The sequence below is a fragment of the candidate division WOR-3 bacterium genome (genome assembly GCA_016867815.1).
Taxonomy (GTDB): domain Bacteria; phylum Hydrothermota; class Tepidihabitantia; order Tepidihabitantales; family Tepidihabitantaceae; genus UBA2258.
Genome location: VGIR01000012.1, coordinates 1 through 47963, shown reverse-complemented (window position 1 = coordinate 47963; position 47963 = coordinate 1). Strand labels below are relative to the sequence as shown.

The following is a 47963-nucleotide window of genomic DNA, read 5'->3' as shown; positions in this document are numbered from 1 at the left end:
CATAGTCAAAGCCATCTGACCGGTTCCTTTCCAGATAGAACATGGTCAGATTGTGCCTCCGCTTCGAGTAGGTTTCTTACGTGAGGCAACGGGGTGGCTTCGAGTAGATTTCTGGTGAGGCAACGCGCTCTCTTGACAGGCGACCGCCGGAAGTTACACTGACGAGCGGAGAGATGGGGTTCGGGTGCCGCCCCGGGAACAGTGACAGCGACGCTCGATGGGCATCCCCCGAACGTGTCTACTCCCAGGAGGATAGAGATGCGGCTGCTGCGACATTTGGCAGCCGGAAGGAGACCTAGATGCCAGGACAAGTCCAATGCCCGAATTGCCAGAACTGGAGGACCGTGACTCACTACCACCACGATCCCATTCCAGCCCCACCCACTGCCATCCCCTCCCACGACTTCGAGATACTGAACGACCAACCCCCGCCACCCCCGGCAATCCCAAGGAATGCTGTGCCCCAACCTCAACCGTGCCCGATCAACGGCTGCTACGCCGACGCCCGGAACCCAACGGGTAGCCCGGCATTCTCCTACTGCGTCGACTGCGGGCACAGCTTCTAGTCGGGAACTGACCAGCAGATAAAACGTGAAGGTCAGGGGGATGCCAGATGCGTCCCCCTCGCTGTGGGCTGCGGGATGCTACATCAGCAGTCCACCGTCAACCCTCAGAACCTGGCCCGTTACATAGCTCGCCAGGTCTGAAGCAAGAAAAAGGCAGACGTTCGCCACGTCATCAGGTGTTCCGGCCCGCTTCAGTGGTATCCCGGCGACGTAAGCCTCTCGAGTAGCTGGATCCAGCTTCTCGGTCATGGCCGTCGCTATGTAGCCCGGCGCAACCGCGTTGACCGTGACGTTTCGTGACGCCAACTCCCTGGCTACCGACTTGGTCAGGCCGATGATCCCAGCCTTGGCCGCGGCGTAGTTGGCCTGGCCGGCGTTGCCCATCTGGCCCATGATTGAAGCGATGCTGATGATGCGACCCCAGCGGCTCTTTATCATCCCGCGAGAACAAGCCCTGGTGAAGTTGAACGCGCCTTTCAGGTTGACGGCAATGACGCGGTCGAACTCCGCCTCGGTCATGCGCAGCAGCAGGTTGTCGCGCGTGATGCCGGCATTGTTCACAAGGATGTCGATGCCGCCCAGGTCGGTTGCGACCTGCTCGCACAACTGCTGGACAGCGGCGAAGTCTGACACGTCGACTGCATACGCCCGCGCCTGCCTGCCTGCGCGTGATATCTCGGCCGCAACTTTGTCAGCCGCTTCTTTCACCACGTCGCACACCGCGACCGCGGCGCCGGCCGCGCTGAACCTAACGGCAATCTCCCTGCCAATGCCCGAGCCCGCGCCGGTTATCACCGCCCTCTTCCCCGCAAGATTCAAATCCATGTTGTTCTCCTAGTCCCGCAGCAGCAAGCCTTCCACCCCGCAATCCGCACATCTCACATCGGACTTCTGACCTCTCACTTCGCCCGCCGTCATCTAGCTCCCCTCGCCCGCCTGCACCATCGAGCAGTTGCCCTGGAAAAGGCAGGCCGGCTGGATCACCAGTCCCCTGCATCTGATGTTACCGAAGACCTGGGCCCCGGTCTGAAGCTCAACGTTATCAGCCGCATAGATATCGCCCTCAATCCGGCCTGCGACGACCGCATCCCGGCAGTGAAGCTCGCCCTTCAGAAGTGCCTTCGGCCCGGTGACGAGTGTCTCGTTGATATCCATTCGGCCCTCGACCTGCCCGTCCAGCCGCACACCGCCCGCGACGCGGAAGTCTCCTCTGACGCTCGTGTCGGGTCCGATGACCGTGTCCAGCCTGCCGTCACTCTGGTTCTTCGCCATGCCGCTTCTCCTTGGCCGAGGCCTGCCGCTGGCACGTCGGCATTCGGACTTCGTCGTTCGACATTGGGGTGTGCCAGTATATTTCACGCAAACGGCAAAGTCAAACGCCAGGTCCGTCCAGAACCCCGGCATTGAACCACCAAGACACCAATGGACGCTAGATTCGATCTAGGAAGCTAGAAGTCCGCTTGAAGCTCTAGTGGAGTGGAATGCCCCGTTCGGACCTCGGGATTCGTACTTGATCCGATACTCGTGTCTCGAGCCTGGGGCTTGTCTGCTTGGCACTCAGGCTCTGGCCGGTCGTGTCTTTGTGCGTTTGTGGTAAGTGGCTGAGTCGGTCTCAGAAACCTGGGGTCGGCGGGCCTGATTGTCATTTCCGTTGCCGATCAACCGGGCGAGAACCATGTCCTTGCGACGCGGTGGCGTGGGCCCGATAGCGATGAGCGCGGGCAGCCGCAACGCTGCTTCCTTGACTGCGGCCTCGTTCGAGCCCGCCACCTCGGCGATGACCTCGTCCTTTGCCGCCTTCTCCCCGACCTTCTTCCTGAACAGGAACCCGGCGCTGTGGTCTATCCTGGAGTCGAGGTGCTGCCGGCCTACACCCAGCCCTACTCCCAAGAGACCAACCCGCAGCGGGTCTATGCTCCTCACGAATCCGGCTGACGCGGCAACGGCACCGGCTCGACAGGCAGGCTGAGGAAGCAGGCCGTAGTCATCAACGACCTTCGGGTCGCCACCCTGGGCCCTAACCATCTGCCGGAACTTCTCAAGTCCGAGCCCCTGTGAGAGCGCCCTCATCAGGAGCCGTCGCGCCTGAGCCAGGGTGCCAGCAAGACCGGCCAAAACCAGCATCTCCTCGCCGAGCGCCAGCGTGACCTCCTCCAAGTCAGGCTGCCACCGTCCCTTCAGAGCCTCGATCGCCTCGATCACCTCGACCCCGTTGCCCACCGCCTCGCCCAGCGGCTCCGACATGTCGGTGACCAAAGCAACAACCTTCTTACCCAGTTGCGTCCCGATGCTGATCATCGCCCGGGCCAGTTGCCGCGCTTGAGAGGTCCGGCTCATGAACGCGCCACTACCAGTCTTCACGTCCAGCACCAGCCCGTCGATTCCCTCAGCCAGCTTCTTCGACATGATGCTCGCGGCAATCAGCGGCACGGAATCCACGGTCGCGGTCACGTCGCGCAGCGCATAGAGCTTGCGGTCAGCCGGGCACATCCGCTGCGTCTGCCCCATAATGCACAGCCCGATGTCTGAGACGTTCTTCTTGAACTGCGCATACGAGAGGTCGGTACGGAACCCGGGAATCGACTCGAGCTTGTCCAGCGTCCCGCCGGTGTGGCCGAGCGACCTGCCCGAGACCATCGGCACCCTGACTCCGCAGGCCGCAACCAGCGGCGCGAGGATAAGCGACACCTTGTCCCCGACGCCGCCGGTGGAGTGCTTGTCCACCTTCGGACCCGGGACGCCGGATAGGTCGAAGACGTCGCCCGAGTTCATCATTGCAAGAGTCAGTGCCGCGGTTTCCTCCGCGGTCATCCCGCTGAAGAAGACCGCCATCAGCATTGCCGCCATTTGATAGTCTGGCACAGTCCCGGACGCAAAGCAGGCAACGAGCTCCTCGATTTCCTCTTCGCCTAGACTGCCCCCGTCCCGCTTGCGCCGAATCAACTCGTACAGATGCATGAGATTCCAAGCGCATGATAGCGCCCGGGGTCCCGCTGTCAAACGCTGATCATGATGGACTACGATTCGTCATGGCCACGACGCCGCTTGCCGGGCAGTTGGAACTCGTAGCGAAACAGACCCAAATCTGTGCGCCAGTTCCGCAACGGGGTGTTGGTCCCGACAACCAGGAAGTGATGGTGGTTCCAAGCCTGCCGACGTCGGTATCGGATGCAAGGGACTCCCGGACATCGCCGGCCGCGGGCATTCCGCCGAGTCCTGCACGACCAGCAGAACTCCGGATTGCGCCAAGACGCAGACAGGAAAGCGCAAGCAGCTTGGGCAGGACGGCATGGAAGCCCCGGAGTCGCTGCCGGTCTAGCGACCGTAGTCGAACACCTTGCCTCGTGCCTCAAGGGTGGCTCAGTGAATTGGCACTCACCCCATCAGCTCGCTCATTCCGTCCCTGTGAAGAGAAAGAGCGGCGACATCACACCGCGAAACCAACACCGACCAAACCTGTCTACTTCGAGGTCTTTTCCTTGAGAGGAGCGTCTTTGCTGCCGCTGTCCGGCTTCTGGGACTTCTCTCCATGGGTCGGTGAATCCTGCTGTCCCTTCGATTCCCGAAGTTCCGCCGGCCCTTGCTTGATCCCCGGATTCTGCCCTTCCTCCAGGTCGTCCATCTTCTTCTGGACCCGGAAGTGGTATTCGAATGAACTGGCGACCTTGCGGTTGTTCTTGACCGCTGCCTTGAACCGTGACTGGCGTATCTGGCGTACGGCCACACTGTCGAGCCTGACTGACCCCGAGCTACGGCGCACTCCCGCGCTCAGCACCCGCCCGGAGCTATCAGTCTCCACGTTGAGCAGCACGGTACCGGTGTCGAGCGCGTCCGCGTCGGCCAGCGGAGGTTGGTCGAGCAGTACCGGTCCGGACACGATGCGACCCTTCGGCTTCGTGGAGGAGGAGCGGAGGTGCTGCGCGCTGCCAGACGGAGCTGAGGCAAGGTCATTGTCCGGCTGCTCGGCGGCGACCTTCAACTCCGCCTCTTCAGAGCTACGCACAGAAGCGATGGCGGGCTTGGAGGCACCATCTGCGCCGGATGTCCCGGCGGCCCTGGACGCGTAGCCGATACTGACCTTCTCCGCGTCCCGCCCAGTTGCGGCGGGAACCTGAGCAACCTCGTCGAACCGGCCCTCGACCCGGGCCGGTATCCCTTCAGTGACCCTACCGGTCTCCCTAACTTCTGCTGAACGCTTGGTCCCGGGCTCTGCTACAACCGGAGCCACGGCCTTCGTCTGCCTCTCGGCAAGCGTCCTGCCGACAGCACCTGGTCGCTCCAGGAGCGACCGCCATCCGGCGATGACCACGACCAGCACGACTACGAGCCCGGCCGCAGCCGTAGCCAGCTTGGGCCAGGCAAATGAAGGCCGGTACGAAGGCATCGGGGCGCGCTTCCGGTTGTGGATCCCGTGCCAGACCTTGGCCCGGTGCCAATCCCAGTAGTCTTCGGCAAGACGCGGGTGCTCCACGCTCTTCGTCAGCTTGTGGAGCGCCAGTATCTGGTCGAGCTCGCGCCGACACGCGGCGCAGGTCTCAAGGTGGACACGAACCTGCTCGGCACGCCCCGGGTCGAGCTCTCCATCGGCAAATGCGCCGAGCCACTCTCGAACGGAGCCGCACGTCTGTTTCATGTTGCCGGCATGTACTCCCGTAGCAGCTCACGGAGCTTTTCGCGAGCCCGGTTCAGACGCGACATCACCGTGCCAACCGGGATACCCAGCGCCTGGCTGATCTCTTCGTAGCTCATCTCCTCGTTCACCCGGAGGACGAAGACTGCCCGTTGGTCCGGTGGCAGCTTGACCAGAGCCTGCTCCAGATCCCGCCCTAGCCCGCAGTCCGCTGACTGCGGTTGGGGGTCGGCGATATCGGCCGATTCGTCGTCGCCGTCGGCAATCGGCAAAGGCACAAAGCGGAACTTCTTGCCCCTTTTGATATGGTTGAAGCAGAGATTCACCGCAATTCTGCGCACCCAGGTGTAGAACTGATAGTGCTCATCGAAGCGGGCGATTGCTCGATATGCCCGGATGAAGGTCTCCTGGGAAAGGTCATCCGCATCCGCGTGGTTGCGCGTAAGTCCGTAGGTCACCTTGTAGACGCTCGCAGCATATCGTTTCATTAGTTCGTCAAAAGCTTCGGTATCACCCGATTGAACGCGGTGTATGAGTTCAACGTCACTTGCCCGCGCCCCGGGCTCGCCTACTAGATCTACCGTTGTCGGGCGAGTAGTATTCCTGGGATTATCCGAACCGACGACCCTGGAACTTGCCACCCTTGACCAGACCTTCATAGTGTCGCATTACCAGGTGAGCTTCTATCTGCTGCAGAGTGTCGAGTGCGACGCCGACGATAATCATCAGCGTGGTGCCACCAAAGTAGAAGGGCACGCGCAGCGCATTCATCAGGAACGAGGGCAGTAGCGCGATTATCACCAGCGAGACTGCACCGGGCAACATGATGAGGGTAAGGCTGCGGTCGATGTACTCGGCAGTCTTCTCCCCGGCCTGTTTTCCTGGAACTGCGCCACCGTACTTCCGCAGGTTGTCGGCGATGTCGCGCGCATTGAACACAACCGACGTATAGAAGTAGGTGAAGAAAATGATCAGAGCGGCGTAGAGCAGATCGTAGAGCCATCCGCCGGCGCTGAGGATCCGCTGCATCGACTGAAGCCACGGAGCCTTGATGAACTGCGCGAACGTCGAGGGGAATACCACCAGCGACTGGGCGAAGATGATGGGGATCACGCCCGCAGTCCACACCCGTATCGGCAGATGGGTCCGGTGTTCTCGGTACATCTGCCGGCCCACGACTCGGCCTTGATAGACGACCGGTATCTTGAGCACTGCCATCGTCAGAAGAACGACTCCGGCGTAGACCGCAAAGACCACTGCGGCCAGCAGTACCAGCGCCAGCCACGAGATCTCACCCGCTTGGACCATCGCGATCGTCCGGCCGATGTCCTGGGGAGTGCTGTCCAGGCAGCCAATGAAGATCAGGAACGAGATACCGTTGCCGATTCCGCGATCAGTAATCTGTTCACCCAGCCACATCGCAAGCATAGTACCAGAAGTGAGGGTGATGATCGTCAGCAGCCGGAAGAAGAACCCGGACTGCATGACAATCGGGCCGAACTGCGTCGCCGGCTGGCTCTCAAGGTAGATGGCTATGGTCGACGACTGGATTATGGCCAGAGCCACGGTCGCGTAGCGCGTGTACTGGTTGACCTTCTTACGGCCCTCCTCCTCGCGCTGCAGGCGCTCAAGATAGGGGAAGACCGAACCAAGAAGCTGAAAGACGATCGATGCCGAGATGTAGGGCATGATCCCGAGCGCGAAGATCGAAGCCCGGGAGAGCGCGCCACCGACAAAGATGTCGTAGAGACCGAACACCGTTCCCCGCATCTGACCGAGCATGTAGCCAAGGGCTTGAGCGTTGATACCAGGGGTCGGAATATGTGAACCCAGGCGATACACCACTACCATGCCCAGGGTGAAAAGTATCTTCCGGCGCAGGTCCGGAATCTTGAAGATGCTGCCGAACGAACCGGTCAACTTGCGACCTCGGCCTTACCTCCGGCCTTCTCGATCTTCTCGCGCGCCGACTTCGAGAAAGCATGTGCCGTAACTGACAGAGCGCGGCCGAGCTCGCCGTTGCCCAGCACTTTCACGGACTCGCGCCTGCCCACCAACCCTTTCTCACGCAACAGATCAATCGTCACAACCTCGACCTCAAGCTTCGTCAGATCGCTCAGGTTGACCGGGGCGAACTCCTTGCGGGTTGGATTGACGAACCCCCGCTTCGGTATGCGGCGGTAGAAGGGCATCTGACCGCCCTCGAACCGCGCATCGTGCCTGGGCGCCGAGTGCTGGCCGGCGCCCGTGTGCCCCCGCCCTGATGTCTTGCCATGGCCGGAGCCGACACCGCGGCCGATCCGCTTCTTGCGATGGGTAGAGCCCGGCTCCGGCTTGAGTCCGCCGATTTTCACAACTCCTCCACTTTGAGGAGATGCTTCACCTGAAACACCATTCCTCTGATTACGGCTGTGTCAGCGTGGACACGCGTTGCCCCGATCCGGCGCAGCCCGAGGGCACGCGCCGTCCGCTTCAACGACTGCTTCTGGTCAATCAGGCTCTTAGCCAGTGTGACTTTCAGCTGTTTCATTCTCTGTTTGTTTCTTGGCGAGATGGCTTGCCGGTTTGTTCCGGGCCGCCGCCACCTGTTCAATAGTTCGTAGCTGCTGCAGAGCGACGATCGTCGCCCGGGCCGTATTGTAGGCGTTGCGCGACCCGAGGGACTTGGAAAGACCGTCGTTCAACCCGGCCGCTTCAAGCACCGCTCGCACTTGCGGGCAGGCGATTAGACCCGTGCCACGCGCTGCCGGCTTCACCAGTACGCGACTGGCCCCATACTTGCCTTTGGTGTCGTGAGGTATCGTGTGACCGGCTATCGACACCCGCACCATGTCCTTGCGCGCCCGCGTCGTCGCCTTGCGCACGGCGACCGCGACTTCCGCAGCCTTGCCGTGACCCAGCCCGACCATGCCTTTTCCGTCGCCGACGACGACGGATGCCGACAGCCTCATCCGCTTGCCGCCCTTCATGACCTTCGACACGCGCTTGATGCTGATGACGCGTTCAATCAGTTCCGGCTCGAGCGTCGCGCCCCGTGCTTGTTGGTGCATCAAAACTCCAGACCTCCTTCGCGCGCGCCGTCAGCCACCGCCTTGACGCGGCCGTGATAACGATAGCCTGCCCGGTCAAAAACGACCTGTTTGATGCCGAGTTCCCTGGACTTGCCGGCGATGAGCTTGCCGACTTCTTTGGCCGCTTCGGTCCGCTTGAGCTTCTTCTCCCGGACCGCGGCTATCTGCGAGGAAATCCCGGTCAAGACTCTATTCCGGCTGTCATCGATGAGCATCGCGTAAATGTAGCGACTGCTGCGTTTGATACACAGCCGGGGGCGTTCTGGTGTCCCGGCAATCCTCCGCCGAATGCTGAGGTGCCTGCGCTGACGCGTTTGGCGAATCATTCCGTGAATACTAATGAGAAACGGTCGGAAGTCAAGCCAATCATCCTCTCAAACTACGCCAACGCGTCAGCAAGGATTCGAAAGATCATCTCGTCGTAGGAAATGCCGGCGTTCTCGGCTTCGGCCGGGAAGTCGGAGATGTCCGTGAGACCGGGCAGCGTGTTCAGCTCCAGGAAAAACGGCAGCTTGCCCTGCTTGATCACCAGATCGATGCGCGAGAAACCGGAACAACCCATGAGCTTGTGTGCCTTGAGCGCCAGTTCCTTGATCCTGTCGGCGACCTTGGAGTCAAGCCTTGCTGGTAGCACGAACTCGGTTTCCCCGCGCGTGTACTTCGCCTCGTAGTCGTAGAACGCCTGCCGTTTCGGCACCAACTCCAGAATCGGCAGCGGTTCTTCTACCAGAACGCCGACGGTCGCAATCATACCGGGTATGAACTGCTCCAGCAGGATGTCGCCGAATCCTCGGCGCACCCGCTCGCTCCGCTCAACCGCTCCGCGCCGTCCTTCAAGCAGCTCGATCCCGACGCTTGAGCCCTCGGCGCGCGGTTTCGCAATCATGGGATAACCGAACTGCTTCTCCGCCTCGGCTACGATCGCGGCTACGTCCGCGCCCGACTCGATGACGAAGTACGGCGGCGTCGGTATGCCGACTCGCTCGAAGAGCATCTTGGTGATCACCTTGTCAATGCAGATGGCCGACGCAGTCACACCTGAGCCAGTGTAGGGTATCCCGAGCAAGTCAAGATAGCCCTGGACCGTCCCGTCTTCGCCGGGACGGCCGTGCAGGATGACGAACGCAAGGTCGATTTTGGCACGCTTTATCTGGTCTGTGAAGTTGCGGCTGATGTCGATACCAACCGCCTGGAACCCCTGACCTTTCAGCGAGTTAAGAACCCGCTGTCCGGACAGCAGCGATATCTCACGTTCGCTCGACCAGCCCCCCATCAGCACACCGATCTTCCGCTTGCGCAAACGCCGGACGATGTCACTTCTGCTCATTCTCAGCTCCTCGCTTTCGGCTTGTCAAACCACGCGCCTCTTTGCCTATCACCTGCAGGTAGCTCGCCTTCACCACTGGCCGGTTCTGACATACTCGTCGATGGAGTTCGCCGCGAGCCGGCCCGCACCCATGGCCAGAATGACGGTCGCCGCTCCCGTTACGATGTCGCCGCCCGCGAATACCCCCTGCTTTGACGTCCGGCCCGTCTTCGGGTCGGCCACGACGTTGCCGTGCTTCGCCGTCTCCAACCCGGGCGTGGTCTGGGCTATCAACGGGTTCGGGCTGTTGCCTATCGCCACGACCACCGTGTCGACCGGAATCTGGAACTCGCTGCCCTTGACCGGTACCGGCCGTCTACGGCCGCTCGCGTCCGGTTCACCCAGTTCCATCCGCAGGCACTCCACCGCTTTGACCCAGCCCTTCTCATCGGCAATATACCGCACCGGGTTCGTCAGCAGGTTGAATTCGATCCCTTCCTGCTCCGCATGGTGTACCTCGGCTGTCCGCGCCGGCATCTCCTCCCGGGACCGTCGATAGATTAGGATGGACTTCTCGGCTCCGAGCCGAAGTGCGGTCCGGGCTGAGTCCATCGCCACATTGCCTCCGCCGATCGTCGCCACCCGCTTGCCGCGCACAATCGGCGTATCGTACCGAGGAAACAGGTACGCCTTCATCAGGTTCGAGCGGGTCAGGTACTCGTTCGCCGAATAGACACCGAGGCAGTTCTCACCGGGTATGCCCATGAACGACGGCTTGCCTGCGCCGGTACCGACAAAGACCGCGTCGAACTCCTGCAGGAGGTCGTCGAGCGTCTTCAGCTTCCCCACGACGTAGTTGAGCTGGAGGTCCACTCCCATCGAACGAACGAAGTTGACTTCGCGCTCGACGATCGCCTTGGGCAGCCGGAACTCGGGGATGCCATACACGAGGACGCCACCCGGCTTGTGCAGGGCCTCGAACATGGCAACCGAGTGGCCCATCTTGGCGCAATCGCTGGCCACGGTCAGACCGGCCGGCCCGGCGCCGACCACCGCCACCTTCTTACCCGTCCTGGGCTTCATCTCGCACATCACGCACTCGTTCTGCTGTGCCTCCCAATCGGCGATGTAACGCTCGAGATTGCCGATGGCTACCGGCTCCATCTTCTTGGCCAGCACACACGAACCCTCGCACTGCGACTCCTGGGGACAGACGCGGCCGCAGATTGCCGGCAGCGTGTTCGTCGTCTTCATCACCTTCATCGCTTCCCAGAAGTTGCCCAGGGCGATCTGGCCGACGAAACCAGGTATGTCGATGTTGACCGGACAGCCCTGCACGCAACTCGGCTTCTTGCACTTCAGGCACCGCTTCGCCTCTTCGACCGCCTCCTCCGGCGTGTAGCCGTAGGGCACTTCCTCGAAGTTGCGAGCCCTGACCTGGGGGTCCTGCTCGCGCATCGGTGTTTTGGTCGGACTCGACTTAGGCACAGCAGCCTCCTTTGCCCCCGCAGCAGCCGCCTTTGGGCTTGGCCGCCTCGTACTGCTCGAGCGACAGCTTCTCTTCCGGCAGATACGTACGCAGCCGGGCCATCAAGCCGTCGAAGTCAACCTTGTGCCCATCGAACTCCGGCCCGTCCACGCAGGCCAGCTTCGACTCGCCGCCCACATCCACTCGGCAGACACCGCACATCCCGGTCGCGTCGAGCATGATCGGGTTGAGTGAAACAACGGTCGGAATCTTGTACGGTTCGCTTGTCTTCGACACCATCTTCATCATTATCACCGGCCCGACCGCGAAGACGTGGTCGATCTTCTCGCCCCGGTCAATTACTTTCTTCAGCATGTCGGTGACGAAACCCTTGTTTCCGTTCGAGCCATCGTCGGTAGCGACAATCAACTCATCCGAAACGGATTTCATCTCATCGGCCATCAGTATCAGGTCCTGGCTTCGGAACCCGATGATGGAGATGACCTTGTTGTCGGACTGCTTAAGGGCCCGGGCCACCGGGAAGATCTCGGGCGTCCCGACCCCGCCACCGATACAGACCACGGTTCCGAACTTCTCGATATGCGAGTGCCGGCCCAACGGGCCGATCAGGTCGAGTATCGAGTCGCCCTCGTTGAGCGAACCCAGGAGCTTTGTCGACTTGCCGGCCTCCTGGAACACGATGACGAGAATGCCCTTGTCGGGCATGGTATCCGCCACGGTCAGCGGAATCCGTTCGCCCTCTTCGTTAACCCGAAGGACAACGAACTGCCCGGGCAGAGCCTTACGTGCTATCTCCGCAGCATCCAACTCAAAACGCTTTATTCCCGGAGAGAGCACCTGCTTCTTCAGAATCCTGGTCGTAACGCCTCCTTAGAAAGGGTTGATGGCGAGAGAACAGCGGCTACAGGCATCTGGTTCGTCATGTCCGGACTTCCAACATCTAGCACCTGAGATCCGATTTCGTCCGGGAAGCGGCCTTGCCTCGAACCGCAGCGGCTGCAAGTATACCAATATCCTCAGCAAAGTCAAGGGAACTAAAGGCGAGGCGTCTCAACGCCCGAGCCGGGCCAGACTCCCGCCCGAGATGATGCCGGGCGCCGGCGGGGAGTGCCGGACTAATCCCTAAAGGATTGTATGATAGCCACTTACCAGACGCAGGCCGGAGAGGTCAGACGGCCGTCAGCATACCTGCAGTATGAACCCGCGTAGGTACTCGGACTCGGGCATGGAGAGCAGCACCGGATGGTCCGGCCCCTGGGCCGTGCGATCGAGAATGTTGAACTCGCGACCCGCATCCTGGGCGGCCGCTACAAGCATGTCGAGCAGGTCCTGCCAGAACAGGTAGTGCGAGCATGATGACGAGACGAGTATGCCGCCTGCAGGCAGCAGCTTCATCGCCAGCGCATTGATCTGCCTATACCCGCGCATCCCGGCATTCTTGTCCTTCAGCGCCTTGATGAACGCTGGCGGGTCAAGGTTGACGAGGTCGAACTTCCTGCCCTGCCCGTCTAGCCTCTCCAGGGCCGTGAAAGCGTTGTCGGTGGCGAACTCGCACCTATCCGCGACTCCGTTCAGGACCGAGTTGGAGGTAGCGATGGTCGCGGCCGAGGCCGAAGCGTCAACAGCGAGCACGCTTTCTGCCCCGCCCAGAGCCGCGTTGATAGCGAAGGAACCGGTGTACGAGAAGACGTCGAGCACCCTACTCCCAGCGGAAAGCTGCCTTACCTTGCGCCGGGTAAGACGATGGTCGAAGTAGTACCCGGTCTTCTGGCCTCCGGCAACGTCCACGTAAAACCTGGCCCCGCTCTCGGAGATCACGATTCGCGGCTCGGGCGTGCCAAAGAGCACGCCGGCACGCCTCGGCAGACCCTCCGGGTCGCGCAGCCGGAAGTCGTTCTTCTCGATTATGGAAGCGACAGCGAAGACCTCGCGTAGCGCGGCGACGACCAGATCATGTCGCATGTCCAGACCAAGCGCATAGGTCTGCACCACGAAGTGGTTGCCGTATTTGTCTATCACCAGGCCGGGGACGCGGTCGCTCTCGCTGAACACCAGCCGGAAGTCGTCCTCCCCCGGCAGCATCGTCTTCCGGTATTGGAGCGCCGCCTCAATACGGTGCCGGAGGAAAGCCGCATCCAGCTCCTCGTTCTGCTCCGAATAGAGCCGCACGCGGATGAGTGAATGAGGATTGTAGATACCGGATCCAAGCAGCCGCTTGCGGTCAAAGACCTGGACCGTGTCCCCCGGCATAGGATTGCCTTCGGTTCTTGTGACTTCGTTGGAGAAGACCCAGGCATGCTGGCCCCGGCTCTTCTTCCGGACGACGTGAACGAGCTTATCAGGCACAGGGAGTTAGCAGTTAGGAGCCTGTCGCCGGTTGCGCGTCGAGTATCGTGAGACGGCCGAAGTCGTCGAGCGTGTAGAGCAGTCGATAGCTCAACCGCGTATCAATCTGGACTCCATTGCCGGACGTCTGCAGGACGAGGTCAGGCCTGCCGGATACCGTCCAACCGTCGTCGGCCGACAGTAGATCGGTCGGTCCGGTCGCGAAGACGGGCTGGGGATTGCCTTCACCGAACGGCGCGAGCCTCACCAGTTCATGGTCGAACTCGGCCACCGGCAGGAAGGCATCGGCTCTAGTCACATTCTCAGGCTGTGTCCTGCCCGCGAAATGCTCGTGCGCGTAGGCCTCGGCGGTACGGACAAACTCCTCGACCAGTTCGTCCTTCATCGAGAACCCGGCCGCCTTCTTGTGCCCGCCGTAGTCGATGAAGAAACGACTGCAGGCCGAAAGCAGGTCCATCAGGTTGACCCCCTCGACCCCGCGGCCTTCGCCGACCCACGCGTCTCCGCGCCAGCCCATCACGATCGCGGGCAACTGGTACTTGTCCTTCAGACGCATGGCGCAGGAACCGAGGGCGCGCAGGTTCAGCTCCCGGTCCCGGGCGAAGACGACTCCGTCACCGACCGACTGATGCTCGACGGCAAGTTCGTAGGTCAGCTCAACCTGCTGCTGCCACTCCTCGCGCCGACGGACTAGCTCATCGACCCAGGTGCGCGCCTCATCTACGGTCGCGGTCAGGAACTTCTGCACGCCTTCGTTGCCGTCGGCCGCGGCAAACAGCGGCAGCAACTCAGTGACGAAACGGTGCACGGTCAGCTTCTCGTCGGCATTGAGGTATTCGAACACCGCGCGCACCGCTGCGACCGGTATGGACCTGAACTTGCCCAGGCTGGCGGCAACTATGGTCCGGTTCTCTCCGGCAAGCGGGACCCGGTCGGCCAGAGTGCCGAGCACGGCCATGGCGAACTGCTGGGGCTGAACCGAGATGAACTCCGCGACCGACAGGCCCAGGGCCTCGCGCGCGACCCCCATCGCCACCTTGAGCGCCACGCCGGCGCTCGCCAGCCCGCGATACGGGTACTTCGAATCCGGACGCTTGGGATCGACGTTGGCGACCGATTCCGGCATGGACTCCGTCACTTCGTGGTGGTCGGTTACCACGACATCGATGCCTTTCGACCGCAGGAACGCGACCTGCTCGCGGTTAGTTATCCCGCAGTCAACGGTAACAACGAGGCCCTCGCCCTTGCCGACAAGCTCGGCCGCCAGTTCACCGTTCAGCCCGTGCCTTTCCTTGCCTTTCTGAGGTATGTAGTACCTGACCTTTGCCTGCAGGTCTGTGAGCAGCCGGTAGAGGATCACCACCGAGGTGATGCCGTCGAGGTCGTCGTGCCCCCAGATGAGAATCGTCTCACGCCCGGCGATGGCCTTGCGGATCCGCGCCACCGCCGGCTCGAAGTCGGGCAGCAGCTCGGGCGGGTAGAGATGGCTCAACTCCGGTGCGAGCCAGCGATGGGCGGCCTCGGCATCGCGCACCCCGCGCAGCCAGAGCAGCCGCGCGGTCAGGTTGGAGATGCCCGATTCGGCAGCCAGCCGTGCGACTGCGGGCTCAGCGACTTCACGCAAGGGCCACATGTCAGGAGGAATGACGAAGCTCCAAGTCAAGATGACGAATGGAGGATTCGGAAACGGGAATCCGGACTTCGAAGTCTGCCATGGGATGCCATTCTACCGCTTGCCCCATACCAGTCAAACCGCACCCCCGTTTGCTTGACCTCCATGGTGAGACGGGGTATCATCGCTCGTGACGAGAGCTGACCAGATCGCACTATCGAGGAGGTAGCAGATGTGGACCATCAAAGTGAGCCGCAGGTTCAGCGCCGCGCACCAGATACACGGCATGGGCGGCAAGTGCGAGGGCGTCCACGGCCACAACTACCGTGTTGAGGTAGAGATCAGCGCGAAGAAGCTGAAGAGGCCGGGAATGATTGCCGACTTCATCGACGTCGGCAAAAAGCTGGAGAGCATCCTGCCCGACCACAAGATGCTGAACCAGGTATACGAGTCGAACCCGACGTCAGAGAATCTGGCCCGCCGGTTCTACGACGAGATGCAGCAGTTCTACCCGGTCACGCGCGTGACGGTGTGGGAAACCGACGATTCCTGCGCCACTTATTCGGTCGACTAGTTCCCACCCCTCACCCTGACCCTCTCCCCGCAAGCGGGGCCAGAGAAAAGAGGCAAGCGCTAGTCGAGCACCAGCAGCCTGCTGACTCTGGACTCTGAACTCGTCCTGACGAAATAGGTTCCGGGTCCGAGGCTCGACCTGCCGGTCTGAACCCGCCGGCCTGAACCGTCGTAGACGTCGGCCCGGTCAAGCCAAGACCGAAGACCACGGCCGCGGCGCAGAATGAGGGTCCCTGCGTCGGAGCTCGGTGGCTCGGCGGCGACGACCTGCGGTGCGCGTAGCGCCGCTGCAAGCTCCAACGCCCGCTTGGCATTTACCAGCCCGTACCCATACTGCACGTCCCGGCCGGCAGCACCCATATCAACCGCCGAGGCGTCGATTGCCGCCCTGACCTCTGACGCATTCAGTCCCCAGTTCCTTGCCAACAGCAGCGCGGCCACTCCGGCCACCTGCGGAGCAGCCATCGAGGTACCGTCCGCCTGTCCATAGGCACCGCCGGGTACGCAGGAGAGAATGGTGGTGCCCGGGGCAACCACCTCCTGCTCCGGTCCGTAGTTCGAGAAGGACGCGAGTCGCGAGTCCGCCGAACTCGCGCCTACCGCGATGCACTGGCTCAATGCTGCCGGGTAGCCGATGGCCTGCTGTCCTTCGTTGCCCGAAGCCGCGACAACAACCACACCTAGCGACTCCGCGTGCGCGCATGCCTCCTCCATCGGTGTCGACGACGAGGACGAGGTCAGACTCATGTTGATGACCCTCGCGCCGTGGTCGGCCGCCCACCGGATACCGGACGCAACCACGTCAGTCGTACCTGAGCCGGAGTCATTCAATACGCGAAGTGACAGCAACTGGACCAGAGACCAGCCCGCGACTCCCTGACCGTTGTTGCGGGTGGCGGCGATGATGCCCGCGACGTGGGTTCCGTGGAACGATTCCGGGATTCCGGGGTCGTCCGGTCTGGGATCGTTGTCATTGCCAATGAAGTCATAGCCCAGCTCGCCGGTCTTGAAGTTGGCAGCAAGGTCAGGGTGCTGCCAGTCGACTCCACAATCCACGACCGCGACCTTTACATCCATCGAACCCCCGACAACGTCCCAGGCCTGGTCGGCATACATCACCCACTTGTCCCACTGATAGGGAATGAAGTAAGGGTCGTTCGGTATCCCGGCAACCGTAGCCCTGATCGATGGCTCGAGATAGCGGATGGCAGCGGTCCGCGATGCAGACAGATCCCATCGGCCCGTCGGCGACTCACTGCATGGCGGCAAGTCGGCCACGACGAAGCCGGACGCCTCATCGACCCGCACAATGCCCCCGCCCTGCTCTCCGACCCAGGAGGCGACTGCATCGGCAGTCCCCGAATTGAATCCAATTACGAACCTGCCCGGAACCCTGACCTCGTCAGGGCTATCCCAAGCCGAAGGGCAAGCGGAGACGGGGAACCTGGTGCCGGAGCGCTCTGCAGAGAGCATCCGTTGCGCGGCTGCGACTTCAGACTGCCCAATTGGACCGACCTGCGGCCGCGGAAAGAGCGCGAGAAACAGTAACAGTATGTTCATGACAGATCACTCCAGAACGAACCTTGCCCAACACTTCACTACGGAACCACCGGAGTTGACGAAGACCAGGAAGTAGCTCCCGCCGGAGGCGACAGGACGGCGCATGCTCAGCTGCTGGAAGCCGTCCTGTCGAAACAAGGCGGTATAGGCCTGGTTCGCCAAGTACTTCTGGTAGTTGGCGTTGTTCAGCCACAGTAAACTCGAAAGTGAGCCGCCGGCGACTACCTGCGCGTCGCCGGCCAGAGTATCTCCATCCTGCGCATCGAACTGCACTGCCTCCCTACCTCCTGCCGCAATGCTCAATTCACCGTGGTACACGCTCCTCTGGCCCGCGGCGGCAATCACGACCGCAATAGTATCGCTGTACCCTCTGTTCTGGGCAAGGTCATACGCGATGCAGCTCAGCGCGTGCCAGGTCCCCTCAGCCAGCGCCGAGGCATCCCAACTGCTCGAGTAGGGCGTGGCGCTATCGACGCCCACAAGCGCACCGTCGGCGTAGAACTCGACCCACTCGACCCCGACGCTGTCAGATGCTGTCGCGGCTATCGGCACCGAACCGCTGACCGCTGCCGAATCAGGCGGGCTGACAACCTGGCAGGTCGGCGGAGTCGTGTCGAAACCTAGCAGCCAGTCGCACCCGGCGAACGCCGCCATCGCAGCCAGCGCGACCGCGACCATGGCCAGCCTGGCCGCACTTTGTCCTTTGGCCTTTGTCCTTTGCACTTTCCTAGATCTCATGTTCGTCCCCAATCTCCGGAATCACGACCTCGCGCACTCCCAAAGCCCTCAGCGGGTCGACCATCGCCAGCGCTGCCTCCGGCTCGGAGTGGACTATGAACAGCTTCTTCAGCCTCGGCACGTTCATGGCGCTGACGTACTGGAGCAACCCGTCATGGTCAGCGTGTGCACTGAACTCGTTCATCACCTCGACCTCAGCCCGCAACGGGTGCTCCTCGCCGTAGATCCGGACGACCGGCTGACGTTCGACTATCTTTCGGCCGAGGGTGTTCTCGGCCTGGAAGGAGACAATCAGTATCAGGTTCTTCGCATCCTCGACCGAGTGTTTCAAGTGGTGCAGGATCCGGCCGGCTTCGCACATGCCGGAAGCTGAGATAATGATGCAGGGTTCCTTGCCCGCATTTAGTGCCTTGGATTCCTCAACCGACTCGGTATAGCGGAGTCCGGGGAAGTCAAACAGATACTGGTGGCCGTTGAGCATCTGAACCGCCTCGGCGTCGTAGTACTGCGGGTAGTTCCGGTAGACCTCGGTAACGCGGCTCGCAAGCGGCGAATCAACGAAGACCGGTACGTCCGGAATCCGTTTGTTCTGGCGCAGGCGGTTCAGCGTGTAGACAATCTCCTGCGACCGCTCGACCGCGAAGGCAGGGATGACTATCCTGCCGCCGCGTGTATAGACGCGGTTCACGACCTCGGCCAGCCGGGTGTCCACGTCCCGGTAGTCGCCATGCCGGCGGTTGCCGTATGTGCCTTCCATGATCAGGTAGTCAGCTTCGGTAACCAGCACCGGGTCGTTGATAATCGGCATCTTCCTCCGGCCGAGATCACCGGTGAAGAGCACGCGCTTTCCCTCGACCTCGATGTCCACCAACGCGGACCCGAGGATGTGCCCGGCGTCGTGCAGCACTACCTTGTACGGTCCCAGCTTGCGCGACTTCGCGTACGGGATACCCTCAACATACTTGAGCGACTCCTCGGCATCCTCGACGGTGTAGACCGGCTCCTTTGGTGGCTCGCCCTTCTCGCGCAGCTTCTTGTTCAGGTAGCGGATGTCTGACTCCTGGATGTTGGCCGAGTCCTCGACCAGCAGCCGGGAGAGCGCGGCCGTGCCCTGCGTCATGAGGATCGGCCCACGGAATCCGTACTTCACCAGGTTGGGGATATTGCCGACGTGGTCGATGTGGGCGTGGCTGATGACGCACCAGTTGACCTCACGCGCCTTGAACGGAAAGCTCCGGTTCGTGTGCTCGGCCTCGGCCCGGTGCCCCTGGAAGAGCCCGCACTCGAGCAGCAGCCGCTGCTTGCCCGAAGTCAGCAGATGCTTGGAGCCGGTGACCGTCCGTGTGCCGCCGCAGAATCGGATGTTCACGCTGCGAGACTCCTGATCGTCTTGAGATTGCGCAGGTCATCTGCGACCGAATCGCGCGGCGTCTCCATCACGGCCGGCAGATTCCGAAGCAGAGGATGGTTGACTATCTCTCTCATCCCTTCTTTCCCTATCTTCCCTTCGCCGATGTGCCAGTGCCGATCCACGCGCGAGCCGAAATCGACCTTCGAGTCGTTCAGGTGAACGAGATGCAGCCGGCTGATGCCGACCAGCCGGTCGAACTCACGCAATGTCGCATCCAGTCCGGCCCTGGTCCGGAACTCGTACCCGGCTGCGAAGGCGTGGGCTGTGTCGACCACCACCCCGACCCGGTCCCGCTGCTTCACCCCGACGATGATGGCGGCGATCTGCTCAAACCGATAGCCGAACTCGGAGCCCGCGCCCGCCGTGTTCTCAAGCAGGAGCTTCACGCTATCCGGTGAGTTGGCGAGTACCGAGTTCACGTTCTTCACGGTTCTGGCAACGACCCTCGCCTCACTGGCGCCCAGCCCTTTGCCCATGTGCAGGATCAGGAAACGCACGCCCAGGACGGCGCAACGCTCCGCTTGGGTGATGAGCACTTTGACCGCGTGCTTCGCATCGGCCCCGGCAGCCGCCGGGTTAGGCAGGTACGGCGCGTGGACGAATACCGGCGAAATGCCGGAACCTTTCATGTCGGCGCGGAACCGGGCCACGTCCTCGGGGTCGAGCTCGGCCGCGGCCCAGCCCCGCGGGTTCGACGAGAACATCTGCATGGTCTCGCACTCGGCCGCCCTGGCCCGTTCCAAGACCTTGCTGAATCCGCCGGCCATTGACACGTGGAAACCGAATCTCACTAGGTGGTTAGATACTAGGTCAACATGACCTGATGTCAAAAGTAGCAGTCGGGCTGGACTCGATACGACGGAATCGTCAGCGCATTCGGAGTCAGGACTTCTTGCGCGGCTTCCTGACCGCAGCTACAACCGCGTAGATGAAGCCGAGCGTGATGAGGACGATAAGCCCGATTCCCACCCAGCGATACTGCTTGCCGAGCACAGACAGGAACGTCACCACGGTCGCGGCCATCAGCACGCCGACGACTATGGCCGATAGTGACTTCCAGTAGGACAGCCCCAGCACCTCGGCCGCGACAGCGCCGGTCCACGCTCCGGTGCCGGGAAGCGGGATCCCGACAAAGGTGGCGAGCCCCCAGAATTCGTACTTCTCGATGGACGCGCTCTTGCTTCGCGCCCGCGCGAAGAGCCATGCGAAGAAGCGCCTGAACAGACTGATGTGACTAAGCCAGGCGACGATCTTCTCAAGTAGCAGCAGTACAAGCAGGATCGGCGCTACGTTACCAACCAAAGCCCAGAGCACTGCCTGCCACCACGGCATGCAGAAGAAGAGGATGCCGACGGGCACCGCGCCCCTGAGTTCGACTATCGGCAGGGCCGCTATCAGCACGACCACGAGTTCCGGACTGAGTCCCCGGGCGCGCAGCCAGCTGGCCGCCTCCTGCCCGGTATCCGCCTGAGCCGTGCCAACGACAATCAGGAGCAGAAGGGCGGCGACTACCACCCTGGCGGCGAGACGTGCCCGGCGAGCGCCTCGGACCTGAACCACGACTTCCAGCTTCTGACTTCCAGCTTCTGACTTCGACCGGTCTTTCACAACAGCCCTCTTCTCCGGCGCATCAGCCATTCCGCGCCCGCCAGCAACGCTATCAGGACGTATACCCACGCGGCTCGCCTGGGGTCAAACACCAGGCGGCGTTCATAGGAACCAAACGTCATCTGACTGCCCTCCCGTGCGAGGCTGTCGGCAGACATGAACCTGCCGTCACTGGCCTCGGCTATCGCTCGGAGCAGTCCTTCGTTCATGCCGGTGCTTGCGAGTTCCACTGGTTGATCGGCGACCGCGAACTCGGTGGTCGCCATGCCGAGCACCGTATCGGCAGTACCAACGAGTGCGGTCGCCTGATACTGACCCGGTCTCAACGCCTCGAGGGACGCCTCATACACACCCGCGCCCGTCTCAGTCATCGGCACCGAGACCGGCTTCATGCTCCGCCTGCGATCCGCCCCCTCGCCCTCGCTTCGCCCTCCGTCTCCTCCTGGAGGAGAGGGACGGAGTGACGAACTGTCAGTCCGAACCGCAACCATCACACTCAGTCCGGTCCACGGCCGGCCGTCAGGCGCAACCGCTCTCGCTGTCAGGTGGACTCGCTGTCCCTGGTAGATGTCGGGCCGGTCGACCTGGAGCCAGAAGGGACTGGTATCACTCTCCGCCAGGTAGCGCACGACCCCGGTCAGCAGAGCCGAGAGTGGCGAAGTCTGCTCCGGATTCTCCTGCGAGCCGAATCCCCAGCGCCACAGCGGGTAGCCGGCTAAGTAGACAACTTTGCCTCTGCCTGCTTTCCCTTCCATCAGCAGGGGGACTCCATTCTCTCTGGCGACCAGCCAGGCAGACCAGCGATTGGTACTACTGGAATCGCCGCCGGGCAGTTGACGTAGTCCAGAGAAAGGCGGCACCCTGCCAAGGTCTACTTCCCCGCCGCCGCTCTGAGCGGCCTCGGACTGAGGCTTCCACCATGGCAACACACTGCCTGCAGAGGCCAACTCGGGAGTGTAGGGACCTCCCTCCAATCGTCCGATCGGCCCGCTGACGATGCCTCCGATGCTGGGACCCGGCTGGAAACTTGGGCCGGCAAGCAACAGAACGCCGGCACCGGCCTGCACGCGGTCGGCAACCGACTGCCACACAGCCGGACTTCCGTTCTCGACGACATCGTCAAGGATGAACGCATCCACTCCCGCATTCAGCACTCCGCGCTCATCGCTGAGCGCTCCGCTGACCGCGACTAGTGACTCCACCTGGATCCTCTCGTCGCCTCCCAATGCCCTCAGCATCATCCGCGTGCCCGGCCCGGGACGATTCGTCACGTAAGCGACACGCACCCGTCCGGGTTTGACATCAACGGTAGTGCTGCGCCTGTTGTCGGCGTAGTTGCTCTCTCCTGTCATGCTGTCCAGACTCGCCTCTACAATCTGCCTGCCCGGCCTGTCAAAGACAAGACGGAATTGAACATCCTGCTCGGATGTGCCCGACCCGATCGGCACCTCGCGTTCCTGCCCGCGTAGCCGGATCCGCGTCGTGCCGATTCCTTTCATGCCGTGTTCAGTTGTTCTGGGGCTTGAGGGGTCCGGTACCGCGTTTCCATCCTCCTTGCGCCCTGGTGTCTGGGTGGTTGAAACTGCTCCTCCTGGAGGTTCGTTCTCCGCATCGAAACCCGTCGTCAGCACGCGCACCTGTACCTCGACGGTCTCTCCTGAGTAGACAACCGCCGGTAGCACTACTCGTCCGACGCCTGCATTTCGCTTCGCCCGGCCCCCGAACCCGACGGTGTACACCGGCACACCGATGTCGCGCGCTGCCGCCACCGCATCAACGTCGCCGTTATCCTGCCCGTCACTCAGCAGCACGACGGCGCCCGGTCTTGTCTTCCCTACGGTCTTCAGCGCCACCCCGATCCTGGTCCGTTTCGCACCCTGACTACCGGCTGCCGGCTTCTTGCTTCTGACCTCGGCCGAGTCGGCAAAGACCCACTCCTGTCCTGTCCCCTCTGTCGGCAGCGGGAACACCTCGGCAACCGCTGCCGCCGCGCTCTCGGCCCCGACCGCAGTCATGCTCTCGGAGATGTCGAGCATGACCGCGACTCGCCTCGACCGCTCTGTCCATGCGCGCGAAAAGACCGCCCCGATGAAGACCGCGGCGAACAACAACAGTACCACCAGCCGCAGCACCAGAAGCCCCACGTCCGCGACTTCGGCCTTCCGAGACCTGCTTTGTCCTTTGTCCTTCCTGCTTGCCGCTTGCCCGAACAGGGCTCTGCGATACGCCAATACGCCGAGGACCAGCAGTATCGCGCTAACGGCGATAAGCATCGAGATGCTGGGGCAGTGGCTCGGGCAGGAGACTCAGACTCAGGCTCTCTAACTCCGTATTGAACCTCACGGGCGTGCTCACCAGCTCCGCCAGGCCGTCACCGTTGGTATCGGCCGCGGCTATGACCTCATACTCGCCCTTCCGCAATCTGGTCGCAAAAGAGCCGTCAGCCAGAATCGGCGCAAGACCCGTCGTGCGCACGGGGAGCGACTCGGTGCGGGGAGGCTGAAGAGAATCGGTGATGACCCGGACGGCCGCGGACTCGGTGAAGAAGACTGCGCCGGTCTTGAGCGCGCCTATCCCCAGCGCCCTGCCCTTTACGGCGACGGCGTCGAGGATCGTATCGCTGGTGAAGTAGGTGAACGCCGGGGCCTGGGCGCGGTTTCCCTCGAGGTCTCTTGCCCCAGGCTGCACCATGAAGTAGATGTTGGCTCCGCCCGGCACGGTATCAAGACGCGCAAAGTTCAGGGTCTGCCAATCGGTAGACCAGGAACGTTTGAAGAGAGTGTCATATCCGAGGGGCACGAACATACTGCGCACCACTACGGACGTATCAACCGGCTCGCTGAACTTGACCCTGATCCTCACCCCGAGCTTCTGTCGTGTGGCGCCCGGCGCAGGCTCCACGCTCGCTACTCGAGGTGCAATTGTGTCCTGCATCGACGAACCCCGGAAGCGGGCACGAAAGCGTGCCTGGTTGCCGGTTCGGTCCGCGACCACCCCCCGTACCTCGTAGAGCTTCACCTCCTGGATGGGCGTCCAGAGCTGCACCTCTCTCATGTCACCTCCCAGAGAAGCGCCGCGCAGGGCAAGCGTCTCGCCCGATGGCCCGGTGACGAGGAAGCTGTCCGGCCTCAACTTGGCGCCGTTGATCTCCTCATCAAACACGAGCGTAATCTGGCTCCGGGTTTTTGTCTCAACCCCCTGCAGACGCGGAGCGAACCGGTCGGGATTGGGCGGAAGCATCTTCTTGGCGCAGGCGAACAGCATTACCAAGGCCACGGCGCACACCAGAACCAAGCTTCGTCTCACCAGCCCTCCCTGCTCGCCACTGCTCTCCAATTCCCAAATCTCAACACCCAATTCCTAACGAATGACAAAGCGGCCAATGCACAGCGGAGCGGCACTCGCGTTCTCTTCACTTGACATTCGTTGGCAACTGGGAATCGGCGATTGGTCATTCTCTACTCCTCAAGCGCCTTCTGCAGCTTCCTTACCGCCGCCCCAGCCAGCCCTCTGCGCCTGGCCATCTCAACCAACCGGCCCGACATCACCCGGTACATCGGCGCCAGCCGCGGCGTCCGCTTCTCCAAGGCCCGCAAGTGCGCCGCCACCGTCAGCGCGTCCCCGCGTTCGACCGGTCCGGTCAAGCTCGGTTCAGCGCCCTGCTCCGCGACGTTGTCGAGCACGGTTCGCGCCAGCGGCGCAAGCATCACGCCGGCGCGGCGCTGCGAAATGCCAAGCTCGCGCCCGATCTCCTCTGCCCCGTCGAACAAGGCGCTCACGAGATTCGATGCGAACACGCACATCGCGTGGTACAGCGACCGGTCGGCCCCGCGCACGATCACCCAGCCGCCATGAAGCTGCCTCACTAGATGACGGCCGAACCTCAGGCCGGTGACCGAACCGTCGGCCGCGAAATAGGAGCCGGGCAGACCCTTGATGGCCTGGGAGTGGCTCGAAAACGACTGCACCGGGTGCAGGGCCAGGGCTCCGAGTCCCTGCTCGCGCGCGCCCGAAAGGACATCGGTTCCGAGTGCGCCCGAACAATGGACGACAATTGTACCCGGCATGAGCCACTTCCGCACCGACTCGAACACCGCCGCAATGTGGGTATCGGGCACGGTCAGAAACAGAACGTCGCTTCCTGCCGCGACCTCGCGTGAACTCAGCCGCTCGTACTCCTTCTTCATCAACCCGTACACGACCCACGCCTGCTTCGGCTTCAGGTCGGTCACGCCGGCTATCGGATAGCCCAGCCGCCGGCAATGCCACGCCATTGCGCAACCCACCCGACCCGCGCCGATGAAGCCGACCCGCTTCCGCAAGACGGGGGCTGTACCGTGCGAAGTCCGGCGCACGCGCTCCGAGGGACTCTCCCTGGTTTTCGGAACACGCTCTTTCATGTAGGAACCGAAGATAGCCGCTCTAACGGAACTAGTCAAGAAGAAGGCCCGGCCCCCGAACCGGCGTTGAGCCACGAAAGCACGAAGGACACGAAACAGACGGGTGCCGGATGTTACAAGTCCGTTTCACTCCGTTTTCGTGTCTTCGTGGCCGTCCATGTCGGAATCAGGGAATGGGGATCGGCACGAAACGGCCGCCGACTCGACCTGCTTACACGGGCCTCGGCCCGGGGGCGGGCGGGAGGGTCGGAAGCAGCGCGTCCCAGGTAGTGAGCGCAGCGGCAAGCATCCGCTCGAGCAATCCGCGGTCCAGCTCTTCCGGCCAGCCGGTCGCGCGCCAGTCGCTGATGCTCTTCGCTCGCCGCGGCGTATCCGGCGCAGTGGTTCGCGCGATGTTCGCCGCCCGCAGGGCTGCCCCACGGTAGCGTAGGCGAGTGCGTGCGTCGGATCCGGCAGACTCGGCGATGTCCAGCGCGGCCCGGTGCGGGCGCTCGTAGATTACCATCAGCGCGGCGTTGTAGCGGCTCACCACCTCGGCCCACTCGGCCAGGCACATCTGAAAGTCGGTCACGACCCGGTGCTTCGGCTTTACCGCCATGACGGCGCGCGCCTCGGCCTCCGGCGGCATCCAACCAATCTCGTCGTGCTCGCACATCTCGCTATAGGCGAATTCCGCGATTGCCTCCGCGCACTCAACGAACGCGCTCTCGATAGCATGCTTCTCGGCCGATGTCCTCAGCCTGGCCAGCCGTTCGGCCCGCCTGGCCGCCTTCGCCCGGTGTGTCCGGTACAGTGCATTGAACACCCTCCGCGAGTGGGCGGCCGTGACGCGTCGGTACTTCATGCAGGGCGGTATCGCGACGCTGTTCAGCCCCGCGTGCAGATAGTACTCAAACAGCCTGCGCAGCGCCCAGTACCCGGCCCTCCGACGTATCCGCAGCACGCGCAGTTCCTCCTGCCTGCCTGGAGCGCCGCCAAAGGGCTGCCGCTTTCCAGGAAAACGGGGACTGTACCGCGCGTCCGAGCGCTCCGGGGGACTGTCCCCGTTTTCCCAAGCACGCGCGCTCATCTGAGCCCGTGGCATCGGCGCCTCCGCAGCCCGCTTCCGCTGCGACTCGGGAATCGGGATGGACGTGTAGCGGTCGAGCACTTCTTTCAGATCGCCGAATCCGGCCCGGATTGCGCGCAGATACTCGACCAGCGTGGCTAGGCTCGCGCCCTCTACTCCACCGCGCTCCAGCCTGCGGGCAAGCCTCTCACCTGCTTTTGGCCTCCCCATCGCCTCCGCCACCGCCTCCTGCGACATCCCGGCCCGCTTCCGCAGAGCGACAAGCCGCGACGACAGCTCCCCTACAAGCGTATCTCTTCCAGCCCTCGACTCAGTCCCGCTCATGTTCCAGGATGGATCGCCACCGGTTGACCGGACGCGACCTCCTCACCCTCGCTTCACTCTCCCTCTCCTCCAAGAGGAAAGGGATGGGGTGAGGAGATCCCGACCGCCGTGCAAGAGTCCTTGGTGTCTTTGTGTCTTTGTGGTGAGAATCCGCTCCTCGGTCCGCCACTTCTGCCTTCTGCACTCTGCCTTCTGCCTTCTGACTTCGCCTGCATCTTGGTGTCTTGGTGCCTTGGTGGTAAGAATCCGCTGTCCGGTCTGGTACTTCTGCCTTCTGCACTCTGCCTTCTGCCTTCTGACTTCGGCCGACTCCCTCTCAGTCCACGGAACCTGAACGAACCATCCTCTCAAACAGCTTCATCATCGCCTGCTTCACTCGCCGAGCCTGAGTCGGGTCAAGCCCCATCCTGACCGGCCACTCGTCCAGGCGGTCAAGCGCCCGTTGCCGCCTGTCGGGTCGAGCCTTGCGCAGCCGGCGCAGGGTCGCGAACACCTTTCTTCCGTACGAACGCAGCCCGATGCCGCTCGGGTCTGCCCAGCCGATGTGCATCTTGTTCAGCAGGTAGTTGAACTCGCGCTTCAGCCGCAGTTCCCGCGATTCCGCGCCGGCCCGGGCAAGCGCTCGCCTGACCCGCTCCCTGGCCGCGGCCGAGTTCGCCAGGCGCAGTTCGGCCTTGTGGCTCAGACCGACATGGTAGTAGAACGCGCGGCGTCCGGACTTCGGTGGCAGCGTCTCTATCGCCTTCAGCACGTCCGCAGTCGCCCGCTCCTCCACGACAGTCTCGCGCGACGTATGCCGGTCTAGGATATCCAGCACCGCATCAACCCCGCACCCGCACGCCCGCAGAAAGTCCAGCAGCCGCACGAGCCCCGGCCCGTACCGATAGTGCCCGGTCTCGATCTTCGAGACTTGCGCCTTGCCCGTTGTCGGCTCAAGTCCGAGCATCACGGCCACCGCCTCCTGCGACAAGCCGGCTTGCTCCCGCAGTAGCCGCAACCGTACCCCTACTTCCTTCGTAAGTAGGGAAGAATCTGACAGCCAATTTGAGGCGGGTTGCACATCTCTAGTTTCCTATATGTCCTCCTGAAGTCAAGCGCCGAATCGCCGCAACTTCGTCATTAGCAATTGGTTATTGGACATTCACTCTCCTCCCCTACCCCGCCCCCCGGGTTGTTTGGGAGGCAGTTCGGCAAGCTGTCCGGAAAGCAGTTCGGAGGACTGCCCTACAGGCTATCCGGAGAGGAATCCGAAGAGTTGCCTGGACGGTTGTTCGGTCAGCTACCTGGCGGGCTACTGGGAGGAGAGCTCGGCGAGCTGCCCGGCGAGCCGCAGGGAGAGCTGTTCTCCGAGCTGCTCCGCAGTGTGTCCGGAGAATCGCTCAGCAGGTAGTCCGGAGAACAGCCTGCCGGGCAATTCGGAGGGGAGTTGGGAGAACTACTCGGAGGGATGCAGGGCAATTCGCTTGCCCGGTGCTTACCCCACCGCTCCAGAGCAGGTAGCAGAGTCAGATCTACCCTCCGCCCTATCCCCCGCTCCTAGGCATGTGCAGGTACGCAGTTTCCTCCGCCCTGCACGCCGAACCGGACACCGGCTGCGGCTCCCGGCCTTGACATTCTGGTCCGAACTGATACACTTACTATGTGGGCAAGATGCCAGGCTGCGGAGACGCGCCCGCGTGCGGCGCCGGCTTTTCTGAGAGCACCCCGCCGACTGCCCTGCAGTCACCCAGAAGCACCGCGAACCTTCTACCTCTGTTGCTTTTCCTTGCACTAGCTGCGGCAGCGCCGGCCTACGAGCTCTACTATGGTAACCTCCATTCACACACGAGCTACTCGACGGGCGCAAGCGTCCCTCGCCACGCGTTCGCCTACGCCCGCGACACCGCGCACATCGACGTTCTGGCAGTGACCGACCACAGCGTGATGTTGTCGGACAGCGAGTGGAACGACACCAAGGCCCAGGCCGATTCGGCGACCGTACCGGACTCGTTTGTCGGGCTGGCCGGCTTTGAATGGACAAGCCCGACCTACGGACACGCGAACGTGCTGAACTCAGTGGACCGGACCAGCATACTCCGACACCCTACCCCGGAGTTGCTGTACGAATGGCTGGCTACCGAACCCCAGGCGCGGGCTCAGTTCAACCATCCGACCGCAGGCAATTTCCGCGCATTCGCATACTCGCAAACGGGCGACCAGTCCTTCGTCATGTACGAGATGCAGGACACGAGCTACGCCGCGAGCTATGACGTGGCGCTCGACAGCGGCTGGCACGCCAGCATGTCCGCCAACCAGGACAACCACGGCGGCAATTGGGGCGCAGCCGAGCGACTCACCGGCATCTGGGCCGGCGCGCTCGCACGTGATTCAATACTGGCGGCTCTGTCGCAGATGCGCACATTCGGTACTCTGAACAGAAACGCCTGGCTCCGATTCAAGGCCGGCGACGCCTGGATGGGGTCCACGGTTGCGAACGGTCAGATCGAATTCGACATCGTTGTCGCCGACCCGGACAGCGAAGACACCATCCTTCGCGTTGAACTGGTATCAAACGGCGGTGTTGTCGTCGAGTCGCTGCTACCGGGAGATACCAACTACGTTGAGTGGCAGCCGGTAGTGGACACGGACAGCGGCGCCCATCGCTACTTCTTTGTCCGGGCCGTGATCAAGGACACCGCACTGGTCGTATCCGCACCAATCTGGACCGAGCCGTCCATGGCGCTGCAGCAACGCGGCGACCGGATCCGGCCCGTTCGCAGTATCAGAGTTCACCCCAACCCGTTCGTCTCGGCGGTCGAGTTGCGGCCGGACGCGCCCGGCTTCGGCACGCTGGCCATCTACAACGCCGCCGGATCGCAGGTGCGGAGATTCGCAGCCGGCTTGAGCGGAACATGGGACGGCCGCGACGACCGGGGTCAGGAGCTGCCGGCCGGTGCGTACGTTGCCTGCTGGACCGAAGGCCGCCGACGTTCCACCGTCAGCCTGCTCCGCCTGTCTCCACACTGACGCGAGGCCACAAGCCTAGCGCTCAAGCCCACTGCCGCCGGCACGAGTCACTCGGAATCAGCCCATAAGGATGTCTCTCAGGTGCCGGTCGGTTTTCACCGCCATGCGGTGAAGGTTGAGCCCTGGGACCGTGCTGCTACCCGAATCCGGTCGCCGCGGCATCGCCAAGTCAGTCCGGGCCACGGCGGGCGTCTCCTCGTGGCATTGCTACTGCAGACAACGGCAGCAACAAGCCCTTAGTAATTCGGCAGTTGCGGACGAGTGCGACGCTGGTGCGTATCATGTCGCACATTCGCAAGTCTCGTAATTGAGTGACCTACAGCAGCAGTCGTCGGCAGATTCCAGCTGCGCCGGGCCCGAATCAACCAAGCTCAGTGCGGCTTAGTGCCCGCAGATCAAAGAGATACGTCAAGAATCCAACGCAATACCCATGGCATGTTTTGTGCAACCCCATGGTCGATGAAGTCGAATGCCGATGTCCGCTTCGGCGAGATCGAGGACGGCAGCGAACTCATGCTGACGCGTCGCTCATACTGTCGGTATCCTGTCGCCGTGGAAACCCCTTCACAACCGAAGCTGGAGCGAGCCAGCCTCATACGCGAGGCCAGAGCGCGCCGCCGGAACGATTGTCACGGGAAGTTCGTGGCCGATGCCGGTGAAGCTGATTGCCTTGGCTCCAACCCGGCGGCAGGAAACCGTCAGTCGCAGGGGCGACTGGCAAACGGGGCTGCGACTGCACCTCCGCGCAGTTCCGAGTGCGACAGCTTGCGAACGCATGGGTTCGGAAGGCTGTTTGCCGGTCTGCAGGGGAACCTTGGGCAAGGTTCCCTTGGAGTGCCGCACGTTCGGATGGAGGCCATTCGTCGAGAGCCGAGCACCAACGGGAAGCGCCGTCGGTACTCGTTGGCCGGTGCGGCGCTTCGAGCCCATCTCCGGTGGGCGGTAGCTGAGCTCCGGCAACTAACATCGCCCGGTCCGAGAGTGTTGACAACTGCCTACCGGGCAGGGACAGCATCTTGCTGCCCCTGCCCGGCCGGCAGGTAGCGGTGAGGAACAAATACTATGAAGAACAGCATCAATTGGCTGCTGTTGGCAGCCGTGGGCATGGTGCTGAGCTATCTCATGCTGGCGATCGGATGACCGTCTAGCCAGCAAGACAGCATTGTGCCGTGACAAAGGCCGGACCGCGTCCGGGCTCGCGAGGTATTGGCTCCCGGTACTGGACGCCTGGCTTGTGGTGGTCTTGACTGCCGACTCGCATCGCGTGCACCAGGATTGACGGCCGGCGTACTTCGCCAGCCTGCAGGCGCAGCGTAGTGTCTGCCGCGATCGGCGCGAGACTCGCCGGCAACGCATGATGGTTCGCACATCTACGCGCTAGACGAGCCCGCGGAGGTCAGCGATACTCTGGCGGGACCGCGGGGACCGTCTCTTCCGCAACCTGAGTTGAGCCGGCACGGGCGGCTGCCCGCCGGTCACCCTATCCCGAGCTGAGAGAAACTGGCGACCGCCGCTGCGGCCTCTACTCACCCGCTTGACATCCAGACCGGGTCGGCTACGATGTGGCGAGTGAGGCGGCCCGCAGCCGAAGTTCATCGGTAGGCGGCCCTTACGCTGCCCGAGGCCCCCGATGCGCCGGCCCGGACCCGAACAGACCTCACGCGGCTGATTGGCGCCTTTGCAGGGAGGCGGTAGTGAGCGTGAACGGTTCGAATCAAAGCCCGTCGGGAGGCAGCCAGCCTCACGTGGTCATTCCGTACAACTACGCGGACAACCAGTTCGCCCGCAAGCTGGCTGGAACGCTGCGTCGCGACGGCGTGAGTCCCTTGGTTGACGAAGTGGACATGTCCGCAGGGGTACTCCTCGTGAGCCGGATATCCCACGCGGTTCGGCCCGTAGACTTCGTCGTCCCGCTGGTTTCCGTGGCTTCGCTCAGGTGGCGCTGGGTCCAGCAGGAACTCAAGACGGTCACGGCCAGAGACTTCAACGGCCGCCGGGTCAGGGTACTTCCGGCGAGAATCGACAGCACCCCACTGCCGGACTACCTGGCATCGCAATCCTACGTAGATTTCTACGGCCGTGGCTGGCAGCAGGGCTACGAGGACCTCAAGGCCGTTCTCCAACAACGTACCAGTCCGAGGCCCGAAAAACGGGCCATAGCTGACTTCAAGCTGCCCCACGCGATTCGCCGGCCGCAGCCCGCCACTGAGAAGAAGGCCGGGACGAAGCTGGTCTATGTCTCATACGAGTACGAGAACGACGGCTACTACAGGGACGTCCTGTTGACCTGGGGAAAGAGCCCCGACTTTCCCCGCCTCAGTGTGAATGACCAGCCCATGATCTACTCACCAGACAGCGACCAGGCCGAACCGCTCAAACACGTGATAGCCGAGAAGATCAAGGCGGCGACTGCGTTCCTCTGCGTGATTGGCGAGAAGTCCAGCTCGAGCGCCTGGACAGAATGGGAACTGAAGCAGGCTATCGAACTGGACAAACGTTTGATTGTAGTCAGGATAGACCGGGACCACGTCGCTCCCGAAGTGCTGTCGGAGATGTACCCGACGTGCGCCCTGTCCTTCACGTTTGAAGGCATCAAACGAGCGGTCGACGAGGCGTACGGCGTCGTCTCTCAGGAGTAGCCCCGTCCCGAATCGTCCCCGGGCCACGGTCCCTAGTCCCTAGCCCCCAGCCCCTGACGCCCAACCTACCAACTTAACGGGCGGCGCCTCAGCGGCAGCCGCCCATTACCGATATGGAGGCGGCGGGAATTGAACCCGCGTCCGAAGAGTTCGGCGCCAGCGACCTACATGGTTAGTCAGTCGATGTGTCTCGGTTCACCGTTAGCCGACCGACAGGCGCGGTGAACCCAGCCCCAGAGATTCTCGGGTTCCGGCCCTGAGACACAACCGGAACCCAGATCACCCTTTTATACCCTGACTTCGCGCCGGGTGAGGTCGCGGGTCAAGGGGCTCCCTTAGTTAGGCAGCCAGTGCGTAGCTGTTATTGGCAGCTGTGTTTCCCCGGTCGGGATTTACGAGGTAACCGAGGAACCTCGCCATGCACTCTGGCCCCTCAGGCACTCCGTCGAAGCCAATCGCCCCCGACCTGAGTCTGAAAGACCGTGCGGACTCCAGATTGTCGGACAATTGTATACCGGAATCGAATAGGAGTCAACCACCAAGGCACCAAGACACGAAGAGGAAAGGATGAACCCGGAGAGACCGGATCAGGAAAGGACCGGAAACCGGCTTTGTGCCTTTGTGTCTTTGTGGTGGGTGCCCGAGCCGTGCTAGCCCGCGCCGGAACTGCCGCCGCCGCCGCCACCACCACCGCCACCGGAGAAACCGCCGCCGGAGGACGAGGCGGTAGAGAAGGACGACATCATGCTGCTCATGTTGGAGGCAAAGGCGCCGAACCCGCCCAGACCATCGCTCAGCGAGGCAAGCGAGCCGCCCGGCATGCCGCTTGCGCCGATGTACCATACCGGCAGGGCAAGGCCGGTTCCGCGTTGCTCGGCCAGTCTGGTGACATGCTTGAGGAACTCGGCGGCCACACCCAGCGCAACCGCGTAGACGTAGTACTCCTCCCAGATGGCGAGCAGATTGACCGGCGCCTGCTCGATCGCCGAAAAGTCCTTGAGGAACTTGCGGAAGCTCCGCCAGCGCTTGTGCTCAAGGTAGGCAATCGGATCCCAGCGAGTGATGACGCGACCGGTCAGAAAGTAGACCGCCCCGCAGAGGACAGCCGCGACGACGGTGAGCGGGATCCTCGCGGCCGCCGACTCAGGAGCGATTGCCGCAAGTCCGCCGAGCAGCAGCCACGCACCGGGGATGAAGCAGAGCGCGGCGAGCCCGCAGTATGTTGAGTAGGCCCGGCGGCTGGCAGCCTCGGTGAACTCGACCCCGAGCTGTGCGGGCCACCATCCAATGCCGGCCGAATAGAGGCTGGACACCATCTCCCGGACGCTGCTGGGATGCGTCCTGCCGTAGCTCTTGATCATCTCCTCGGTCAGGACGTTGCCGCCACCTCCGAACTTGCCGAACAGGTATTCGACCGCCATCCGGTCGAACTCACCCGACGCCGCCAACTTGTCGGGTTTGTCCAGCCTGAACTCATACTTGATCTTGCGTCCCTCTTTGACCTCGTGCACGGAGACTACGCCCTGCCTGGCCAGGCCGAGCAGGGCAGCCATGAGGCCGCGGAACAACTCCTGGGTCATCCCGGACTTGTCCGGTCTCTGGTGCAGTATGAGGGGTACGACGAAGGGCGGCGCCTTGCGCGGCGGTTCGTGCTCGTACATGGCCTCGTAGTCGAGCTTCGGCTCTCGTCCGAACTTCCGGTAGAAGATGATGAGCAGAACCGCTGGCACCAGGATGAGGAACAGCCCCAGCGGAATGAAGAAGTGGCTACGGAAAGTGGCTGTCAGGAAGTTCTGCTTCTCCTCCGCCAGTATCTGCTCATATCTCCTCTGCGGGATTTGCGCAGCCTGAGGGTACAGGCCCGGGCTGGCTAGCGCCCGCACCTCGACGAACGCGTTCCGCGGGATTCCGGTCTGATTGATGTACGCGGTGTCGAACGTGCCCGCGAAGTGAAGGGTTCCCGGTCGTGCAACGGCATGGACGTAAATCTTGAACAGGTCAGGTGATTGACCAGGCAGGATGATCCTGACCGAGATCCGGCTTACGGGCTGGTGCTCGTCTTCGATCACCTTCCAGTAGAATTCGGCCACGTCCTCGTAGCGCTTGACCGCACCCAGGATCGTGTAGTCGATCAGGAACGTCCGCTGCTCGTCCTCGGCCGAGTACCCCCAGCGCAGGTAGAGCGACCGGTCGCTGTTGCCCTGCTCCGGCGTCAGGTCCTGCCAGCCGGCGCTGGTCTTAAGCGCCAGTCGGTTGAGGCGGATGTCGGCAGCTCCCTGCTTTCTGAGATCGAGGTCCGCCCAGGAGAAGCGGCCGTCGAACTCGTAGGTCCGCTCCTGGACGATTCGCGCGCTGCCGTCGGCCTGCAGCATCACATCGGTTGATATCTCAGGGTAGTAGTAGGACTTCGCCGCGGCCAGCAGCGGCAGAATGGCCAAGATGCCGCCAAGAACAAAACGCACCTTGCGCTTCACCGCCATGGTTCTCTGGTCAGATGACGGCCAGGCTCGTAGCATCCGGTCGCGCAGCCGGACCTCGAGGCGCTCACCTCGGACGGGCGCCTCCACCGACTAGTCGAGCCGAATCGGCATCAACAGGAACGTCTGCTCGGTATCCGGCTTCTCGTCGACGGGTTTGAACAGCCCCGCGGAAAGTGGATTCGAGAGCTCAATGGCCACCTTCTCCGACTGAAGTCGGCGAAGTATCTCCAACATGTAGCTGGCGTTGAACCCGATGCGCACCGGCTCACCCGTATAGCTGCATTCGGCTTCTTCCTCGCTGCGCCCCACGTCCGGAGTCTCAGCCTTGAGCCCGAGCTTGTTCTTGGAGAAATCGAGAGCGACCAGCCGGCCGACCGGGTGCGCGAACACGGCAGCGCGACGCAAGGAAGCCGAGAACACCTCGTGTTCGATGACGGCCCGGGCCGGATATCCCTTGGGTATGACGCGTTCGTAGTCGGGATACGGCCCCTCGATCTGCCGGGTTATGACGGTGGCGTTCTGGAAGACAAACCCGACCTTCGCCGGGTCCATATGCACGGTGAGCGTCTCCTCTCCGCGAGGGAACAGGGGAAACACTTTGGGCGATACGACCACCTTAAGCTTGCCGGCGAACTTGCCCTTGCGGCAAACGTAGGCCAGACGGTGACCGTCGGTGCCGACCATGCGGGTCTCGGTTTTGGACACCTCCCAATTGACGCCGGTCATGGCCGGCCGGGACTCATCCTTGGAAGCCGCGAACGAGACCGTTTCGAACATCTCGAACCAGGTCGAGAGTGGAAACTCCATGGTCACGCCCTCCGGCAGCTTCGGGACTTCCGGAAACTCAGACGGTTCGAGACTGACGAGCGAAGCTCTCACGCGCCCGGCCTCAAGACTGAGGCTACGTTCCTTGCTGAACAGCTTGATGGTTGGTGCGCTGATTTCGCGGACGATTTCGGCCAGCTTACGGCCCAACACGACGACCGTGCCATTTTCCGACTGACCATCGAGCGTGAACGTACGGCGCACGTAGGTGTCGAGGTCCGTCCCGGCGAGCGCCAGCTTGCCGTTGTTCACATCAAGCGTGATGTTGCTAAGAACCGGATAGGCAGACTTGCTCGGCAGCGCGTTGGTTACGCCTGCGAGCAATTCTGCAAAAATGCCGCGGTCAATCTCACAGCGCATCGTGTCTCCTTTGCCAGCAAGGCGTGTTACTGGCTATACTTCTACCCGATTCCAACCCGGAGTCAAGCTCAGTCCAGAGCCCGAAACCCGATATTGAACCACAAAGACACCAAGAACACCAGGCAGGCAGAGCCGGTTTCCTTCTCCACCCTCTTTGTGTCTTGGTGGCAGTGTCCTGGGTCGGACCCAGGGACGAGCCTCAATCTCGCTCTTCCTTGAACGTCTCCTCCGAGAAGATGCCCTGCTTGTCCTTGACCAACTGGCTGACTTTGAGCTCGGCCTCGGCCAGCTTCTCCTTGCAGGCCCTGGCCAGCTGCACCCCGCGCTCGAACAGCGCGAGCGACTTGTCCAGCGCCAGGTTGCCGGCCTCGAGTTGCTTCACGATACCCTCAAGCTCGGCCAGCGACTTCTCGAAGTCAATCCCCTCGGTCGGCTTCTCATTCTTCGCCATCTAGTTCTCTCCTGTTCGTTCCACCCGGCAGTCAATTGCGCCATCGGACACTCTCAAATGAACGCCTTCACCGACCTCAACCTCACCGATGCGGCTGACAATCGAGCCGTCGGGCTTGAGGCAGATCGAGTAGCCCCGCCCGAGGCTCGCCAGCGGACTAAGCGCATCCAGCCTGGCGCCGGCCTGACCGAGCCGGACGTTCTGCCGGAACAGGAACGCCAGCGTCGGCTTCTCCAGTCGTGCGACCAGGGCCTGCAGCGCAACCTTCTGGCGCAGAATCCGCGCTACTGGATTCAGGCTGTTCAGACTCCGATCCAGCACGGTCAGGACAGTTACCGCGTCTCTCAGGCTCGCGCGTGCGGCTCCTTCAGCAGCGCTTGCCATCCTTTCGACCCTGTGTCCGAGGTTGGCAAGATCCGCGGCCACGAGTTCGAATGCCCGGTGACGGGTCAACTCATCGACCGCCTGCTGCTTCTCGAACAGGAGCTGCTCGACCGCTTCAAGCAGCTTCCCCGCAGTATCACTCAGCCGGGTCTCTAGCTCCTCCCAGGGCCTGGCCACGAGCTGCGCAGCCGCGGTCGGAGTTGCCGCCCGGACATCTGCCACAAAATCGGCAATAGTGAAATCGGTTTCGTGTCCGACCCCCGAAATCACGGGCACGCGTGAGGCGGCGATTGCCCGCGCCACTGCCTCCTCGTTGAACGACCAGAGGTCCTCGATCGATCCTCCGCCCCGGCCGACGATGATGACGTCGACGTCGGGTCGGGCGCACAAGGTTGCCACGCCCTCGGCGATCTGCTCGGCCGCCCCTTCGCCCTGCACCTGTGCCGGAAACAGCACGACCTTCACCTGCGCCTTGTGCAGCCGCAACGTCTTCAGCATGTCGTGTATTGCCGCGCCGGACGGCGAGGTGACTATGCCGACCGTACGCGGAAGCGAGGGGAGCGGCCGCTTCCGCTCGGCAGCGAACAGCCCTTCCTTCTCCAACTTCCGCTTGAGCTGCTCGAACGCCTTCTGCAGAGCGCCGAGGCCTTTGGGTTCGATCACGTCCAGAATGACCTGGTACTTGCCGGTCGGCTGGTAGACTTCAAGTCGGCCGTGAGCGACCACCTGCAGGCCGTCCTCGAGCTCGAACTTCAGCCGCTGGGCCGAGTGGCGGAAGCAGACTGCTTGCAGCTGCGAACCTTCGTCCTTCAGAGCGAAGTAGCGATGCCCGGATGCATAGGCCCGGAAGTTGGAGATCTCTCCCTCAATCCAGACATCGGAGAAGTGCTCCCCCAGCATCCCGGCAACCAGCTTGTTGACCTGGGATACGGACAGGACGCGACGGCCCGGCGTGGATTCAAGGGGTCCGGGATTCAAGGGGTCGAGTGCTCCGGCCACTGGAATCCTCGACTCCTAGACCCCTGACCTACTTCTGATACTCGTAGAACCCTCTGCCCGTCTTGCGCCCGAGATGGCCGGCCGCGACCATCCGCTTCAGGAGCGGGCAGGGACGGTACTTGGAGTCGCCGAGGTCGTTGTGCAGAACGTTCATGATGGCAAGGCACACGTCCAAACCGATGAGGTCGGCCAGTGCCAGTGGGCCAATCGGGTGGTTCATGCCCAGCTTCATCACGGTGTCGACGGCCTCCTTGTCGGCCACCCCGGTTTCGAGACAGAATATCGCCTCGTTTATCATCGGGAGCAGCACGCGGTTTGACACGAAACCGGGTGAATCGTTGACCACGACCGGGGTCTTGCCCAGTTCCCGGGACATCGCTACGACAGCATCGGTCACTTCGGGCAGAGTTCCGAGGCCGCGCACGACCTCAACTAGCTGCATCAACGGCACCGGGTTCATGAAGTGCATCCCGACAACCTTGCCCGGCCGCTTCGTGACCCCGGCGATGGCCGTAACCGATATCGTCGAGGTATTGGTCGCGAGAACCGTGTCCGGCCCGCACAGGCTGTCCAGCTTGCCGAACAGCTCGCACTTGAGCTTCTGGTTCTCGGTCGCTGCCTCAACCACAAGCCCGCAGTCCTTGAGGTCACCGAGTTCCAGACTCGGCTTGATACGGGACATGACTGCGTCAGCCGCCTCCTGGGTCAGCTTGGCCTTCTCTACCATCCTGGCCAGCGACTTCTTCACCGCACCGATGCCGCGGTCTACAAACTTCTGGTCTATGTCGTTGAGGGTGACGTCGTACCCGGCCGTGGCGAACACCTGGGCGATGCCGTTGCCCATCGTGCCGGCACCGACAACTCCGATCTTCCGGTTCATTCTTGCTCCTTGTGGGTTCGGTCTCGAAGCTAAAATATATGAAACCGACCCGGTGTCAAGCCGCACGGCTGCGCCTGCGCGACCTTGACATACGGACATAGTATCAATATAGTCAGTCCACGTGAGCATGCTCCATGGCAACCGGGCGATTAGCTCAGCTTGGCTAGAGCGCTTGCTCGACACGCAAGAGGTCACCTGTTCAAGTCAGGTATCGCCCATCCACCGGGGTGTGACGGCAACAGCCTTCACGCCCCGCTCTCTTTTTAGGGGCCGGCGGTGAAGCAGTCCTTCGAGCTTCTCTGGTCCCTGCAGCAACTCGACACCGAACTCCGCACCCTGACCGAGAAGCTTAGCCAGATTCCCGCACGCGTGAACGACCTGAAGAAGGCGGCCGCCGCAATCAAGGCCGAGCTGGACCAGGCCAGGACCGACATCATCGATCACAAGAAGCATTACAAGCTCAGCGAAGTCGAGCTCAAGAGCGCGGAGGAAAAGGTCGCCGGCTATTCGGTACAGCTCTACTCGGCCAAGACGAACGAGCAATACAAAGCCTTCCTGAAGGAAATCGAAGGCCAGAAGCGGCTCAAGAACGGCATCGAGGACCGGATGATCGTGCTGATGGAGGAGACGGAGGCACTCGACCGCAAGGTCAAGGAGAACGAGAAGCAGAGCGCCGACCTCGACGTCGAGACCACCCGCAAGGTCGAGATGCTTGAGAGCGAGACGAAGGAACTCGAGGCCGCCATCGCCGAGCGCAAGCAGCAGCGCGAGACAACCATCGCTGCGATACCGCCCGAACTGCTGAAACGCTACGAGCGGGTCCGCGCCAGCAAAGGGGGAATCGCCGTCGCCACGGTCCGGAAGGAACGGTGCAGCGGCTGTTTGAGCCCGATTCCGGCCCAGCGCATACTGGAAGTTGACCGCCAGGACCATCTCTACCTTTGCGAAGCCTGCGGCCGGATTCTGATCGTCGCCCAGGAATAGTCGACCCGAAGCTCGCCGGGTTCCTGGTCCAGATCGACGGCTCATCACTCGGCAATCCGGGTCCGGCGGGAATCGGCGTGCGCATCACCCGCCCGGACGGCACCGTGCTCAAGGAAATCAGCCGCTTCATCGGTATCCGCACCAACAATCAGGCCGAATACGAGGGTCTGCTCTGCGCCCTCAGTGAGAGCAGCGAACTAGGCACTGGATCGGTGATAATCCGAACCGATTCCGAACTCGTCTACTTCCAGATGGCCGGCAGGTACAAGGTGAAGAATCCGGAACTGAGACAGCTGCACTCCAGGGCACGGGAGATCGTGTTGCAGCTGCCCAACGTCAGCATACAACTGGTTCGCCGCGAGCAGAACAAAGAGACCGACAGGCTGGCCAAGGCTGCTGCTCAGGCGGCCGACAATCGCCCGGGACATGGCCGGACATAGAGAACGCCAGGCAGCCGTCACCTGGCTGATGCCGCTTGGCACCCTTGTCCAATTTATGCTGCCGCGCTGGGTAGTCGTAAGGATTGCGCGCGTCACAGCATCTCTCACGTACCGCTTCAACCACAAAGGCCGTGAGCGTTTCATAGAAAACTGCCGCCACATTCTCGGCCCCGGCACTTCCGAGTCTGAACTTCGCGCAACGGCCAGGCGCCTCTTCCTTCACTACGTCCTCAACGTCCTGGACCTGATGCGCGTGCCGGTAATGAAACGTCGAGTTCTGGACTTGGTCGAGATGGACACGTCCGGGGTGGACAATGAGCTGTCAAAGAAGCGAGGCATTGTGGTTGTCACGGGCCACTTCGGCAACTACGATCTCGCCGGTGTCTACATGGCAGCTCGTGGGTATCCGATGTCCGCGGTGATTGAGCCGGTACCGCGTGGTTGGGCCAGGACCTACAATCGCTACCGCGGAGCAACGGCGATGGAAACGATACCCATTCAGGATCGGAAAGCCATGCTGGAATCCTTGCGCCAGGGTCGCATGCTTGCCCTCGTCTCCGACCGCGACCTGACTGGCAACGGCCTGCTCTGTCCGGCCTTCGACGCGTACCGTCACTACCCCAAGGGCGCGGCAGCCTACTCGCTGCGCTTTGGAAGCCCCGTGATCATTGCCGGAATGATGTTCCAGCACGAACCCGGCCGCCGGCCCTATCGCATGGAGTACAAGTCGGTGGAGTTCGCTCCGACCGGAGACACGAATGCAGATGTCAAGGCGTTCACGGGCCTGATAGCCTCCGAGATCAACGACCTGATTCGCAGATTTCCCGACCAATGGCTGGTGTTCAAGGCCGGGTGGAAGACGCAACCGTGAAAGTCAAGTTCAAGCGTCTGGTCGATGCCCCTCTCCCCTGCCGCCACACCACGGGCTCGGCCGGCTTCGACCTTTGTGCCGCCGAGGACATGGTGATACCGGCACACGGGTTCGGCTCGATCGGAACAGGTCTCTCCCTAGAGCTGCCGGAGAGTACGGAAGCTCAAGTGAGACCGAGGTCCGGTCTGGCCGCGAAGCATGGCATAGGGATACTGAACAGCCCGGGCACCATTGACTCTGACTACCGAGGAGAAATCCGGGTGATTCTCTTCAACGCATCCGACCGGAACTACGGGGTACGCCGTGGTGACCGCATCGCTCAGCTCGTCTTCGCGACGTTGACCGATGTCGAGCTGATCGAGACCGATTCGCTCTCCGAGACCCGCCGGGGGCCCGGGGGCTTCGGCCACACAGGAGAACGAGGTTGATGTCAAGGTGGAGGTTGGAAGGACTCATGTCCTGTCTTAGCCTCAACCTCAGCCTTGACCTGTCTCTCAAGAGATTGCAGACTTCAGGTTGCAGACTTGAGATTGGCCAACCGTGACTCAGGACAAGGGACGAGGGACAAAGGACAGGCTGCGTATCTGCCTCGTATCGGCCGCCTACCGTCCCTACCCTTCGGGCGTAAGCGAACACGTCCACCACCTGGCAGAGGGGCTGCGCGACCTTGTCCAGGATGTGAACATCCTGACGACCACTTTCTCCGGATTCGGCGACTGCCAGACTTCCTTGCCGGTGACCCGATTCGGCCGGGCAATGCTCATCCCGATGAACCGCTCATATGCGACTGTGCCGGTCGGCCTCAGGATGCCCGGAGAGGTAAGGCGCTTCCTGGCTGAGGGCGGATTCGACGTGGTTCACTGCCACGGGCTGTTCTGGCCGGAGATCTCCTACTGGGCGATTCGGCACAGCCGGTCGGTGAACCTGATCACGTTCCTCACCGCCGGCTTCAAGATCCAGACCACGGGGGCAAGCACTTTCCGGTTCCTGTTCAGGCAGCAGCTCGCCAAGATACACGGTCGCATCGCCATCTCCCAGCGGGCGCGGGAAGCCGCCGAGCCCTACGTTCCAGGCGAATTCCGCATCATCCCTTGCGGGATCGACCTCAACCGGTTCCGTCCGGCCCTGAGCCCTGGAACCCCTGGACACCGGAATCCCGCTTCTCCCACCATCCTGTTCCTCGGCCGCCTCGACGCACGAAAAGGCATCGAGACTCTGCTGCGGGCACTGCCGAGGGTACTCAAATCGATTCCGGGCGTCAGATTGGCGGTAGTGGGTCGTGGTCCAGTGGAACCACGTGCCCGCCGGATTTGCGGAGAGCTTGGGATTGCGGCTTCGGTCGACTTCCTCGGCGTCGCACATCCCGAGGAACTGCCGCGTCACTACGCGAACTGTGACGTCTACTGCGCACCGGGTCTGGGCGGAGAGACCCTCGGCATCGTCCTCCTCGAGGCAATGGCCAGCGGCACACCGGTAGTCGCCTCGCGGATCCCCGGATATGACGAAACGGTGCGGGACGGGGTTGACGGCATCCTGGTTCCTCCCGGCGACGCCGATGCCCTGGCCGCGGCTCTCATCCGTGTCCTGACCGACGAGACTCAGCGCCGGGCGCTGACTGACGCCGGGCTCAGGCGCGCGCAGGAATATGCCTGGCCCAAGATAGCGCAGCGGACCCTCGAGTTCTACCAGGAACTGTTGAAGACTCGCCCGGTCTAGCCGCCTGCAAGTGCCTCTGCGAGTTCCCTGAACTGCTCGCCGCCCAGGGTTTCCGCGCGGGCTGACGGTTCGATTCCCGCCTGCTCCAGGTGCGCGACAACCGCTTCCCTTGTCAGCTCCAACCCCGCCACCAGGTTGTTAGCAATCGTCTTACGTCGCTGGGCAAAACAGACCTTGACCACGCGACGGAACGACGCTTCATCGGGAACCGGGTAGAGCGGCTGCTCGCGGCGTCTCAGACGGAACGACGTTGACACGACATCCGGTCTCGGCTTGAAGCTCTCCGGCTCGATGTTGAATAGTCGTTCCCGGAAAGTCAGGCGGTCGAAGAAGACCGAGAGAGCGCCATATGCCTTGGACCCAGGCAAGGCGACGACCCGGTACGCAAACTCCCGTTGGGTCGTGAGCACCGCAACGTCCCACACATCCAGAGATTCCAGCAGCTTGAAGAGTATCTGAGAAGAGAGGTTGTATGGCAGGTTGCCCAGCACCTTCAGATGCCGGTACGGTCCCAGGTCGAAACTCATGAAGTCGGCATGGACCACTTCCAGGTTCCCGCGTCCACCCAGTTCAACCCGCAGTCCCTCTGCCAGCCGGTCGTCGATCTCCACCGCGACCACCCGGCCGGCCAAGTCCACGAGCCGCCTGGTCAGTATTCCCTTGCCTGGTCCGACCTCGAGCACGGTGTCGCTCGGGCCCGGACTCAGCGCCTCGACCAGCGCATCGGCCACCGGCTCGTGGGTAAGAAAAGACTGGCCTAGCCCGCGGCGGGGACGGAGGTGTCTCAGAGACGGGTTCCGGGGGTCTGGGGTTCCAGGGTTCTGGCCGCAAACTCGAACCCCTGAACCCTTTGACCCTTGAACCCGTTCATGTCAGATGCGGAAGCAGCGCAGGGCGTTCTCGCGGGTCAAGTCCGCGGCCTCGACCGGAGTGATGCCGACCAACTGCGCCAGCTTCTCCACTGTCAGCCGGATCATCGCCGGCTCGTTACGCTGCCCGCGGCTGGGTGCCGGCGCGAGAAATGGTGCATCGGTCTCGACCATCAAGAGGTCACGGGGAATTGCCCTGACGATATCCTCCAGGCGTTCCTCGCCGTAGGTTATGTTGCCGGAAAAGGAGACGAACAGGCCCTTCTCCGCCGCCCACTCCGCCAACTTCTTGTCGGCGGAGAAGCAGTGCAACACTCCGGCATAGTACCCGTGTTCGTCGACTATGCTGCGAGCCCGGCTGGCCGCGTCGCGGATGTGGATGATCATCGGCATCGCCAGCATCCTGGCGAGTTCTACCTGGGCGTGAAAAGCCGTCTCCTGGTTGCCGCGCGACGAGATGCCGCGGAAGAAATCGAGCCCGATCTCGCCGATTGCTTTCACTTTGGACTCAATGCACATATCCTTGAGCGCCTGCACGTCCCAGCTGCGGAACTGGTCGGAATCGTGCGGATGCACACCCACGGCGCAGTAGACTCCTTCGCGATGGCGGCTAAGGGCCACGACCTGCCGGCTATCCGGCACGCTCTGACTCGCGGTCATCATGTATCGGACGCCGGCGCTGTGCGCCCGTTTGAGCACCATCGCCAAGTCCGCCCCGAACTGGGCGTCGGTCAGATGGCAGTGCGAATCGAACATCTTCAGACCTTCGGGGTTCTCCTTGGACCGGCGCGACATGGGGCTAGAGAGAAAGACTCAAGGGACAATGGGATCGAGGAATCAAGTGCCCGCAGTCCGACACTCTATCCCTTTGTCCCTCTATCTCTTTGCGACTCACTGACATCATGACACCGTCGAACCGGGGGCGGTTTCACGTTCGGGTGTTACGATGGCCAGTCCGGCAGGACCGGTGGCGGCGAGCAGCATGCCGTTCGACTCGACCCCGCGAATCACGGCCGGTGCCAGATTGGCAACGACCACAATCGACCTGCCGACTAGCTCCTCCGGCTTGTAGGCAAGCGCGATGCCGGCCACAATCTGCCGCTGCTCGCTGCCAAGGTCAACCTGCAGCTTGAGTAGCTTGGTCGCGCCGGGCACCGGTTCCACGCTCACTATCTTCGCGACCCTCAGTTCCAGCTTCTTGAAATCGTCGTAGGTAATCACGGTCCTCGCCTCCGACTTTGGACTTTGGACTTGAGACTTGGGAATTTCCGCCCCGGCTTGCGGCTTGTGGCTTGTGGCTTGGAGCTTTTCTACCTGCACCGCAATCGCCGAGTCCTCAATCTTGTTGAACAGGATCTCAGCCGGACCCAACTCGGACGGCAGCGCCGGCTTCGCGGCATCATCCCATCGGCGCTCCGGCCTCTGGATTCTGGATTCTGGACTCTGGACCCGGTCGTGTCCCCACAGCAGCTTCGCCATCTTCCGGCTCGTGAACGGCAGGAACGGGTAGAGCAGCACCTCGAGCGACGAAACCAGCCGCATGCAGACGTTCATCGTCCGGTCGCACTTCGCCCTGTCGGACTTGAACGTCTTCCACGGCGCTTCGTAGTCGAAGTAGCGGTTGCCCAGCGCCGGCAGGGTCATCACCTCGCGCGCCGCATCCTTCATCTCGTAGGCCTCGATCATCCGGCCGAGCTTGCCGGGTGCCTCGGCAATTGCCGCGAGCACCTCGAGACTCTGCTCGTCATCCGGGCACGCCTCCGGCACCCTGCCGCCGTAGTTCTTCTTGATGAACACCGCGACCCGGTTCACGAAGTTACCGAGCACGTCGGCCAGCTCATTGTTGTTCCGCGCATGGAAGTCGCGCCAGGTGAAATCCACGTCCCGGTTCTCAGGCAGGTTCACGGCCAGAGCATAGCGCAGCGGGTCGGCCGGGAACTGCTTCAGATAGTCCGGCAGCCACACCGCCCAGTTCCGCGACGTGGAGAGCTTGGCGCCTTCCAGGTTCAGGAACTCATTCGCCGGGATGTCCTTGGGCAGCACCAGCCCCTCGTGCGCCATCAACATCGCTGGCCAGACAATCGCATGGAAAACGATGTTGTCCTTGCCGATGAAATGGACCAGCTTCGTGTCCGGGTCGTGCCAGTAGTCCTTCCACCGGTCCGGCCTGCCGATCCGCTCGGCCCATTCCTTGGTGGACGAGATGTAGCCGATGGGCGCGTCAAACCAGACGTACATCACCTTCTCCTGTCCCTCGGGCAGCGGCACCTTCACGCCCCAGGTCAGATCGCGCGTCACCGCCCGGTCCTGCAACCCGCGTTCGAACCAACCCTCGCAGAAACGCTTCACGTTCGGCTTCATGTCCGGCTTGGATGCGACCCACTCCTTCAACCGCTCCTGGTACTTCGAGAGAGCGAAGAACCAGTGCGTGGTCTCGCGTATCTCCGGCGTGGTACCGCAGGTCTTGCAGCGCGGGTTGACGAGATCGAACGGCTCAATCCAGCGGCCGCACGCCTCGCACTGGTCGCCTCTCGCCTCCTCGGACTTGCAGTTCGGGCACGTACCTTCGACGTACCGGTCGGCAAGAAACATCCGGTCCTTCGGGCAATAGAGCTGGCGCGTCGTCTTCGGCTGCAGGAGGCCCTTCCGGTAGACGTTTAGGAAGAATTCCTGCGCGGTCTTGTGATGGATGGGCAGCGAGGTCCGGGAGTAGTTGTCGAACTCCATCCCGAACTCCTCGAACGAACGCTTGATGGACGGGTGATACTGATCGATGATTTCCTGGGGCGAAACGCACGCCTGCTGGGCCGCGATCGTGATCGGCACCCCGTGCTCGTCCGAGCCGCAGATGTAGACGACGTCCGAACCCTTCAGGCGGTGATACTTAACAAAGATGTCGGCGGGCAGATAGGCACCGGCGAGGTGTCCGAAGTGGAGTTCCCCGTTGGCGTATGGCAACGCGCTCGTCACCAGTATCTTCAAGGCGCAAAGGATACATCGCCCGGACGCCAAGTCAAGGACACGGCCGGGGTCCGGCAGCGAGTCCGCAGGACGGCTTTCGCCCCAACGGGGTGACAGGTGCACGTGCGGGAAACGGGGACTGTACCGCGCCAAGTTCGACGTCGGCGCTCCGCGGGACTGTCCCCGCTTTCCGCGGCAGCGCTACGGCCTGATCGGAGCCGCGATGTTGAACACGTCGGAGCGTTTAATCTGGAACCTGCGCTGCGCGCACTTGAGTCTCGCGAAGCACCCGTCGAAGTACGTCGGGAAGTATCGGCAGGAGTATCGCCGGTTGCGTACTCGCTTGTATCTTGAGCTGTGTCCTTCGCTTCATCCCGACCTCAACCTTGACCTCAACCTCAACCTGAATCCTCTGCTGTACCGCGCGTTCTTCGCGAAGTCGAGCCAGTCGTTGCTCCAGCGGTTGTTCGCGACGTTGCTCGACTCGATGCTCGCCGCGCTGGCTTCTGACTTCTAGCTTTTGGTCTTTGACTTCTTGAGTCCGCCGCCGCTACCCCCCAGGCGGCCCGTGGGCCGAGGAGTGGGCGGCAGAATTGTGGTCCGACGCCCAGCCCATACTACAGGTTGTGGGTCTTCTAACCCGCTGCAAATGGCCCTCGACCAGCCTAGACAGGACCTTCAGACCCCTAAACAGGTGTTTCTAGCCCAAATGACATCGCGTAAGTCACGCATTCCACGTCCGGGGGTAGTAGGGGGGTAGTCCGCCCTCAAGCATCTCCCCCCTATCCCGGATTCAGCCCCTCAAGCTACCCCGAGGTCTACTCCCAGGCCATATCGGCGGGCAAACCGGTCGGCACCACCGTGGGGTACAGGGAGAAGAGCTGTCCGGGCCACCCTACCCGCTACTCAGACCGCTACCCGACGGGCTACCGGGCGGGTACCCCGGCTGGCTACCCTACCCGGTCCTCCCCGGTCTACCCTCGGGGTATCCCTGAGGTCATATGGGTAGACATATCCCCGGACATCCGGGAGGTCATCCGGCCCTGTACGAGGTTCCTACCGCCCGCCGAACCGGCCAACGACTGCGGCTATCGGCCTGACTCCCGGGCGGAATACAGCAGTGCCCCAATCCCGATGGATACCTAGTCCAGAATCGCGGTAAAAGCCATACGGGGGCAATACGAGGGCTATCCACTCCTCCCCTGGGGGGATGCTTCCCCCAGCTCTCCGGTAGGCTCTCCCCCCAGCTCTCTGGTAGACTCTCTCCCCAACTCTCCGGCAAGCTCCTCCCCCTGCTCTCTAGTAAGCTCTTCCCCCCGTTCTCCGGTAGGCTCCTCCCCCCGCTCTCTGGTAGACTCTCTCCCCAGCTCTCTGGCAAGTTCCTCCCCCAGCTCT

Annotated in this window: 44 protein-coding genes, 1 tRNA gene and 1 other RNA gene; 11 read left to right on the top strand and 35 right to left on the bottom strand. The window is 62.4% G+C overall.

The genetic code is table 11. The annotated features are described in order from the left end of the window. Positions 1 to 644: 644 nt before the first annotated feature. From fabG to FJY68_03310, 15 genes are all read right to left on the bottom strand, one after another. A complete protein-coding gene (gene fabG / locus FJY68_03380) occupies positions 645 to 1391 on the bottom strand; it encodes a 3-oxoacyl-[acyl-carrier-protein] reductase (protein MBM3330878.1) in 747 nt (248 codons plus the stop codon). Between the two features lie 93 nt (positions 1392 to 1484). Further along, a complete protein-coding gene (locus FJY68_03375; GenBank protein ID MBM3330877.1) occupies positions 1485 to 1970 on the bottom strand; it encodes a polymer-forming cytoskeletal protein in 486 nt (161 codons plus the stop codon). Positions 1971 to 2123: 153 nt separating this feature from the next. Then, the gene (locus FJY68_03370; GenBank protein MBM3330876.1) at positions 2124 to 3524 is read right to left on the bottom strand and encodes a thymidine phosphorylase; all 1401 of its coding nucleotides are present in this window, start codon (positions 3522 to 3524) and stop codon (positions 2124 to 2126) included. Positions 3525 to 4026: 502 nt separating this feature from the next. Further along, positions 4027 to 5199, bottom strand: a complete 1173-nt coding sequence (locus FJY68_03365) for a TonB family protein (protein ID MBM3330875.1) — start codon at positions 5197 to 5199, stop codon at positions 4027 to 4029. Further along, positions 5196 to 5855, bottom strand: coding sequence for a sigma-70 family RNA polymerase sigma factor (locus FJY68_03360; protein ID MBM3330874.1), 660 nt, complete (start codon positions 5853 to 5855; stop codon positions 5196 to 5198). Before FJY68_03360 ends, FJY68_03365 begins: the two co-directional genes overlap by 4 nt. Beyond that, the gene (gene secY / locus FJY68_03355; GenBank protein ID MBM3330873.1) at positions 5806 to 7116 is read right to left on the bottom strand and encodes a preprotein translocase subunit SecY; all 1311 of its coding nucleotides are present in this window, start codon (positions 7114 to 7116) and stop codon (positions 5806 to 5808) included. The genes FJY68_03360 and secY overlap by 50 nt, the downstream gene beginning before the upstream one ends. Continuing rightward, the gene (locus FJY68_03350) at positions 7113 to 7550 is read right to left on the bottom strand and encodes a 50S ribosomal protein L15 (GenBank protein ID MBM3330872.1); all 438 of its coding nucleotides are present in this window, start codon (positions 7548 to 7550) and stop codon (positions 7113 to 7115) included. The genes secY and FJY68_03350 overlap by 4 nt, the downstream gene beginning before the upstream one ends. Beyond that, the gene (gene rpmD / locus FJY68_03345) at positions 7547 to 7726 is read right to left on the bottom strand and encodes a 50S ribosomal protein L30 (protein MBM3330871.1); all 180 of its coding nucleotides are present in this window, start codon (positions 7724 to 7726) and stop codon (positions 7547 to 7549) included. Before rpmD ends, FJY68_03350 begins: the two co-directional genes overlap by 4 nt. Further along, positions 7698 to 8246 carry a 30S ribosomal protein S5 gene (locus tag FJY68_03340; GenBank protein ID MBM3330870.1) on the bottom strand — a complete coding sequence of 183 codons (549 nt, stop codon included), beginning with the start codon at positions 8244 to 8246 and terminating at the stop codon, positions 7698 to 7700. Before FJY68_03340 ends, rpmD begins: the two co-directional genes overlap by 29 nt. Next, the gene (locus FJY68_03335) at positions 8246 to 8593 is read right to left on the bottom strand and encodes a 50S ribosomal protein L18 (protein MBM3330869.1); all 348 of its coding nucleotides are present in this window, start codon (positions 8591 to 8593) and stop codon (positions 8246 to 8248) included. Before FJY68_03335 ends, FJY68_03340 begins: the two co-directional genes overlap by 1 nt. A 53-nt stretch (positions 8594 to 8646) precedes the next feature. Then, complete coding sequence (locus FJY68_03330; GenBank protein MBM3330868.1) at positions 8647 to 9594, bottom strand: D-alanine--D-alanine ligase; 948 nt, start codon at positions 9592 to 9594, stop codon at positions 8647 to 8649. Positions 9595 to 9663: 69 nt separating this feature from the next. After that, positions 9664 to 11031, bottom strand: a complete 1368-nt coding sequence (gene gltA, locus FJY68_03325) for an NADPH-dependent glutamate synthase (protein MBM3330867.1) — start codon at positions 11029 to 11031, stop codon at positions 9664 to 9666. A gap of 22 nt (positions 11032 to 11053) precedes the next feature. Next, positions 11054 to 11914, bottom strand: a complete 861-nt coding sequence (locus FJY68_03320) for a sulfide/dihydroorotate dehydrogenase-like FAD/NAD-binding protein (protein ID MBM3330866.1) — start codon at positions 11912 to 11914, stop codon at positions 11054 to 11056. A 327-nt stretch (positions 11915 to 12241) separates the two neighbouring features. Next, positions 12242 to 13408: a class I SAM-dependent rRNA methyltransferase gene (locus FJY68_03315; protein MBM3330865.1), complete on the bottom strand. Its 1167-nt coding sequence runs from the start codon at positions 13406 to 13408 to the stop codon at positions 12242 to 12244. Between the two features lie 13 nt (positions 13409 to 13421). Continuing rightward, the gene (locus FJY68_03310) at positions 13422 to 15041 is read right to left on the bottom strand and encodes a hypothetical protein (GenBank protein ID MBM3330864.1); all 1620 of its coding nucleotides are present in this window, start codon (positions 15039 to 15041) and stop codon (positions 13422 to 13424) included. A gap of 211 nt (positions 15042 to 15252) precedes the next feature. On the opposite strand from FJY68_03310, the gene FJY68_03305 reads away from it, so the two are divergent. Next, complete coding sequence (locus FJY68_03305; protein MBM3330863.1) at positions 15253 to 15594, top strand: 6-carboxytetrahydropterin synthase; 342 nt, start codon at positions 15253 to 15255, stop codon at positions 15592 to 15594. Positions 15595 to 15653: 59 nt separating this feature from the next. Here FJY68_03305 and FJY68_03300 read toward each other — a convergent pair whose 3' ends face one another. The 10 genes from FJY68_03300 to FJY68_03255 all read right to left on the bottom strand — a co-directional run bounded on the left by FJY68_03300 (position 15654) and on the right by FJY68_03255 (position 27763). Beyond that, positions 15654 to 17153, bottom strand: coding sequence for a peptidase S8 (locus tag FJY68_03300; GenBank protein MBM3330862.1), 1500 nt, complete (start codon positions 17151 to 17153; stop codon positions 15654 to 15656). Between the two features lie 6 nt (positions 17154 to 17159). After that, complete coding sequence (locus tag FJY68_03295; protein ID MBM3330861.1) at positions 17160 to 17891, bottom strand: hypothetical protein; 732 nt, start codon at positions 17889 to 17891, stop codon at positions 17160 to 17162. Continuing rightward, the gene (locus tag FJY68_03290) at positions 17881 to 19260 is read right to left on the bottom strand and encodes an MBL fold metallo-hydrolase (GenBank protein MBM3330860.1); all 1380 of its coding nucleotides are present in this window, start codon (positions 19258 to 19260) and stop codon (positions 17881 to 17883) included. The genes FJY68_03295 and FJY68_03290 overlap by 11 nt, the downstream gene beginning before the upstream one ends. After that, positions 19257 to 20093 carry a deoxyribonuclease IV gene (locus FJY68_03285; protein MBM3330859.1) on the bottom strand — a complete coding sequence of 279 codons (837 nt, stop codon included), beginning with the start codon at positions 20091 to 20093 and terminating at the stop codon, positions 19257 to 19259. Before FJY68_03285 ends, FJY68_03290 begins: the two co-directional genes overlap by 4 nt. 91 nt (positions 20094 to 20184) lie before the next feature. After that, positions 20185 to 20940, bottom strand: a complete 756-nt coding sequence (locus tag FJY68_03280; GenBank protein ID MBM3330858.1) for a small multi-drug export protein — start codon at positions 20938 to 20940, stop codon at positions 20185 to 20187. Beyond that, entirely contained in the window at positions 20907 to 23183 is a 2277-nt protein-coding gene (locus FJY68_03275) for a VWA domain-containing protein (protein MBM3330857.1), read from the bottom strand. The genes FJY68_03280 and FJY68_03275 overlap by 34 nt, the downstream gene beginning before the upstream one ends. Continuing rightward, on the bottom strand, positions 23167 to 24216 hold the full coding sequence (locus tag FJY68_03270; protein MBM3330856.1) for a hypothetical protein: 1050 nt from the start codon (positions 24214 to 24216) through the stop codon (positions 23167 to 23169). Before FJY68_03270 ends, FJY68_03275 begins: the two co-directional genes overlap by 17 nt. Positions 24217 to 24368: 152 nt before the next feature. Next, complete coding sequence (locus tag FJY68_03265) at positions 24369 to 25310, bottom strand: DUF2520 domain-containing protein (GenBank protein MBM3330855.1); 942 nt, start codon at positions 25308 to 25310, stop codon at positions 24369 to 24371. Positions 25311 to 25521: 211 nt separating this feature from the next. Next, on the bottom strand, positions 25522 to 26703 hold the full coding sequence (locus FJY68_03260) for a helix-turn-helix transcriptional regulator (protein MBM3330854.1): 1182 nt from the start codon (positions 26701 to 26703) through the stop codon (positions 25522 to 25524). Between the two features lie 316 nt (positions 26704 to 27019). After that, the gene (locus FJY68_03255) at positions 27020 to 27763 is read right to left on the bottom strand and encodes a helix-turn-helix transcriptional regulator (GenBank protein ID MBM3330853.1); all 744 of its coding nucleotides are present in this window, start codon (positions 27761 to 27763) and stop codon (positions 27020 to 27022) included. A gap of 111 nt (positions 27764 to 27874) precedes the next feature. On the opposite strand from FJY68_03255, the gene FJY68_03250 reads away from it, so the two are divergent. The 3 genes from FJY68_03250 to FJY68_03240 all read left to right on the top strand — a co-directional run bounded on the left by FJY68_03250 (position 27875) and on the right by FJY68_03240 (position 32348). After that, complete coding sequence (locus FJY68_03250; GenBank protein MBM3330852.1) at positions 27875 to 28093, top strand: hypothetical protein; 219 nt, start codon at positions 27875 to 27877, stop codon at positions 28091 to 28093. A gap of 251 nt (positions 28094 to 28344) precedes the next feature. Next, complete coding sequence (locus FJY68_03245; GenBank protein ID MBM3330851.1) at positions 28345 to 29709, top strand: hypothetical protein; 1365 nt, start codon at positions 28345 to 28347, stop codon at positions 29707 to 29709. Between the two features lie 1562 nt (positions 29710 to 31271). After that, positions 31272 to 32348 (top strand): toll/interleukin-1 receptor domain-containing protein, encoded by a 1077-nt coding sequence (locus FJY68_03240; GenBank protein ID MBM3330850.1) that lies wholly within the window; start codon positions 31272 to 31274, stop codon positions 32346 to 32348. 111 nt (positions 32349 to 32459) lie between these two features. Here FJY68_03240 and ssrA read toward each other — a convergent pair. The 6 genes from ssrA to FJY68_03210 all read right to left on the bottom strand — a co-directional run bounded on the left by ssrA (position 32460) and on the right by FJY68_03210 (position 38727). Then, positions 32460 to 32811: a transfer-messenger RNA gene (gene ssrA / locus FJY68_03235) on the bottom strand. A 187-nt stretch (positions 32812 to 32998) separates the two neighbouring features. Further along, a complete protein-coding gene (locus FJY68_03230; GenBank protein ID MBM3330849.1) occupies positions 32999 to 34915 on the bottom strand; it encodes a DUF2207 domain-containing protein in 1917 nt (638 codons plus the stop codon). A gap of 3 nt (positions 34916 to 34918) precedes the next feature. Then, complete coding sequence (gene dnaN / locus FJY68_03225; protein ID MBM3330848.1) at positions 34919 to 36013, bottom strand: DNA polymerase III subunit beta; 1095 nt, start codon at positions 36011 to 36013, stop codon at positions 34919 to 34921. Positions 36014 to 36212: 199 nt separating this feature from the next. After that, the gene (locus tag FJY68_03220; GenBank protein ID MBM3330847.1) at positions 36213 to 36464 is read right to left on the bottom strand and encodes an exodeoxyribonuclease VII small subunit; all 252 of its coding nucleotides are present in this window, start codon (positions 36462 to 36464) and stop codon (positions 36213 to 36215) included. Then, complete coding sequence (gene xseA, locus FJY68_03215; protein ID MBM3330846.1) at positions 36465 to 37847, bottom strand: exodeoxyribonuclease VII large subunit; 1383 nt, start codon at positions 37845 to 37847, stop codon at positions 36465 to 36467. A 28-nt stretch (positions 37848 to 37875) separates the two neighbouring features. Then, positions 37876 to 38727 carry a 3-hydroxybutyryl-CoA dehydrogenase gene (locus FJY68_03210; protein ID MBM3330845.1) on the bottom strand — a complete coding sequence of 284 codons (852 nt, stop codon included), beginning with the start codon at positions 38725 to 38727 and terminating at the stop codon, positions 37876 to 37878. A gap of 143 nt (positions 38728 to 38870) precedes the next feature. Between FJY68_03210 and FJY68_03205 the strand changes: the two genes are divergently transcribed. From FJY68_03205 to FJY68_03180, 6 genes are all read left to right on the top strand, one after another. After that, positions 38871 to 38945: transfer RNA gene (locus FJY68_03205), tRNA-Val, on the top strand. A 58-nt stretch (positions 38946 to 39003) separates the two neighbouring features. Further along, positions 39004 to 39711 (top strand): hypothetical protein, encoded by a 708-nt coding sequence (locus FJY68_03200; GenBank protein MBM3330844.1) that lies wholly within the window; start codon positions 39004 to 39006, stop codon positions 39709 to 39711. Continuing rightward, on the top strand, positions 39669 to 40151 hold the full coding sequence (locus FJY68_03195) for a ribonuclease HI family protein (GenBank protein ID MBM3330843.1): 483 nt from the start codon (positions 39669 to 39671) through the stop codon (positions 40149 to 40151). Before FJY68_03200 ends, FJY68_03195 begins: the two co-directional genes overlap by 43 nt. Continuing rightward, on the top strand, positions 40138 to 41022 hold the full coding sequence (locus FJY68_03190) for a hypothetical protein (protein ID MBM3330842.1): 885 nt from the start codon (positions 40138 to 40140) through the stop codon (positions 41020 to 41022). Before FJY68_03195 ends, FJY68_03190 begins: the two co-directional genes overlap by 14 nt. Continuing rightward, positions 41004 to 41450: a dUTP diphosphatase gene (locus FJY68_03185; protein MBM3330841.1), complete on the top strand. Its 447-nt coding sequence runs from the start codon at positions 41004 to 41006 to the stop codon at positions 41448 to 41450. The genes FJY68_03190 and FJY68_03185 overlap by 19 nt, the downstream gene beginning before the upstream one ends. Positions 41451 to 41562: 112 nt before the next feature. Then, positions 41563 to 42738 carry a glycosyltransferase family 4 protein gene (locus FJY68_03180; GenBank protein MBM3330840.1) on the top strand — a complete coding sequence of 392 codons (1176 nt, stop codon included), beginning with the start codon at positions 41563 to 41565 and terminating at the stop codon, positions 42736 to 42738. On the opposite strand, the gene rsmA is transcribed toward FJY68_03180, so the two are convergent. From rsmA to metG, 3 genes are all read right to left on the bottom strand, one after another. Continuing rightward, positions 42735 to 43526: a ribosomal RNA small subunit methyltransferase A gene (gene rsmA, locus FJY68_03175; protein MBM3330839.1), complete on the bottom strand. Its 792-nt coding sequence runs from the start codon at positions 43524 to 43526 to the stop codon at positions 42735 to 42737. The two genes, FJY68_03180 and rsmA, sit on opposite strands and share 4 nt — an antisense overlap. An 84-nt stretch (positions 43527 to 43610) precedes the next feature. Next, on the bottom strand, positions 43611 to 44402 hold the full coding sequence (locus FJY68_03170; GenBank protein ID MBM3330838.1) for a TatD family deoxyribonuclease: 792 nt from the start codon (positions 44400 to 44402) through the stop codon (positions 43611 to 43613). 105 nt (positions 44403 to 44507) lie between these two features. Further along, positions 44508 to 46589 (bottom strand): methionine--tRNA ligase, encoded by a 2082-nt coding sequence (metG, locus tag FJY68_03165; protein MBM3330837.1) that lies wholly within the window; start codon positions 46587 to 46589, stop codon positions 44508 to 44510. Between the two features lie 202 nt (positions 46590 to 46791). Between metG and FJY68_03160 the strand changes: the two genes are divergently transcribed. Next, positions 46792 to 47085, top strand: coding sequence for a hypothetical protein (locus FJY68_03160; GenBank protein ID MBM3330836.1), 294 nt, complete (start codon positions 46792 to 46794; stop codon positions 47083 to 47085). Positions 47086 to 47601: 516 nt separating this feature from the next. Here the strand turns inward: FJY68_03160 and FJY68_03155 are convergent. Beyond that, a partial coding sequence (locus tag FJY68_03155) for a hypothetical protein (protein MBM3330835.1) occupies positions 47602 to 47963 on the bottom strand: 362 nt, incomplete at its 5' end.

What these genes read in the sequence shown, in the direction of transcription:
- FJY68_03300 (MBM3330862.1), bottom strand. Translation starts at nt 17,153, where the DNA reads ATGAACATACTGTTACTGTTTCTCGCGCTCTTTCCGCGGCCGCAGGTC.
- FJY68_03210 (MBM3330845.1), bottom strand. Translation starts at nt 38,727, where the DNA reads ATGAACCGGAAGATCGGAGTTGTCGGTGCCGGCACGATGGGCAACGGC.
- gltA (MBM3330867.1), bottom strand. Translation starts at nt 11,031, where the DNA reads ATGCGCGAGCAGGACCCCCAGGTCAGGGCTCGCAACTTCGAGGAAGTG.
- FJY68_03295 (MBM3330861.1), bottom strand. Translation starts at nt 17,891, where the DNA reads ATGAGATCTAGGAAAGTGCAAAGGACAAAGGCCAAAGGACAAAGTGCG.
- dnaN (MBM3330848.1), bottom strand. Translation starts at nt 36,013, where the DNA reads ATGCGCTGTGAGATTGACCGCGGCATTTTTGCAGAATTGCTCGCAGGC.
- FJY68_03335 (MBM3330869.1), bottom strand. Translation starts at nt 8,593, where the DNA reads ATGATTCGCCAAACGCGTCAGCGCAGGCACCTCAGCATTCGGCGGAGG.
- FJY68_03275 (MBM3330857.1), bottom strand. Translation starts at nt 23,183, where the DNA reads ATGCTTATCGCCGTTAGCGCGATACTGCTGGTCCTCGGCGTATTGGCG.
- FJY68_03220 (MBM3330847.1), bottom strand. Translation starts at nt 36,464, where the DNA reads ATGGCGAAGAATGAGAAGCCGACCGAGGGGATTGACTTCGAGAAGTCG.
- FJY68_03265 (MBM3330855.1), bottom strand. Translation starts at nt 25,310, where the DNA reads ATGAAAGAGCGTGTTCCGAAAACCAGGGAGAGTCCCTCGGAGCGCGTG.
- FJY68_03260 (MBM3330854.1), bottom strand. Translation starts at nt 26,703, where the DNA reads ATGAGCGGGACTGAGTCGAGGGCTGGAAGAGATACGCTTGTAGGGGAG.
- FJY68_03190 (MBM3330842.1), top strand. Translation starts at nt 40,138, where the DNA reads ATGGCCGGACATAGAGAACGCCAGGCAGCCGTCACCTGGCTGATGCCG.
- FJY68_03170 (MBM3330838.1), bottom strand. Translation starts at nt 44,402, where the DNA reads ATGTCGCGCCGGTCCAAGGAGAACCCCGAAGGTCTGAAGATGTTCGAT.
- FJY68_03160 (MBM3330836.1), top strand. Translation starts at nt 46,792, where the DNA reads ATGTTGAACACGTCGGAGCGTTTAATCTGGAACCTGCGCTGCGCGCAC.
- FJY68_03370 (MBM3330876.1), bottom strand. Translation starts at nt 3,524, where the DNA reads ATGCATCTGTACGAGTTGATTCGGCGCAAGCGGGACGGGGGCAGTCTA.
- FJY68_03340 (MBM3330870.1), bottom strand. Translation starts at nt 8,246, where the DNA reads ATGCACCAACAAGCACGGGGCGCGACGCTCGAGCCGGAACTGATTGAA.
- rpmD (MBM3330871.1), bottom strand. Translation starts at nt 7,726, where the DNA reads ATGAAACAGCTGAAAGTCACACTGGCTAAGAGCCTGATTGACCAGAAG.
- FJY68_03280 (MBM3330858.1), bottom strand. Translation starts at nt 20,940, where the DNA reads ATGGCTGATGCGCCGGAGAAGAGGGCTGTTGTGAAAGACCGGTCGAAG.
- FJY68_03310 (MBM3330864.1), bottom strand. Translation starts at nt 15,041, where the DNA reads ATGTGGCCCTTGCGTGAAGTCGCTGAGCCCGCAGTCGCACGGCTGGCT.
- FJY68_03360 (MBM3330874.1), bottom strand. Translation starts at nt 5,855, where the DNA reads ATGAAGGTCTGGTCAAGGGTGGCAAGTTCCAGGGTCGTCGGTTCGGAT.
- FJY68_03365 (MBM3330875.1), bottom strand. Translation starts at nt 5,199, where the DNA reads ATGAAACAGACGTGCGGCTCCGTTCGAGAGTGGCTCGGCGCATTTGCC.
- FJY68_03305 (MBM3330863.1), top strand. Translation starts at nt 15,253, where the DNA reads ATGTGGACCATCAAAGTGAGCCGCAGGTTCAGCGCCGCGCACCAGATA.
- FJY68_03375 (MBM3330877.1), bottom strand. Translation starts at nt 1,970, where the DNA reads ATGCCGGGGTTCTGGACGGACCTGGCGTTTGACTTTGCCGTTTGCGTG.
- FJY68_03330 (MBM3330868.1), bottom strand. Translation starts at nt 9,594, where the DNA reads ATGAGCAGAAGTGACATCGTCCGGCGTTTGCGCAAGCGGAAGATCGGT.
- fabG (MBM3330878.1), bottom strand. Translation starts at nt 1,391, where the DNA reads ATGGATTTGAATCTTGCGGGGAAGAGGGCGGTGATAACCGGCGCGGGC.